The sequence below is a fragment of the Xylanibacter ruminicola 23 genome (assembly GCF_000025925.1).
Taxonomy (GTDB): Bacteria; Bacteroidota; Bacteroidia; order Bacteroidales; family Bacteroidaceae; genus Prevotella; species Prevotella ruminicola.
Window position 1 is genome coordinate 863,948 of record NC_014033.1, and the last position, 56,443, is coordinate 920,390.

At 47.5% G+C, this 56,443-nt stretch carries 61 protein-coding genes and 3 tRNA genes (2 of these 64 cut by a window edge); 44 read left to right on the forward strand and 20 right to left on the reverse strand.

The window, feature by feature from the left end; genetic code table 11:
- The 4 genes in view from leuD to PRU_RS03740 are tightly spaced (at most 21 nt apart) and all read left to right on the forward strand, a layout consistent with a single transcriptional unit that may run on beyond the window.
- Window positions 1-149, forward strand: partial view of a 3-isopropylmalate dehydratase small subunit gene (gene leuD / locus PRU_RS03725; RefSeq protein WP_013064680.1) — the 3' end only. Its footprint begins 448 nt before the window's first position; the window shows 149 of its 597 coding nt (coding positions 449-597); its start codon lies off the left edge, out of view; the stop codon is at window positions 147-149.
- Complete coding sequence (locus tag PRU_RS03730; RefSeq protein ID WP_041385634.1) at window positions 128-1,702, forward strand: alpha-isopropylmalate synthase regulatory domain-containing protein; 1,575 nt, start codon at window positions 128-130, stop codon at window positions 1,700-1,702. Before leuD ends, PRU_RS03730 begins: the two co-directional genes overlap by 22 nt.
- A gap of 21 nt (window positions 1,703-1,723) precedes the next feature.
- Window positions 1,724-2,785, forward strand: a complete 1,062-nt coding sequence (gene leuB / locus PRU_RS03735) for a 3-isopropylmalate dehydrogenase (RefSeq protein WP_013065727.1) — start codon at window positions 1,724-1,726, stop codon at window positions 2,783-2,785.
- On the forward strand, window positions 2,778-3,446 hold the full coding sequence (locus tag PRU_RS03740; RefSeq protein ID WP_041385635.1) for a tetratricopeptide repeat protein: 669 nt from the start codon (window positions 2,778-2,780) through the stop codon (window positions 3,444-3,446). Before leuB ends, PRU_RS03740 begins: the two co-directional genes overlap by 8 nt.
- Window positions 3,447-3,501: 55 nt before the next feature.
- Here PRU_RS03740 and PRU_RS03745 read toward each other — a convergent pair whose 3' ends face one another.
- From PRU_RS03745 to PRU_RS03755, 3 genes are all read right to left on the reverse strand, one after another.
- The gene (locus tag PRU_RS03745) at window positions 3,502-5,088 is read right to left on the reverse strand and encodes a mannitol dehydrogenase family protein (protein WP_013064486.1); all 1,587 of its coding nucleotides are present in this window, start codon (window positions 5,086-5,088) and stop codon (window positions 3,502-3,504) included.
- A 9-nt stretch (window positions 5,089-5,097) separates the two neighbouring features.
- Window positions 5,098-6,351: a mannonate dehydratase gene (uxuA, locus tag PRU_RS03750; protein WP_013064172.1), complete on the reverse strand. Its 1,254-nt coding sequence runs from the start codon at window positions 6,349-6,351 to the stop codon at window positions 5,098-5,100.
- Between the two features lie 82 nt (window positions 6,352-6,433).
- Window positions 6,434-7,900 carry a glycoside hydrolase family 10 protein gene (locus PRU_RS03755; protein WP_013063281.1) on the reverse strand — a complete coding sequence of 489 codons (1,467 nt, stop codon included), beginning with the start codon at window positions 7,898-7,900 and terminating at the stop codon, window positions 6,434-6,436.
- 109 nt (window positions 7,901-8,009) lie between these two features.
- On the opposite strand from PRU_RS03755, the gene PRU_RS03760 reads away from it, so the two are divergent.
- From PRU_RS03760 to PRU_RS03785, 6 genes are all read left to right on the forward strand, one after another.
- Window positions 8,010-9,470, forward strand: a complete 1,461-nt coding sequence (locus tag PRU_RS03760; RefSeq protein ID WP_013063346.1) for a carbon starvation CstA family protein — start codon at window positions 8,010-8,012, stop codon at window positions 9,468-9,470.
- Window positions 9,471-9,475: 5 nt separating this feature from the next.
- Complete coding sequence (locus tag PRU_RS03765; protein WP_143040076.1) at window positions 9,476-9,973, forward strand: hypothetical protein; 498 nt, start codon at window positions 9,476-9,478, stop codon at window positions 9,971-9,973.
- A 45-nt stretch (window positions 9,974-10,018) separates the two neighbouring features.
- Window positions 10,019-10,870, forward strand: a complete 852-nt coding sequence (nadC, locus tag PRU_RS03770; RefSeq protein ID WP_013064555.1) for a carboxylating nicotinate-nucleotide diphosphorylase — start codon at window positions 10,019-10,021, stop codon at window positions 10,868-10,870.
- Between the two features lie 16 nt (window positions 10,871-10,886).
- Entirely contained in the window at window positions 10,887-12,611 is a 1,725-nt protein-coding gene (locus PRU_RS03775) for a dipeptidase (protein WP_013065181.1), read from the forward strand.
- A complete protein-coding gene (locus tag PRU_RS03780) occupies window positions 12,608-13,252 on the forward strand; it encodes an HAD family hydrolase (RefSeq protein WP_013063292.1) in 645 nt (214 codons plus the stop codon). Before PRU_RS03775 ends, PRU_RS03780 begins: the two co-directional genes overlap by 4 nt.
- A gap of 115 nt (window positions 13,253-13,367) precedes the next feature.
- Complete coding sequence (locus PRU_RS03785; RefSeq protein WP_013063898.1) at window positions 13,368-13,877, forward strand: lipocalin-like domain-containing protein; 510 nt, start codon at window positions 13,368-13,370, stop codon at window positions 13,875-13,877.
- An 86-nt stretch (window positions 13,878-13,963) separates the two neighbouring features.
- Here the strand turns inward: PRU_RS03785 and PRU_RS03790 are convergent, their stop codons facing one another.
- Window positions 13,964-15,400 (reverse strand): DUF1254 domain-containing protein, encoded by a 1,437-nt coding sequence (locus tag PRU_RS03790; RefSeq protein WP_080517161.1) that lies wholly within the window; start codon window positions 15,398-15,400, stop codon window positions 13,964-13,966.
- Window positions 15,401-15,616: 216 nt separating this feature from the next.
- Between PRU_RS03790 and map the strand changes: the two genes are divergently transcribed.
- From map to PRU_RS03880, 19 genes are all read left to right on the forward strand, one after another.
- Entirely contained in the window at window positions 15,617-16,483 is an 867-nt protein-coding gene (map, locus tag PRU_RS03795) for a type I methionyl aminopeptidase (RefSeq protein WP_041385636.1), read from the forward strand.
- A 1-nt stretch (window position 16,484) separates the two neighbouring features.
- Window positions 16,485-17,510 (forward strand): tRNA (adenosine(37)-N6)-threonylcarbamoyltransferase complex transferase subunit TsaD, encoded by a 1,026-nt coding sequence (tsaD, locus tag PRU_RS03800; protein WP_013064232.1) that lies wholly within the window; start codon window positions 16,485-16,487, stop codon window positions 17,508-17,510.
- A gap of 102 nt (window positions 17,511-17,612) precedes the next feature.
- Window positions 17,613-18,128, forward strand: a complete 516-nt coding sequence (locus tag PRU_RS03805; RefSeq protein ID WP_013063611.1) for a CinA family protein — start codon at window positions 17,613-17,615, stop codon at window positions 18,126-18,128.
- 119 nt (window positions 18,129-18,247) lie between these two features.
- Entirely contained in the window at window positions 18,248-18,511 is a 264-nt protein-coding gene (gene rpmB, locus PRU_RS03810; RefSeq protein WP_013063140.1) for a 50S ribosomal protein L28, read from the forward strand.
- Between the two features lie 4 nt (window positions 18,512-18,515).
- A complete protein-coding gene (gene rpmG, locus PRU_RS03815) occupies window positions 18,516-18,707 on the forward strand; it encodes a 50S ribosomal protein L33 (protein WP_013065340.1) in 192 nt (63 codons plus the stop codon).
- Between the two features lie 12 nt (window positions 18,708-18,719).
- Window positions 18,720-18,878, forward strand: a complete 159-nt coding sequence (locus tag PRU_RS15560; RefSeq protein ID WP_006950479.1) for a DUF4295 domain-containing protein — start codon at window positions 18,720-18,722, stop codon at window positions 18,876-18,878.
- 105 nt (window positions 18,879-18,983) lie between these two features.
- The gene (ftsY, locus tag PRU_RS03820; protein WP_013064234.1) at window positions 18,984-19,937 is read left to right on the forward strand and encodes a signal recognition particle-docking protein FtsY; all 954 of its coding nucleotides are present in this window, start codon (window positions 18,984-18,986) and stop codon (window positions 19,935-19,937) included.
- Entirely contained in the window at window positions 19,930-21,243 is a 1,314-nt protein-coding gene (rimO, locus tag PRU_RS03825) for a 30S ribosomal protein S12 methylthiotransferase RimO (RefSeq protein WP_013065118.1), read from the forward strand. The genes ftsY and rimO overlap by 8 nt, the downstream gene beginning before the upstream one ends.
- On the forward strand, window positions 21,233-21,520 hold the full coding sequence (locus tag PRU_RS03830; protein WP_013064518.1) for an HU family DNA-binding protein: 288 nt from the start codon (window positions 21,233-21,235) through the stop codon (window positions 21,518-21,520). Before rimO ends, PRU_RS03830 begins: the two co-directional genes overlap by 11 nt.
- Window positions 21,520-22,938 carry an HU family DNA-binding protein gene (locus PRU_RS15215; protein ID WP_013063925.1) on the forward strand — a complete coding sequence of 473 codons (1,419 nt, stop codon included), beginning with the start codon at window positions 21,520-21,522 and terminating at the stop codon, window positions 22,936-22,938. Before PRU_RS03830 ends, PRU_RS15215 begins: the two co-directional genes overlap by 1 nt.
- Window positions 22,904-23,785, forward strand: a complete 882-nt coding sequence (locus PRU_RS03840) for a LysM peptidoglycan-binding domain-containing protein (protein ID WP_041385637.1) — start codon at window positions 22,904-22,906, stop codon at window positions 23,783-23,785. Before PRU_RS15215 ends, PRU_RS03840 begins: the two co-directional genes overlap by 35 nt.
- 144 nt (window positions 23,786-23,929) lie before the next feature.
- A complete protein-coding gene (locus PRU_RS03845) occupies window positions 23,930-24,925 on the forward strand; it encodes an AAA family ATPase (RefSeq protein ID WP_013065531.1) in 996 nt (331 codons plus the stop codon).
- 30 nt (window positions 24,926-24,955) lie between these two features.
- Window positions 24,956-25,825, forward strand: coding sequence for a DUF58 domain-containing protein (locus tag PRU_RS03850; RefSeq protein ID WP_013064920.1), 870 nt, complete (start codon window positions 24,956-24,958; stop codon window positions 25,823-25,825).
- Entirely contained in the window at window positions 25,826-26,893 is a 1,068-nt protein-coding gene (locus PRU_RS03855; RefSeq protein ID WP_013063579.1) for a BatD family protein, read from the forward strand. It abuts the gene before it with no gap.
- A gap of 10 nt (window positions 26,894-26,903) precedes the next feature.
- Entirely contained in the window at window positions 26,904-27,902 is a 999-nt protein-coding gene (locus PRU_RS03860; protein WP_013063970.1) for a vWA domain-containing protein, read from the forward strand.
- Window positions 27,903-27,904: 2 nt separating this feature from the next.
- Complete coding sequence (locus PRU_RS03865; protein WP_013063327.1) at window positions 27,905-29,605, forward strand: tetratricopeptide repeat protein; 1,701 nt, start codon at window positions 27,905-27,907, stop codon at window positions 29,603-29,605.
- On the forward strand, window positions 29,605-32,166 hold the full coding sequence (locus PRU_RS03870) for a BatD family protein (RefSeq protein ID WP_013065135.1): 2,562 nt from the start codon (window positions 29,605-29,607) through the stop codon (window positions 32,164-32,166). Before PRU_RS03865 ends, PRU_RS03870 begins: the two co-directional genes overlap by 1 nt.
- Window positions 32,167-32,172: 6 nt before the next feature.
- Window positions 32,173-32,862, forward strand: coding sequence for a phosphatase PAP2 family protein (locus tag PRU_RS03875; protein ID WP_013064166.1), 690 nt, complete (start codon window positions 32,173-32,175; stop codon window positions 32,860-32,862).
- A complete protein-coding gene (locus tag PRU_RS03880; protein ID WP_013063431.1) occupies window positions 32,859-34,076 on the forward strand; it encodes an S-adenosylmethionine:tRNA ribosyltransferase-isomerase in 1,218 nt (405 codons plus the stop codon). Before PRU_RS03875 ends, PRU_RS03880 begins: the two co-directional genes overlap by 4 nt.
- A 62-nt stretch (window positions 34,077-34,138) precedes the next feature.
- Here PRU_RS03880 and PRU_RS03885 read toward each other — a convergent pair whose 3' ends face one another.
- On the reverse strand, window positions 34,139-34,774 hold the full coding sequence (locus tag PRU_RS03885) for an OmpH/Skp family outer membrane protein (protein ID WP_013064789.1): 636 nt from the start codon (window positions 34,772-34,774) through the stop codon (window positions 34,139-34,141).
- A gap of 38 nt (window positions 34,775-34,812) precedes the next feature.
- A complete protein-coding gene (locus PRU_RS03890; protein WP_013064708.1) occupies window positions 34,813-35,019 on the reverse strand; it encodes a hypothetical protein in 207 nt (68 codons plus the stop codon).
- A 67-nt stretch (window positions 35,020-35,086) separates the two neighbouring features.
- On the opposite strand from PRU_RS03890, the gene PRU_RS03895 reads away from it, so the two are divergent.
- The 6 genes from PRU_RS03895 to PRU_RS03920 all read left to right on the forward strand — a co-directional run bounded on the left by PRU_RS03895 (window position 35,087) and on the right by PRU_RS03920 (window position 38,051).
- A complete protein-coding gene (locus tag PRU_RS03895) occupies window positions 35,087-36,547 on the forward strand; it encodes an aminoacyl-histidine dipeptidase (RefSeq protein WP_013063528.1) in 1,461 nt (486 codons plus the stop codon).
- A complete protein-coding gene (locus tag PRU_RS03900) occupies window positions 36,544-36,912 on the forward strand; it encodes a hypothetical protein (protein WP_041385641.1) in 369 nt (122 codons plus the stop codon). Before PRU_RS03895 ends, PRU_RS03900 begins: the two co-directional genes overlap by 4 nt.
- 108 nt (window positions 36,913-37,020) lie before the next feature.
- Window positions 37,021-37,107: transfer RNA gene (locus tag PRU_RS03905), tRNA-Ser, on the forward strand.
- Between the two features lie 34 nt (window positions 37,108-37,141).
- Window positions 37,142-37,213: transfer RNA gene (locus tag PRU_RS03910), tRNA-Glu, on the forward strand.
- Window positions 37,214-37,251: 38 nt separating this feature from the next.
- Window positions 37,252-37,323 (forward strand) — tRNA-Glu (locus tag PRU_RS03915).
- A 59-nt stretch (window positions 37,324-37,382) separates the two neighbouring features.
- Window positions 37,383-38,051: an AlkZ-related protein gene (locus tag PRU_RS03920; RefSeq protein ID WP_041385643.1), complete on the forward strand. Its 669-nt coding sequence runs from the start codon at window positions 37,383-37,385 to the stop codon at window positions 38,049-38,051.
- Window positions 38,052-38,103: 52 nt separating this feature from the next.
- Here PRU_RS03920 and PRU_RS03925 read toward each other — a convergent pair whose 3' ends face one another.
- The 8 genes from PRU_RS03925 to PRU_RS16255 all read right to left on the reverse strand — a co-directional run bounded on the left by PRU_RS03925 (window position 38,104) and on the right by PRU_RS16255 (window position 45,052).
- Entirely contained in the window at window positions 38,104-38,721 is a 618-nt protein-coding gene (locus PRU_RS03925; RefSeq protein ID WP_177168154.1) for a WYL domain-containing protein, read from the reverse strand.
- Between the two features lie 529 nt (window positions 38,722-39,250).
- Window positions 39,251-39,424, reverse strand: coding sequence for a hypothetical protein (locus PRU_RS16005; protein WP_177168155.1), 174 nt, complete (start codon window positions 39,422-39,424; stop codon window positions 39,251-39,253).
- 6 nt (window positions 39,425-39,430) lie between these two features.
- Window positions 39,431-39,934: a hypothetical protein gene (locus PRU_RS03935; RefSeq protein ID WP_041385647.1), complete on the reverse strand. Its 504-nt coding sequence runs from the start codon at window positions 39,932-39,934 to the stop codon at window positions 39,431-39,433.
- Window positions 39,935-40,017: 83 nt separating this feature from the next.
- Window positions 40,018-41,046 (reverse strand): hypothetical protein, encoded by a 1,029-nt coding sequence (locus PRU_RS03940; RefSeq protein WP_041385649.1) that lies wholly within the window; start codon window positions 41,044-41,046, stop codon window positions 40,018-40,020.
- Window positions 41,043-42,722 carry a hypothetical protein gene (locus tag PRU_RS03945; RefSeq protein ID WP_013065034.1) on the reverse strand — a complete coding sequence of 560 codons (1,680 nt, stop codon included), beginning with the start codon at window positions 42,720-42,722 and terminating at the stop codon, window positions 41,043-41,045. The genes PRU_RS03940 and PRU_RS03945 overlap by 4 nt, the downstream gene beginning before the upstream one ends.
- A 488-nt stretch (window positions 42,723-43,210) precedes the next feature.
- Entirely contained in the window at window positions 43,211-43,996 is a 786-nt protein-coding gene (locus tag PRU_RS03950) for a M48 family metallopeptidase (RefSeq protein ID WP_013064581.1), read from the reverse strand.
- Window positions 43,997-43,999: 3 nt separating this feature from the next.
- Window positions 44,000-44,731, reverse strand: a complete 732-nt coding sequence (locus tag PRU_RS03955; protein ID WP_013065182.1) for a DUF3944 domain-containing protein — start codon at window positions 44,729-44,731, stop codon at window positions 44,000-44,002.
- A 213-nt stretch (window positions 44,732-44,944) separates the two neighbouring features.
- Window positions 44,945-45,052 carry a smalltalk protein gene (locus PRU_RS16255; protein WP_224083018.1) on the reverse strand — a complete coding sequence of 36 codons (108 nt, stop codon included), beginning with the start codon at window positions 45,050-45,052 and terminating at the stop codon, window positions 44,945-44,947.
- On the opposite strand from PRU_RS16255, the gene PRU_RS03960 reads away from it, so the two are divergent.
- Window positions 45,014-45,496 (forward strand): DUF1016 N-terminal domain-containing protein, encoded by a 483-nt coding sequence (locus tag PRU_RS03960; RefSeq protein WP_224083071.1) that lies wholly within the window; start codon window positions 45,014-45,016, stop codon window positions 45,494-45,496. The two genes, PRU_RS16255 and PRU_RS03960, sit on opposite strands and share 39 nt — an antisense overlap.
- A 65-nt stretch (window positions 45,497-45,561) precedes the next feature.
- On the opposite strand, the gene PRU_RS16010 is transcribed toward PRU_RS03960, so the two are convergent.
- Window positions 45,562-45,666: a smalltalk protein gene (locus PRU_RS16010; RefSeq protein ID WP_013064737.1), complete on the reverse strand. Its 105-nt coding sequence runs from the start codon at window positions 45,664-45,666 to the stop codon at window positions 45,562-45,564.
- A gap of 116 nt (window positions 45,667-45,782) precedes the next feature.
- Window positions 45,783-46,340: an HU family DNA-binding protein gene (locus PRU_RS03965; protein ID WP_013065662.1), complete on the reverse strand. Its 558-nt coding sequence runs from the start codon at window positions 46,338-46,340 to the stop codon at window positions 45,783-45,785.
- A 516-nt stretch (window positions 46,341-46,856) separates the two neighbouring features.
- Here PRU_RS03965 and PRU_RS03970 point away from each other — a divergent pair.
- From PRU_RS03970 to PRU_RS15565, 8 genes are all read left to right on the forward strand, one after another.
- A complete protein-coding gene (locus PRU_RS03970) occupies window positions 46,857-47,540 on the forward strand; it encodes a putative polyvalent protein kinase domain-containing protein (RefSeq protein ID WP_049769071.1) in 684 nt (227 codons plus the stop codon).
- Between the two features lie 174 nt (window positions 47,541-47,714).
- Window positions 47,715-48,716, forward strand: coding sequence for a hypothetical protein (locus PRU_RS03975; RefSeq protein ID WP_013064177.1), 1,002 nt, complete (start codon window positions 47,715-47,717; stop codon window positions 48,714-48,716).
- 9 nt (window positions 48,717-48,725) lie between these two features.
- Entirely contained in the window at window positions 48,726-49,238 is a 513-nt protein-coding gene (locus PRU_RS03980) for a hypothetical protein (protein WP_143040068.1), read from the forward strand.
- Between the two features lie 182 nt (window positions 49,239-49,420).
- Window positions 49,421-49,705: a hypothetical protein gene (locus tag PRU_RS03985; RefSeq protein ID WP_041385652.1), complete on the forward strand. Its 285-nt coding sequence runs from the start codon at window positions 49,421-49,423 to the stop codon at window positions 49,703-49,705.
- A gap of 87 nt (window positions 49,706-49,792) precedes the next feature.
- Window positions 49,793-50,182 (forward strand): hypothetical protein, encoded by a 390-nt coding sequence (locus PRU_RS03990; protein ID WP_143040069.1) that lies wholly within the window; start codon window positions 49,793-49,795, stop codon window positions 50,180-50,182.
- A 155-nt stretch (window positions 50,183-50,337) separates the two neighbouring features.
- Window positions 50,338-52,434 carry a DUF3987 domain-containing protein gene (locus tag PRU_RS03995; protein WP_013063904.1) on the forward strand — a complete coding sequence of 699 codons (2,097 nt, stop codon included), beginning with the start codon at window positions 50,338-50,340 and terminating at the stop codon, window positions 52,432-52,434.
- 34 nt (window positions 52,435-52,468) lie between these two features.
- A complete protein-coding gene (locus PRU_RS04000) occupies window positions 52,469-52,873 on the forward strand; it encodes a hypothetical protein (protein WP_041385656.1) in 405 nt (134 codons plus the stop codon).
- A complete protein-coding gene (locus PRU_RS15565) occupies window positions 52,848-53,300 on the forward strand; it encodes a YcbK family protein (protein WP_074683758.1) in 453 nt (150 codons plus the stop codon). The genes PRU_RS04000 and PRU_RS15565 overlap by 26 nt, the downstream gene beginning before the upstream one ends.
- Before the next feature lie 2 nt (window positions 53,301-53,302).
- Here PRU_RS15565 and PRU_RS04005 read toward each other — a convergent pair whose 3' ends face one another.
- The 4 genes in view from PRU_RS04005 to PRU_RS04020 are tightly spaced (at most 26 nt apart) and all read right to left on the reverse strand, a layout consistent with a single transcriptional unit that may run on beyond the window.
- Window positions 53,303-54,115, reverse strand: coding sequence for a hypothetical protein (locus tag PRU_RS04005; protein WP_013063021.1), 813 nt, complete (start codon window positions 54,113-54,115; stop codon window positions 53,303-53,305).
- Complete coding sequence (locus PRU_RS04010; protein WP_013065145.1) at window positions 54,039-56,051, reverse strand: YgiQ family radical SAM protein; 2,013 nt, start codon at window positions 56,049-56,051, stop codon at window positions 54,039-54,041. The genes PRU_RS04005 and PRU_RS04010 overlap by 77 nt, the downstream gene beginning before the upstream one ends.
- A 26-nt stretch (window positions 56,052-56,077) precedes the next feature.
- Entirely contained in the window at window positions 56,078-56,422 is a 345-nt protein-coding gene (locus PRU_RS04015) for a hypothetical protein (RefSeq protein WP_013064219.1), read from the reverse strand.
- A gap of 16 nt (window positions 56,423-56,438) precedes the next feature.
- Window positions 56,439-56,443, reverse strand: the final stretch of a protein-coding gene (locus PRU_RS04020; RefSeq protein WP_013063662.1) for a golvesin C-terminal-like domain-containing protein. 2,944 nt of this gene lie beyond the right edge of the window; only the last 5 of its 2,949 coding nucleotides appear in the window; its start codon lies beyond the right edge, outside the window; it ends in the stop codon at window positions 56,439-56,441.

Below are 56,443 nucleotides of genomic sequence, written 5' to 3' on the forward strand. Positions count from 1 at the left end.
AGACGGTAACCAACAAGGCTACCGGGCGCAGCGAGCACTTCGACATTAACGCTTACAAGAAGCATTGTCTGATGAACGGATTAGACGATATCGACTTCTTGGTGGAGAACAAACAGAAAACAGAACAATGGGAACAAGCGAACAAGTAAACAAATTCAAGCGTGTAAAGCCCTTTGTGGAGATTATGGACTCTACGCTGCGCGATGGTGAGCAAACCAGCGGCGTATCGTTTCTGCCCCACGAAAAGCTGATGATGGCCCGCATGCTGCTGAACGATCTGAATGTGGATCGTATCGAAGTGGCATCGGCCCGTGTGAGCGAGGGCGAACGCGAGGCGGTAAGCATGATTTGTCGCTATGCCTCACGTATCGATGCTCTCGAAAGGGTAGAGGTGCTGGGCTTTATCGATGGCGGCAAAAGCATCGACTGGGCTGCTGAGTGCGGTTGTAAAACCGTGAATCTGTTGGCCAAAGGCTCGCTGAAGCATTGTACCCAGCAGTTGCAGAAAACACCCGACGAGCACATAGAGGATATCCATCGCGAGGTGCGTTATGCCCACGAAAAAGGCATTACCGTTAACCTGTATCTGGAGGATTGGAGCAACGGTATGAACGAGTCGCCCACCTACGTTTACAAGCTGATGGATGCGCTGTGCGATGTGGGTATCCGACGCTTTATGCTGCCCGATACCTTGGGTATCATGAACCCGCTGCAGTGTATCGAGTACTTCCGCAAAATGCTGAAGCGTTATCCCGATACGCACTTCGATTTCCACGCCCATAACGATTACGATCTGGCGGTATCGAACTCGTTGGCTGCTGTGCTGAGTGGTGCCAAAGGTCTGCACGTAACGGTGAACGGACTGGGTGAGCGTTGTGGTAATGCACCGCTGTCGAGTGTGCAGGTAATTCTGAAGGACCAGTTTAATGCCCGCACTAATATCCGCGAGGACAAACTGAACGACATCTCGCGTATGGTTGAGAGCTATAGTGGTATTGCCGTAGCACCTAATCAGCCTATCATCGGCGATAACGTGTTTACCCAGGTGGCTGGTGTGCATGCCGATGGCGACAAGAAGGATAACCTGTATTGCAACGCTTTGGTGCCAGAGCGATTCGGTAGAAAGCGCGAATATGCCCTTGGTAAGAATAGCGGTAAAGCTAACATCGCCAAGAATCTGGAAGAACTCGGTTTGGAGCTCACACCTGAGCAGACCAAACGTGTAACCCTGCGTATTACCGAACTGGGCGACAAGAAAGAGATTGTAACGCAGGAGGATCTGCCATTCATCGTGAGCGACGTGCTGAAACACGATGCACCAGAGGATAAAGTTAAGTTGGTAAGTTATGTAGTATCAACGGCTTATGGCTTGAAACCTGGAGCAAATATAAAGGTGGAGATTAACGGACAGGCGTACGAGGCTTCGGCTACTGGTGACGGTCAGTACGACGCTTTCGTAAAGTCGTTGCGCTATATCTATAAGAAGTATCTCGGACGTACGTTCCCCATCCTGCAGAACTACGCTGTTACCATCCCGCCTGGCGGACGAACCGATGCGTTGGTACAGACCGTGATTACCTGGAATGATAACGGCAAAATCCTCCGCACCCGCGGACTGGATGCCGACCAGACCGAAGCGGCCATCAAGGCTACCTTCAAGATGCTGAACATCATCGAAGATGAACAAGAGAAAGAAATATAGTTGAAAAAACGAAATGGAATTATGAAATTAAAGATTGCTGTATTAGAGGGCGACGGAATAGGCCCAGAGATTATGAAACAAGGTGTGGCTGTGATGGATGCAATTGCCGCTAAGTTCGGTCACGAGTTTGAATATACCCCTGCTATCTGTGGTGCTCATGCCATCGAAGAGGTGGGCGATCCTTACCCCGACAGCACCCACGAGGTATGTATGCAGGCCGACGCTGTGCTGTTTGCTGCTGTTGGCTCGCTGAAGTTCGACAACGATCCTACCGCTAAGATACGTCCTGAGACAGGTTTGCTGGCCATGCGTAAGAAGTTGGGTTTGTTTGCCAACGTGCGCCCTGTGGCTACTTTCGATTGTCTGCTGCACAAGTCGCCATTGAAAGAAGAGCTCCTGAAGGGTGCCGACTTTGTGGTGATTCGCGAGTTGACTGGCGGTATGTATTTCGGTGCCAAGTATCAGGATAACGATCAGGCCTACGATACCAATATCTACACCCGTCCTGAGGTGGAGCGCATCCTGAAAGTGGGCTTCGAGATGGCAATGACCCGTAAGAAGCATCTGACTGTGGTTGATAAGGCTAACGTGCTTGCATCGAGCCGTTTGTGGCGCCAGATAGCCAAGGAGATGGAGTCGCAGTATCCCGAGGTTACTACCGATTACATGTTTATCGATAATGCCTCGATGCGTGTGCTCACAGAGCCCCGTTACTTCGATGTGATTGTTACCGAGAATACCTTTGGTGATATCCTGACCGACGAGACCAGCTGTATTACTGGTTCGATGGGCTTGCAGCCTTCGTCGTCATTAGGCGAGCACACACCGCTGTTCGAGCCCGTTCATGGTTCGTGGCCACAGGCTGCCGGTCAGAATCTGGCTAACCCAATCGCTCAGATTCTCTCAGCAGCCATGCTGCTGGAGCACTTCGGACTGAACGAAGAGGGCGCCCTGATTCGTAAGGCTGTTACCGCCTCGCTCGATGCCAACGTGCGCACCCCTGAGATTCAGGTCGAGGGTGGCGAGAAATACGGCACAACCGAAGTAGGAGAGTGGATTGTAAATTACATTAAGAATGCGTAAAGTTGTAATGATAGCTGCTATGTTTGTGGCGCTGGGCGCAGCTGCCCAGACGCCCAAACAATGGCGCGATTCGGTATCGGTGCTGATAGAGCAGATAAATCTGACCCCCAATAATCTGGAACTGCGCTTGAAAAAGGCTGAGGCTAACATTAATCTGCAGCAGTACGAGTATGCCCGCGATGAATATTCGGCTGTGCTGAAGAAAGACGAGAAAAACCTGGCGGCACTTTACTTCCGTGCGTTCTGTCAGACGCAGCTGCGACAGTATAGCTTTGCCCGTGCCGATTACGAGGCTTTCTTAGCTATCCAGCCCGAACACCTGGAGGCGCGCTTGGGTTTGGCCCACGTGCTGCAGTTGTTGGGACGAAAGACCGATGCTGCCGATGAGCTGAACCGTGCTGTACAGATGTTCCCCGACAGTACGGATGCCTATGCAGCCAGAGCGGCTTTTGAAACACAACAGGAGCAATACGATGCAGCCCTGTACGATTGGGACGAAGCTTTACGATTGGCGCCTAAGAACGCAGAGCTGACAGCATCGAAGGTTGATGTGCTGTTGCGCTTAGGACGTAAGAAAGAAGCTCGCGAGGCATTAGACCAAGCCGTAAAGCAAGGTACCCCGCGTGCTGCTTTACGTGAGTGGTACGATAAGTGCAAATAAAATAATAAAGCCCACCAAATTTGGCGGGCTTCATTATTATTAGGGCCTTTTTATTTTATCTAGCAGAAACGTATTTGTGCAGTGTGGCGCGAACGGCACCATTACCAGCAAACAGTTCCTTAACCATTCCCTCGATCTGCTCGCCCAAACCAGCCTCGTACAGGTCGAGACCAAACACGTCCTTGCGGCTGTAGAGAGTCTTCAGGCAGCTCCAATCCTGATCGGCCTTACCAATCTGCAATGGAGCAACGATAGCCTGCAGTTCATCGAGCATGGGGTCGGGTGAACAATCAAAGGCTGTACCATCATCCTTGATACCCTTCAGGTAGCGGGCGTAACCAGCCAGTGTGAGAGGGATGAGTACCAGATTGCTCTTATCCAAACCGCGAGCTATGTACTTCTTCAGAGTCTCACCAAAGCGGATAGGCAGCTTCTGACTGGTATCCATAGCGATACGCTGTGGGGCATCGGGCATGAATGGGTTTGGCAAACGGCGATTGATAACAGCGCCGATAAACTCGTAGGGGTTCAGCACACCTGGATCAACTACTACTGGCATAGCCTCGATATAACCCAGCTTCTGAACGAATGGGCGCAGGTCCTCGTCGGCCATCTCGGCAGAAATCAGTGTGTAGCCCAGCATGCAGCCATAGATACTCATGGCGGTGTGCAGTGGGTTCAGACAGGTGGTAACCTTCATGGTCTCTACCTTATCAACGGTTTCGCGAGTGGTGTAGAGTGCACCGCCCAGATCCAATGGTGGACGACCGTTGGTGTAGTTATCCTCGATAACGAGATACTGCACCTCCTCGGCATTTACGAATGGAGCGGTGAAGGTGTGCTTCTCGGTCTCGATGTAGTTGTTGTCGTCGAAACCATCAGCAGCCAGCATCTCCTTTACCTTCTCGTGTGGACGAGGGGTAATCTTATCAATCATCGACCAAGGGAAGGTAATCTTCTTCTCATCCTTCAGATAGTCGAGGAAGGCAGCGGGTACCAATCCGTCCTTCACCCAACGCTCGGCATAAGCAAATACACCAGCCTTTACCTTATCGCCGTTGTGCGAGCAGTTGTCCATGCTCTGGACGGTGAGAGGCATCTGTCCGGCGTTGAAACGCTCGAGCAACAGGGCGCAAACCTTACCCATAGCGAATACAGGCTTCAGTCCGCGAGCCAGGTCGGCCTCGTTGTAGGTGTAACCTTTCTCGGTGATGGTGAACGAAATCATCTGCAATGATGGGTTCTTGAAGATCTCAACCAGGCGGTTCCAATCCTCAAACTGTGGGTCGGCCTTCAGGGCTTCGGTTACGCTGGCAATCACCTTCTTCTCGATAGAACCGTCTGAGCAGAGGTTCACACAGAGCGAAAGGTTGTTATAGGGGGCATAAGCCTTATCGATGACCTCGAAGTCGAAAGTCTCGGCTACAATCACACCGCGATCGTACTTACCTGTGTTCAGTGCGTCGTTCAGGATGGCAGCAGGGAAAGCACGGAAGATGTTTCCGCCACCGAAGTGTACCCATGTGGGCTCCTTGGCTGTCTTTTCGCGTACAGCCTTGATATCAAACTTAGGAAGCTGGTAGCCCTTAGCTTCCCACTCTGCGGCATTTAACTGTCCGCTCAGTATATCGTTTAATTTCATAATTATTATTTAATCAAAGAATCCGGGTTGTTTGTATTCGATGCCTAATTCGCGATCAACGGTGGCGAGGATACCCTGTACCTGACCGAGGGCGAACATACGACCCAGGAGGGTGTAACCGGCATTGTGACCGTGACTGCTCTCGTCCATAATACCACCAGGCTCATCGGTAAAGGTCATACCATGATCCACACGCATGGGCAGAGCAGGATTCTCCTTCTCGAAGATACGGCACAGCTCAATCAGATCGGCACGACCGCCCAGGTGAGAGGCCTCAGTAAAGTCGCCATTGGGGAAGATGTGGCACGAACGCAGGTGAACGAAGTGTGTGCGAGAGGCAAACTTCTTAGCCAACTCAACCACATTGTTATAAGCGCCTGCAGAGAGCGAACCAGCACAGAAGGTGAGTCCGTTATGCTTGTTGGGAACAGCATCCAGGAACCACTGGATATCCTCCTCGGTACGAACGATACGTGGCAAGCCCAGAATCTCGATAGGGGGATCGTCGGGGTGAACACACATGTTCATGTTGCACTCCTCGCAAACAGGCATGATAGCCTCGAGGAAGTACTTCATGTTGGCACGCAGCTTAGCCTTGTCGATGCCCTTATACAGGTCGAGGAACTCGCGGAACTTCTGTACAGGAGCCTCGTCGTTCTCGCTGAAGTTACCTGATACAAAGCCCTGAGTCTTAATCACAATATTCTCTACCAGCTTGTGGTCCTTCTCGGGTGTCATGGTCTTAGCCAGCTCGTCGCACTCGGCGATGACGCTGCGGCCCTGGCCCCATCCCTCGGGGAACTGGAACTTCTCCCATTCCTCGCGAGCGCCTGGACGCTTCAGGATATAGATGTCGAAATAAGCAAATTCGGCATAGTTGAAATAGAGGTTAGTGGCACCGTTGGGGTTGTCGTGGAACAAGTCGGTGCGGGCCCAGTCGAGTACGGGCATGAAGTTGTAGCAGATACAGTGGATACCTTCGGCAGCGAGGTTACGCAGACTCTCTTTGTAAACCTCGATCTGGTGATCGCGATCGGGACCGCCGTATTTGATTGTTTCAACAACGGGTAGCGATTCTACTACGCTCCAGCGCATGCCGTAGCTCTCGATGTACTCGCGCAGGTCGCGAATCTTCTCACGAGTCCAAACCTCGCCAAGGGGTACATCGTGCAGGGCGGTAACAATGCCCTCAACACCGATTTGTCTGAGTTGTGCAAGAGTAATCTTATCCTTCTTGCCAAACCATCTCCATGTTCTTTCCATAATTAGTTATTATTTTGATTTGCTATATTTTTTGATGCTGCAAAATTACGCATTTATTGGTAAATGAGGTTGTGTTTTTAGCTCATTTCTTTGTTGATTTGTACTTTTTTAGCTTATTTCCCATGATTAGATCGCGAAAATCGTATGGTTTGCTACCGTTAGGTGCTATAGTAGAGGGGATGCTGGCTGCTTCGCCCTCCATACCGTAGCGGTTCATGGCCGTAACGGCGTAATACAAGGTGCGACCCTTATGGGGTACGGTAATCGATAAATCACGCTGACGGGTAGCAATCAGGTTTTCGGGATTGTTCACATCCACGGGAAGTGTTTCTGAGGCATAGACATTATATAATAGATAGTCGGCACCCGAATAGTCGGTAGCCTTCTGCCACGATATCATATCGTTGATCATACCGCGTTTCATCTGCAAATGGTTAACTGCCGAAGGCGCTTGCTTGCCTGCCCACGTCATAGGTGGAATCAAGGCTGGCACCATATTAAAGTCGCAGGTAAAATCGTAGATACCTTTGGTATTGTCGGTAAAGAACTTACTGCGGAAGAAGGTGTGCCCCAGTCCCAAGTCGCGTAGCACATTCATCTCGCGGGTAATCACATCCAGATTCCAGTTCTTTTCGCGGGGATGCATCATGTAAACAGCCAGGCCTGGAGCTACCATACGTCCGTAGCTATGCTCCAACCAATCTACCGCAAAGGGGAAGAAGTTATTGCCCTGAAAATACATCATCGGGAACAGGGCATCCATCAGTCCGTCGCGCAGCCAACCTTGGGCATCCTGACAGACGGTAGTGTTTGCATTCCAACCCGAGCTTTTGTAACGAGTTAGGTCGTCGTATTTTCCTATAGGCGAGCAAGATAGCTTAATCCATGGTTTTAAACCTTTAACTGCACGATTAATCTTGCGAACGATGTCGGTAATGTACTGTCGACCTTGTGGACGCGACACCTTCAGCTTCCAGGTTTCGGGGTAGCGGATGTAATCCAGATGGATGCCATCTACATCGTAATTGCGGGTAACTTCGGCACAGAACTGGGCCAAATAATCGCCCGTTTGTGGCTTTTCGGGATCCATATATCCCTCGTCGCCAATCTTACGAATCAGCGATGGGTATTTCTGTCGGAGCTGCTTACAGCCTGTACCGTTCCATTTTCCAACGGGGATGGTAACAATCCAAGCGTGGCACTCCATACCGCGACGATGGCACTCGTTAATGCAGAACTGCAGCGGGTCGTAACCAGGCGATTTACCAGGATGACCGGTAATACAACCGTCCCAAGGCTCAGTGGTGGTTGGGAAAATAGTGGTGGCACGTACGCGGGTTTGTATCAGTACGGTATTGATACCAGCCTGCTGCAGTTGGTCGAGAATCGAAATCAACTCGCGCTGCTGGGTAGGTGTAGAGTAGGAGTGAGGCCAGTCGATACCGCCAATGGTGGTTAACCAAACGGCTCTGACTTCATGTTTTGGTGTATTCGCTTTGGTACTTAGCACAAGTGCTAAAAGCACGAAAATATGTATAATTGTCTTCAAAATGATATTTTTTTTGATAATTTTGGTGCAAAGTTACTTTATTTTTTCCATTTCTCAAATAAAAACACTACTTTTGCACAAAAATAATTCAAAAAATAGCTAAAGAAAGATGATTTCATTTGTATTGAGTCTCGTTGCTCTTGTGATAGGCTACTTCTTCTATGGTCGCCTGGTAGAGCGTGTGTTTGGTCCCGACGACCGTGTGACTCCAGCTGTTGCCAAAGCTGATGGCCTAGACTACATCGTACTTCCTTCATGGAAAATCTTCATGATTCAGTTCCTGAATATTGCTGGTACTGGTCCTATCTTTGGTGCTATCATGGGAGCCAAGTTTGGTCCTGTAGCGTATCTGTGGATTGTTTTTGGATGTATTTTCGCCGGTGCCACCCACGATTATCTGTCGGGCATGCTGTCTATGCGTCATGATGGTGCAGGTCTGCCGGAACTCATCGGTCAGTATCTGGGCAAGACCACCAAGAATATCATGCTGGTGTTCACCGTGCTGCTGCTCATTATAGTAGGTGCGGTGTTTGTCTATTCGCCAGCCGAGATTCTGCATTCTATAGGTGGTGACACCCTTATGTGGATTATCATCATTTTCAGCTATTATGTCATTGCCACTATGTTGCCTATTGACAAGATTATCGGAAAGATATATCCGCTCTTCGCCTTCTCGCTGCTGTTTATGGCAGCTGCGCTGATGGTGTGGTTGTTCCTGCACTGGCCCACAGTGCCCGAGCTCTGGAACACCTTCTACAACCTTGGTGCCGCCACCCATCCTGATACCTGGAAGGATAACATCTTCCCAGCTTTGTTTATCACCATTGCCTGTGGTGCTATCTCAGGTTTCCATGCTACACAGAGTCCGCTGATGGCCCGTTGCGTAAAGAGCGAGAAAATGGGTCGCCCCATCTTCTACGGCGCCATGATTACCGAGGGTATCGTGGCACTTATCTGGGCTACAGTAGCATCGTGGTTCTTCTATGGTACCCCCGCTCCAGGCTATACGCTGATTGAGCAGGCTACTGCTGGATTCCATACTTCGGCTCCTGCTGTAGTAAACTTGGTTTGTAACGAGTGGTTGGGTGTTGTTGGTGCTATCCTGGCTATGTTGGGAGTAGTTGCTGCACCTATCACATCGGGTGATACTGCTTTCCGTTCGGCCCGACTGATTGTTGCCGAGTGGTTAAAGATGAATCAGCGCCCCATCCCTAAGCGCTTGCTTATCTGTATCCCCTTGTTTGCCATCTCTATCGCTATGCTGGTTTGGCAGATTGAGAATCCCGATGGTTTCAATACCATCTGGCAGTATTTTGGGTGGAGTAATCAGGCACTCAGCGTGTTCACACTCTGGACCATCACCGTTTATCTGGTTCGCAACAACAAGTGCTTCTGGCTTACGCTGATTCCTGCCTTGTTTATGACTACCGTTTGCTCAACCTACTTCTTTGTGTCGAAGCAGTTCCTGGGTCTTGGCAACGATGGTTATCCTTATGGCGCAGTTTGTCTGGGTGTAGCTATCGTATGGTTTGTATTATGGTATCGAAAGAATAATAACTTAAAACAGTAATGATTATGAAAAAGTTGATGATGGCTGCTATCGGCCTGATGATGGCAATCGGTGCTAACGCACAGTATCTGAACGATTCTCAGAAAGTTTTCTCTCAGGATAAGTGGTATGTAGGCGCTTCGCTCTCAGGTTTGGATCTGAACTATCATAAGGGTAGCGACTGGATTCTGGATGTACACGCTAAGGGTGGTTATCTGATTGCCGACGACTGGATGATTACTGGTTTGGTAGGTTATCAGGCTCAGACCGATTTCCCATCGGTGGTACAGCTGGGTGCCGGACTGCGTTATTACTTTGAGAGTTGCGGTGTGTATGCTGGTGCTACAGCCAAGTATGTACATTGCGACGACTTCAGCGATTTCCGTCCTGAGCTGAGCGTAGGTTACGCTTACTTCCTGACAGGTAAGCTCACTATTGAGCCTGAGGTATATTACGAGCACAGCACCAAGGATTCTGACTACTCAGGATTCGGCGTACGTCTCGGATTCGGAATTTATTTCTAAAATCAAAATAATAGTAAAATAGTTAAAAAGTAAAATTTAAAATTAATGTTAAGTGTTGATGAATTGGTTGACAGACTGATAGATCTGTCGTTTGCCGAAGATATAGGCGATGGCGACCACACTACCTTGTGCTGTATCCCCGAGGATGCAATGGGTAAGAGTCATCTGCTGATTAAGGAAGATGGTATCTTGGCAGGAGTAGAAATTGCAAAAGAAGTGTTCCACCGTTTCGACCCCACCATGCAGGTTGAGGTGCTGATGCAGGATGGAACCCGCGTAAAGAAAGGCGATATCGCCATGATTGTTTCAGGAAAAATCCGTTCGCTGCTTCAGACCGAGCGTCTGATGCTGAATATCATGCAGCGCATGAGTGGTATTGCCACCATGACCGATAAGTATGTGAAGCGTCTGGAGGGTACCAGCACCCGTGTGCTTGATACCCGTAAAACCACACCTGGTATGCGTATGCTCGAGAAGCAGGCCGTAAAGATTGGTGGTGGTTGCAATCACCGTATCGGCTTGTTTGATATGATTCTACTCAAGGATAACCACGTAGATTTTGCCGGTGGTATCACTAACGCTATCGATCGCTGCCATAAGTATCTCGATGAGAAGGGCTTGAACCTGAAGATTGAGATCGAGGTTCGCTCGTTCGATGAGTTGCAGCAGGTACTCGATCACGGAGGTGTGGATCGTATCATGCTCGATAACTTCAGCGTGCCCGATACCAAGAAGGCGGTTGATATTATCAACCATCGTTATGAGACAGAATCGAGCGGCGGTATCACCTTCGATACCATTCGTGATTATGCTGAACAGGGTGTAGATTTCATCAGCGTTGGTGCGCTCACACACTCTGTTAAGGGACTCGACATGAGTTTCAAGGCTTGCGACTAATATTATAATAATGTATATGAAAAGAAAACTGATACTAGCAATTGCGCTGATGGCCGTAATGGGCGCATCGGCATGTACTAACTTTATTGTTGGCAAGAAAGCCAGCGCCGACGGTTCGGTGTTTGTAACTTATAATGCCGACTCGTATGGCGCATTCATGCCCCTCTATCACTATCCCGCAGCCAAGCATCAGCCTGGCGATATGCGTAAGGTGTACGAGTGGGATACAAACAAGTATCTCGGTGAGATAGCTGAGGCTGCCGAGACCTATAATGTGATTGGTAACTCTAACGAGTGGCAGGTAACTATCGGTGAGACTACCTTTGGTGGTCGCCACGAGATGGCCGACTCAACAGGTGTTATCGATTATGGTTCGCTTATCTACATCGCCCTGCAGCGTTCTAAGACTGCTCGCGAGGCCCTGCAGATTATGACTTCGCTCGTTGAGCAGTATGGTTACTACTCTGAGGGTGAGACCTTCTCTGTAGCTGATAAGGACGAGGCTTGGATGCTGGAGATGATGGGCTGCGGTCCTGATCGCACCAAGTCGAAGGAGCGCACCGTTTGGGTAGCTGTACGCATTCCCGATAACGCAGTAGCAGCTCACGCTAACCAGAGTCGTATCACCAAGTTCCTGGATGGTCGCTATGTACAGGTAAAGATGAAGGACCTGTTTGGTAAGAAGTATGCCGTTAACGGTAAGAAGCCTGTTCCCAACCTGATGCTTTGCTCAAGCAATGTGGTAAGCTATGCACGTGCGATGGGCTGGTTTGATGGTAAGGATGCCGACTTCAGCTATAATGCTGCTTACGCTGCTCCCGACTTCTCGGGTCGTCGTTTCTGCGAGGCTCGTGTTTGGAGCTTTTTTAACCGCTTTGCCGACGATTTCTCGGAGTATGTTCCCTATGCAGCCGGTAAGGAGAAGAACGCTAAGGAGATGCCACTTTGGATTATCCCTAACAAGAAGGTAACCATCCAGGATCTGCGCGATGCTATGCGCGATCACTACGAGGGCACACCATTCGCTCTCGATACCAATATCGGTGGCGGTATCTATCAGATGCCTTATCGTCCAACACCTCTTACATTCAAGGTGGGCGAGCAGGATGTATTCAACGAGCGTCCTATCTCAACCCAGCAGACTGCTTGGAGCTTTATCTCACAGATGCGTAGCTGGATGCCTCGCGAGGTTGGTGCTTGCTTCTGGTTTGGTAACGACGATGGTAACATGGTGGCTTACACACCTATGTACTCTTGTATCACACGTCGCCCCAAGTGCTTTACTGAGGAGGGTGCCGATGACGTAACTTTCTCGATGGACAATGCTTTCTGGGTATGCAACTGGGTTAGCAATATGGTTTATCCTCGTTACTCACAGTTGTTCCCAACCCTGCAGGCCGTTCGCGATTCGCTCGACGCTTCGTATGCTCAGCTTCAGCCTGAGATCGAGGCTAAAGCCCTCGCATTGCCTACAGCCGAGGAGCGTGTGAAGTTCCTGACTAATTACAGCTGCAAGAAGGGCGACGAGATGATTGCCCGTTGGCAGAAGCTGGCCTTCTTCCTGATTGTGAAGTTTAACGATATGGCCATTAAACCAACAGATGCCAACGGCACTTTCCTGCGCACACCTTATGGACATGGTGCACGTGCTGAGCGTCCTGGTTATCCTGAGCAGTATGCGCGTGATTTGCTGAAGCAGACAGGCGACAAATATCTTGTACCAGCGGAGGAGAAGAAATGAGCACATTGAAAGCCGCACTCTTCGACCTCGATGGTGTAGTATTCGACACAGAACCCCAGTATTCTATTTTCTGGGGTTCTCAGTGTCGACTCTATCACCCCGAACGTCCAGGTCTGGAACACGAAATTAAAGGTCAGACGCTCACACAGATCTACGATCAGTGGTTCAGTGGTCCGTTGGAGAAAGAGCAGCCTGTAATCACAGATAGACTTAACGAATACGAGAGCCACATGCATTACGATTATATCGAAGGCTTCGAACAGATGATTGCCGATTTGCGCAGTCATGGTGTTAAGACTGCTGTTGTCACCAGCAGCAATCTGCCCAAGATGCAGGCTGTGTATCGTTATCAGCCCGAATTCAAGAACCTGTTCGATGCTATTCTCACCAGCGAGGATTTCGAGCGCAGCAAGCCCGATCCCGATTGTTATCTCAAAGCCGCCACGCGCTTGGGTGCAAGCACCGATGAGTGTATTGTTTTCGAGGATAGCTTTAATGGTCTGCGTTCTGGTCGTGCTGCCAATATGAAGGTAGTGGGACTGGCAACCACCAATTCGGCAGAGTCGATCAGCGAATTGTCCGACATCCAGATATCCGATTATCGGAATATGGACTTTAACCAACTTTCCTCTCTACTTTAGGGAATTCCCCATTGTGGTTTATGGATTTTCCTTTGTAGGAGTAAGCTAAATTATCTAACTTTGCAATATCAAAAATAATCGAATGTCTAACAAAAAAAATAGAAAGGGTACAATTATGAAGAAGCTCTACACAACACTGATGATCGCGATGATGGGATTGATGACACTGTCGTTCACCTCTTGCGAAACCGATGAGGAAATCGCTTACGATCTCGAAGGCACATGGGTTGGCAATATGTCGATTGCCGATGCTTATGGTGAGGCGTATGTTGATTCAGAAATCACATTCCTGCGATACTCAAACTCTTACACTGAGGGTAATGGTCTCTGGGCCGATTATTATGGACCACGTGACTACGAGGTATATCGTTTCGAGTGGTATGTTGATTTTGGTACCATTTATATCCGCTTCGAAGATGGCGCTCGTGTAGAAATCCGTAGCTACTCTTTGAACTCAAATCGATTCCGTGGCCGCTTCTGGGATGGCGACAAGGAAGTAAGCTTCGAGCTGCGTAACTCTACTCGTAAATACGACTACGACTACAACTGGGGTGGCAGTCACTATCGCACCCGCAGTGCAGCCGATGCCAACGAGGCTCGCCCCACACATCCCCGCATCAAGTAAATGCAGTTTTCCCCTAATACTAACCCCGCTTTACTATCATAGTAGAGCGGGGTTAGTGTTTGGGTAAATTTGAGGTATCTGGGATATCAATCTAAGCGGGTGATGATGGGCATGGTCCACTCGTTATGAGCGATACGATCAACAGGGTTGTAGATACGGAAGATGAGATGGAAGTCGTCAGCAGGTGCAGGCAGCCAGTTATCGGGATGGTCTGTATCCGGTTCGTGCGAAACATAAATGTCGAGTGAACCATCATCATTGCGCTTCCAGTTGTCGCGGTCTGTGATATTATAGCGATTCTGCTCGTTGTCGTAGAGGAAGTTGTCTTCGCCATAGAGGGTCACACTCCAGAAACCGTAAGGCTTTGTTTCTGGCCAGTTGTCAGAAGTTATATGCAGACGATAGCGATGGTTGCCATTAAGGTGCTGTCCGTCGGCATCAACGTTGGCGCGTGGATAAACGGCTACGCTTACAGGATTGGCTGCGAGGGCTGCCACAGCAATAAGAGCACGATAATAGTATTCGGTACCGAACTCTGCAATAGGTTCGCCATAGAACTGCCAAGAGCCATTGGGCTTAACAAACTGCTGACTGCGTGGCGTTGTGATAGCGATAATATTGGTTACGAGGTTTTTCCACAATGTCTCTGCCTCACTGCCGAAGATAGAAGCGTCGAATTTCAGACCAGGACCTACATTGATACGCTTAAGGTCGGCCAGCCATTCGGCATCTTCTTTTGCTGGTGGATTGGTGAGCATCAGCTCATTGGCGCGAGCAAAGAATTTGTCCATAGGCATCGTCATGATGTAATCCACAGGAGCTTTAAAGTCGTAATCAGGGTTGTAGGTACCCTTACCTGTATATTCTGCGCCGGTAGTCAGGAAGTCGTTCAGCATATAGGTACGCATCTCGTCCTGGATAGCATGTACGTTGGACAGGTCTTCCTTACCCTTACAAACTGTACGCAGCAGCATCCACACATGGTCGGTAGGGCTGGCGATATGTGTCATGTTGGCTGGAACGTCGCCTTTGAATTTGGGGCCTGTAAAACAGTAGTATCCATATTCGCCCTCGATATCGGTGGCTACAGGAGCTGCTATACAGTTGCTCCAGGCATCAAGAATCTGAGCCAGACAGAAACGGTCTGTGTGAGGCAGGCGCAACACGAGTGCATCTCCTGAGAGGTCCATCATCACCTGTGTGTAGTTAGTGTCCACGTTAGGTGTCACCACCTCTTTGGTATTGGCGTTGGCCAGCACGCGGGCGTGAATCAGACGGTTGGGGGGTGCCTGCTGACCAACGGGCTCAACTACGTTAGTCATATGAATATAGGTAGCGTCCATAAGCATCAGCGGCAGTGCATAGACGTAGGCTCGCTCAAGCAAATCGGCCTTCTCGGCATCGGTTAGATTTTTTGACGCATTAGCGGGATTGTCGGAATAGGTATTGCATCCTGTGGCGACAATGGTTGCAAGCAGCATCATGGCTGCTGTAGCAAGGTTGTGAATTAGTTTTGTTTTCATACTGAATAAATTTGATTTATAGTGATATTTTGTTTATGGCGGCAAAGATATGAAAATAAATTGAAAAAACAAAATATATAAAGAAAAAATTAAACATATAAACCACTGGGTGGTAGATGGATGTAACTCGCATAAATAAAGAAAAAAGTATTTTCCTTTGGTTATTCGCATAATTTGCAGTAACTTTGCACCCGATTATATATATAATAAGGTGAAATGAGTGCATTTAAGAAAAAAAGAAGATGGCATTGCTTGCCCGGACAGGAGCCCACAGAGATGGATAAAACCATTATGTATTGGGAGAACAAAGGTAAGCTGGTGCCAACACGTGAACTGATTAAAACCCCTGAACAGATAGAAGGCATCCGTAAGGCGGGTGTAGTGAATACCGCTGTGCTCGACGCAGTGGCCAAGGAGATTAAGGCTGGAATGAACACACTCGAGATCGACCAGATTTGTCGCAAGGTGTGCGAGGATGCTGGTGCTATCCCAGCCTGCTTGAATTACGAAGGATTCCCCATGAGCGTGTGCACCTCGATCAACGAGGTGGTATGTCACGGTATCCCCAAGGAGGAAGATGTGCTCGAAGAGGGCGATATCATCAATGTTGACTTTACTACCATCCTTGATGGCTATTATGCCGACGCCAGTCGTATGTTTATCATCGGCAAGACTACTCCTGAGAAGGAGCAGCTGGTGCGTGTAGCCAAGGAGTGTCTGGAGATTGGAATGGAGGCCGCTAAGCCTTATGGCTTTGTGGGCGATATCGGTCATGCCATCGAGAAGCACTGTAAGAAATACGGCTATGGTATCGTTCGCGATCTGGCCGGACACGGCGTGGGACTGAAATTCCACGAGGAGCCCGATGTAGAGCACTACGGACATTGTGGTACTGGTATGCTGCTGGTTCCTGGTATGGTGTTCACCATCGAGCCTATGATTAACATGGGTACCTGGAAGGTATTCATCGATGCCGACGATCCATACGGATGGGAGGTTATTACCGAAGATGAGCTGCCCAGTGCACAGTGGGAGCATACACTCGTGATGACAGAACATGGTGTAGAGATACTGACGTACTAAGATGAAGGATATATATATATTAGGTATAGAAAGCTCGTGTGATGATACTTCGGCAGCTGTACTGAAGAATGGTATTCTGCTGTCGAACGTTACGGCATCGCAGGCTGTACACGAGGCATACGGTGGCGTAGTGCCCGAATTGGCATCAAGAGCACACCAACAGAATGTGGTGCCTGTAGTTGATCAGGCCATCAAGAAAGCTGGTATTACCAAAGAGGATTTAACAGCGATTGCCTTTACCCGCGGTCCCGGACTGATGGGCTCGTTGCTGGTAGGCGTAAGCTTTGCCAAAGGTTTTGCCCGCTCGTTGGGTATCCCTATGATTGATGTAAACCATCTGCAGGGACACGTGATGGCACATTTTATCAAGGAGAGCGAGGACGATCAGCACCAGCCACCATTGCCATTCCTGTGCCTGTTGGTATCAGGTGGTAACTCGCAGATTGTAAAGGTGAACGCCTATAACGATATGGAGGTGCTTGGACAGACTATCGACGATGCTGCTGGTGAGGCTATCGATAAGTGCTCGAAGGTAATGGGACTGGGTTATCCCGGTGGTCCTATTATCGACCGATTGGCTCGTCAGGGAAATCCTAAGGCCTATCAGTTTGCCGAGCCTAATATCCCTGGTCTCGATTATAGTTTCTCGGGCTTGAAGACCTCGTTCCTGTATTCGATGCAGAAGTGGGTGACCGAGGATTCCGACTTTATCGAGAAGCACAAGGAAGATATCGCTGCCTCGCTGGAGTGGACGATTGTTGATATCCTGATGAAGAAGCTGAAGAAGGCTGTGAAGCAGACAGGTATCAAGCACGTGGCTGTGGCTGGTGGTGTGAGTGCCAATAACGGCTTGCGCAATGCGTTCTACGATGCCGAGAAGCGTTATGGCTGGACGATTTATATCCCCAAGTTCAGTTATACCACCGATAATGCGGCCATGATTGGTATCGTGGGCTATTATAAGTACCAGGATCAGCAGTTCTGCGACATCAGCGCCCCCGCATTCAGTAAAGTAACGTTTAAGTAGTAATAATTAGCAACGGACAACAGGACTAATAAGATTGATTATCACTGGAAAATAAACTTTAAGTCCTGTAGTCCGTTGCAAAAAAAGAAAATTAAACTAAATATGGATTTTGAAAGTAAGATAACAAGTAGAGAGGTAAGTGAAATCCTCTGGGAGACCGAGAAGACAGTAAGTACTGCCGAGAGTTGCACTGGTGGCCGTATAGCTGAGGCTATTATTGCAGTACCTGGCGCATCAAAGTATTTCAAGGGTGGTATTATCTCATATATCAACGAGGTTAAGGAGAATCTGCTGGGTGTTGACCATCAGTTGCTCGAAGAGAAAACCGCTGTGTGTGAGGAGGTTGCGATAGCTATGGTAAAGGGAGCGTGTAAGGCGCTGAATACTGATTATGCAATTGCTGCTACCGGTTTTGCTGGTCCTACCGGCGGTACCAAGGAGATTCCTGTTGGCACCATCTGGTTGGCATGCGGACGTCCCGAAAAAGTGGTAACCATGAAGCTCGAAGAAGACTATGGTCGCGACATCAATCTGGCCATCGCCACCAATCGTGCTATGGAGATGTTTTTGGGCTTTTTGAAGGAGGAAGATGCCCCTAGACCCACGCGAGAAGGTTAAAAATCATTAATTCTTTGAATTTCCGGTCGTGTAATTATCTGAATCTCAATAAAATTGTGTAATTTTGCACGCTGTTTGGAATAAGTAAGTGTAAATCACAAGTAAAAAGGTAGATAGAAATGTCTAAGATTTGTCAAATTACAGGAAAGAAGGCACAGATAGGTTGCAATGTGTCTCACTCAAAGCACCGTACAAAGAGAAGCTTTGACGTTAACCTTTTCAGCAAGAAATTCTACTACGTAGAGGAGGGTTGCTGGATTCAGTTGAAGATTAGCGCTGCTGGTCTTCGTATGATCAATAAAGTAGGTCTGGATGCTGCCTTGAAGCAGGCTGTTGCCAAAGGATTTGTAGACTGGAAGGACATTAAAGTGATAGGAGATTAAAATCATGGCAGGAAAGAAAGCTAAAGGTAATCGCGTTCAGGTTATCCTGGAGTGCACAGAGCACAAGAATAGTGGTATGCCCGGTACTAGCCGTTACGTAACCACCAAGAATCGTAAGAATACGCCAGAGCGTATGGAGCTTATGAAGTATAACCCAATCCTGAAGAAGATGACTCTTCACAAGGAGATTAAATAATACGACTGAAGTATGGCAAAGAAAACCGTCGCTACCCTCCACGAAGGCTCAAAGGATGGTCGCGCTTACACAAAGGTAATCAAGATGGTTAAGAGCCCTAAGACTGGTGCTTACATCTTCGACGAGCAGATGGTTCCCAACGAGGCCGTTAAGGACTTTTTCAAGAACTAATTTACATTTATTATATTGAAATTAGAGGTCGCAAGGAAATTTGCGGCCTCTTTTTTTGGTTGTGTCGTAAATTATGCCTATCTTTGCAATCGAAAATATTGCAATATGGGATTATTTGGATTTTTTAGTAAGGATAAGAAAGAGACACTCGATAAGGGTTTGGAGAAAACCAAAACGAGTGTGTTCGATAAACTGACTCGTGCCGTAGCCGGTAAGTCGAAGGTTGATGATGATGTATTGGATAATCTTGAAGAGGTACTCATCACTAGCGATGTGGGTGTAGATACCACATTGAAGATTATTCAGCGCATCGAGGAGCGTGTGGCTCGCGATAAATATGTCAGCACTTCTGAACTTAACCGCATTCTCCGTGAGGAGATAGCCGAGCTGCTGGCCGAGAATAATTCGGATGATAATGATAATTGGGATTTGCCCGCCGATCATAAGCCCTACGTTATTCTGGTGGTAGGTGTGAACGGCGTTGGTAAAACCACAACCATAGGTAAGCTGGCTTGGCAGTTCAAGCAGGCCGGCAAGAAGGTTTACTTAGGTGCTGCTGATACATTCCGCGCAGCTGCCGTTGAGCAGTTGTGTATCTGGGGCGAGCGTGTAGGTGTGCCTGTTATCAAGCAGCAGATGGGTAGCGATCCCGCCAGTGTGGCATTCGATACCCTGCAGAGTGCCAAGGCTAATGGTGCCGATGTGGTATTGATTGATACCGCAGGCCGTCTGCACAATAAGGTAGGCTTGATGAACGAGCTGAAGAAGATTAAGGATGTGATGAAGAAGGTACTGCCCGAGGCACCCGACGAGGTGATGCTGGTGCTGGATGGCTCTACCGGTCAGAATGCCTTCGAACAGGCTAAGCAGTTTGCTGCTGTTACACAGATTACCTCGCTGGCTATCACCAAGCTTGATGGTACAGCCAAGGGTGGTGTGGTAATTGGTATTTCTGATCAGTTGAAGGTACCTGTAAAATATATCGGACTGGGCGAGGGTATGACCGACCTCCAGCTGTTTAATAAACGTCAGTTTGTAGATTCGCTGTTCAATGAGTAAGACGATAGATATCATTTCACTGGGCTGCTCAAAGAATCTGGTTGATAGCGAGACTCTGATGGGCTTGATGGAGGCCAATGGCTATCAGTGTACACACGATAGCGACGACCCTCAGGGTGAAATCGTAGTGGTAAACACTTGCGGCTTTATCAACGATGCCAAGGAAGAGAGTATCAACACCATCCTGGAGTTTGCTCAGGCCAAGACCGAAGGTCGTATCGAGAAGCTCTTTGTGATGGGCTGTCTCTCTGAGCGCTATCTGGCCGACTTGGAAAAAGAGATTCCCGAGGTTGACGGCTGGTACGGCAAATTTAATTATAAGAAGCTTTTGAAAGACCTGAATGGCGAGGAGTATAACGCTTGCGAAGGTAAGCGCCATATCACTACGCCACGTCATTATGCATATATCAAGATTAGCGAGGGTTGCGATCGCCATTGTGCTTATTGCGCCATTCCGCTGATTACAGGTAAGCATCAGAGTCGCCCCATGCAGGAAATCCTGGATGAGGTGCGTTATCTGGTTAGTCAGGGCACCAAGGAGTTTAATGTCATTGCCCAGGAGCTGACCTATTACGGTGTGGATCTGGATGGCAAGCAGCATATCGCTGAGCTCATCGAGCAGATGGCTGATATCCCTGGTGTAGAATGGATTCGCTTGCATTATGCTTATCCCACACACTTTCCTTGGGATCTGCTGCGCGTGATTCGCGAAAAGCAGAACGTATGTAAGTATCTCGATATCGCACTCCAGCATGTATCAGATAACATGCTGAGCCGTATGCGTCGCCATGTGACTAAGGATGAGACTTATGAGCTGGTTCGTCGTATGCGCGAAGAGGTGCCCGGCATTCATATCCGTACCACCCTGATGGTTGGTTTCCCAGGCGAGACCGACGAGGATTTCGAGGAACTCAAGGCCTTTGTAAAGTGGGCTCGTTTCGAGCGTATGGGTGCTTTCTCATATTCAGAAGAAGAAGGAACCTATTCGGCTGACAACTTCGAGGACGATGTGCCTGAGGATGTAAAGCAGAGCCGATTGGATAAGATTATGCGTATCCAGCAGAATATCAGCGCCGAACTCGAGGCTGAGAAAGTTGGAAAGGTATTCAAGGTGATTATCGACCGACGTGAGGGTGATTATTATATCGGTCGTACCGAGTTCTGTTCGCCAGAAGTTGACCCTGAGGTGCTGATACCAGCAGCTGAGGCAAAACTTACCATCGGCAACTTCTATGATGTATTGATTACAGATTCGGAAGAATTTGATTTATATGGAACCACAATCATTAAAACATATGAACAATAAAGACTTTATCACAGAATTGGCGCAACGCACGGGTTATTCGGCTGATGAAACCCAGCAGTTTGTGAATTGTGTAGTTGAGGCGATGGGCGACCATTTTCAGGACGACGACTCAGTGCTGATTCCTACATTCGGTACATTCGAAGTTAAGAAGAAGATGGAGCGCATCATGGTAAATCCTTCTACAGGACAGCGCATGCTGGTGCCACCAAAACTGGTGCTTACATTTAAGCCAAATGTAAGTTGGAAAGAACGTGTAAAGAATGGAGGAGCTGAGTGATGGGAAAGATTTCGATACAAGAATTAGCCAATGTGCTGGTTGAGCGCAGAAAGATGAACAGACGCGATGCAAGTTTGTTTGTAAGTGCTATGTTCGATATCGTACAGCAGCGACTTGAAACCGATAAGCTGGTTAAAGTCAAAGGTCTGGGTACGTTCAAGATTATTGATGTTGAAGATCGCGAAAGCGTAAACGTAAATACAGGCGAGCGTGTGCTGATCGAGGGTCACGGTAAAATTACCTTTGTGCCCGATGCCCTGCTGAAGGAACTGGTAAACAAGCCATTTGCCCAGTTCGAGACGGTAGTGCTGAACGATGGTGTGGATTTCGACGATGTTGATACCACAACCACCGATGCACCCGAGCCCGAAGTTGATGCTGAGCCCATCGTTGAGCCAGAACCAGAGCCTGTGGTAGAGCCCGAACCCGAACCAATTGTTGAACCAGAGCCAACTCCAGTAGTTGCTCCCGAACCAGAGCCCGCTCCTGTGGTTGAGCCTGAACCAGTTGTAACTCCTGAGCCCGAGTCAGTTGTGGTTCCCGACGATGATCATGCAGCTATGCCATTGGTTGACTTTGGTGGCAACGAGGAGCCCGAACCAATTGTTGCTCCAGAGCCAGTTGTGGTTCCTGAGTCAGAGCCCGTAGCCGAGCCTGTAGAAGAAATGATGTCACTTGATGATGAGTTCGATGACGATATCGATGATGAACTCGAGGAGGAGCTGAAGTTAGGTATGACTATTCGTCCTGAGACAACAGTTCGCCCAAAGGAAGAACCAAAAGTTCTGGAAGATATCGCCGATGAAGATATTCCTGAGTGGGTTATCGAACCTTATGTTGCTTCGCCCGCCGAAGAACCCAAGGCTGAACCCGAGCCCGTTGTAGAACCCGAGCCTGTGGTTGCTCCAGAGCCCGAGCCAATTCCTGAGCCCGAGCCTGTAGTAATACCTGAGCCAGAGCCTGTGGTTGTTCCCGAGCCAGAGCCCTTTGTAGCTCCTGAGCCGGTGGTTGAAACACCACGGCCTGCTGCAAATTCTAATCTGCAGTCGATCCTGAGTTCGTTCCAGACCATCAAGAAACCAGCTCCTGCACCCGAGCCAATCCCTGAGCCCGAGCCAGCTCCAGTAGTAGCACCCGAGCCCGAGCCTGTGGTAATCCCCGAGCCAGCACCTGTTGTTGAGCCCGTTTATAGCCCAGAGCCCGAACCTGTTGTTGCACCAGAACCGGTATACGCTCCCGAGCCTGAACCCGTTTATGCTCCTGAGCCAGAGCCCGTTAAGCCAGTTGTAACACAGCTTTCTGACGAGACAAGAATTACCGAAGAGTCGCTGCGTGATATGCTTGAGGATGATCCCGAGCCCGTAGTGATTCCTGAGCGCACACATGTGGCTGAGCCCCGAACCAATCGTTCAGGGTGAGCCCGCTTCTGTAGTTGAGGAGCACAAGATGACTGCCGACGAAGAGCTTGCTGCAGCTTTTAAGAGAATGGGTGTTACAGACGAGGTTGTTTCTGAGCCTGCACCTAAGAAGGTGGTAGAGGAGGAAGAGCCAGAGAACGAGGAGCCCGAATATGAGTTTGAGACAGCCCGTCCACGCAAGTCGGCTGGTAAATGGGTACTGGCCTTGCTGGCATGTATCATTGGTTTAGGTTGTGGCTATCTGTTGGGTAACCATTATCCATACGCCAACTTCCTGCCTGATGAGAGCAGTGAGACTGTGATCCACGTTCAGAAGGAAACCGCTCCCGAGCCACAGGCTGCTCCTGATATTGAAGCTGTAGTGGACGAGGCCCCAGCTGAGCCGACTGCTAGCGAGGCTGATACCAAAGCTGCTGAAGCAAAGGCTGCCGAGGAAGCTAAGGCTGCAGAGGCTAAAGGCAAAGCAGATGCCGAAGCAAAAGCCAAGGCCGACGCTGAAGCAAAAGCCAAGGCCGACGCTGAAGCAAAAGCCAAAGCTAAGGCAGAGGCAGAAGCCAAGGCAAAGCAAGAGGCCGAGGCCAAAAATTCTATTGCCGATAAGTACAACGCGATGGACGTAAGAGTACGCTTGGGTGCCTATCGTATTGTAGGTACCGACCGCACGGTAAAGGTGAAGGAAGGCGACAATCTTGTAAAGATTTCACGCCGTGTTCTGGGACCCGATATGGAGTGTTATCTCGAGGTATATAACAACATCAAAGCCTCTACACCACTCAAGGTTGGCCAGGAAATTAAAATTCCAAAATTGCAGTTGAAGAAGAAAAAGAAGGCCGCAACAGCCAACTAAATCAGCAAATAATGAAAAAGTTTCTTAAAACTTAGGTTTTGGGAAACTTTTTTAATATTATTTAGACTGATAAAGTGTGGCAAAGTCCTTTAAAAAAAGTATTTTTGCAGTCAAATTTAGAAAACAATTAAAGATATAAATATTATGGCAGAAGCTATTGATATCCGAGAGTTAAATATTCGGATTGAACAACAAAGCGCATTTGTAACAAATCTTGTGAGTGGAATGGACCGCGTAATCGTTGGTCAGAAACATCTAATCGACTCGCTTTTGATAGGTTTGTTGAGTGATGGACATATTTTGCTGGAAGGTGTGCCAGGTTTGGCTAAGACATTGGCCATTAAGACCCTTTCGCAGTTAATCGATTCAGATTACAGCCGTATTCAGTTTACCCCCGACTTGCTCCCTGCTGACGTGATAGGTACTATGATCTACTCGCAGAAGGACGAGAAGTTCCAGGTAAAGCAGGGCCCCGTATTTGCCAACTTCGTGCTGGCCGATGAAATTAACCGTGCCCCAGCAAAGGTGCAGAGTGCACTGCTCGAGGCCATGCAGGAAAAGCAGGTTACTATCGGTAGTCAGACCTTTAAGTTGCCTAACCCATTCCTGGTAATGGCTACTCAGAACCCTATCGAGCAGGAGGGTACCTACCCACTGCCTGAGGCACAGGTCGACCGTTTCATGCTCAAGGTGGTTATCGATTATCCTACACTCGAAGAGGAGAAGAAGATTATCCGCGAGAATATCACAGGCGAGATGCCTACCGTTACCCCTGTAACTACAGCCGAGGAGATTCTGAAGGCTCGCAGCGTGGTTCGCGAGGTTTATATCGACGAGAAGATCGAGCAGTATATTGCTGATATCGTGTTCGCCACCCGTTATCCCGAGCGTTATGGCTTGAAGGATCTCAAGGACATGATTTCGTTTGGTGGTTCGCCTCGTGCCAGCATCAATCTGGCTAAGGCTGCTCGCGCTTATGCTTTCATTAAGCGTCGTGGCTATGTTGTTCCCGAGGATGTTCGTGCTGTGGCTCACGATGTATTGCGCCACCGTATTGGACTTACCTACGAGGCCGAGGCCAGCAATATTACCAGCGAGGAGATTGTTTCAAAGATTATCAATAAGGTTGAAGTGCCTTAATAGTGAATAGTGATTAGTGAATAGAGAATAGTGGAAACTTCTGAAATAATAAAGAAAGTCCGTAAGATCGAGATCAAGACCCGTGGCTTGAGCTCAAACATCTTTGCAGGTCAGTACCACTCTGCCTTTAAGGGTAGGGGTATGGCCTTTAGCGAGGTGCGCGAGTATCAGTTCGGTGATGATGTGCGAGATATCGACTGGAATGTGACTGCTCGTTTCCATCGTCCTTATGTAAAGGTGTTCGAAGAGGAGCGCGAGCTGACGGTGATGCTGTTGATCGACGTCAGCGGTTCGCTTGATTTCGGCACCCAGAAGCAGATGAAGCGCGATATGGTGACCGAGATTGCTGCCACCCTTGCCTTCAGTGCTATTCAGAACAACGATAAGATTGGTGTGATCTTCTTCTCGGATAAGATCGAGAAGTACATCCCGCCCAAGAAAGGCCGCAAGCATATCTTGTACATTATCCGTGAGATGCTCGACTTTAAGCCCGAGTCAACACGTACGGATATCAAGCAGGCCATCGAGTTCTTGTCGAGTGTCCAGAAACGTCGTACCACAGCCTTTATCCTGAGCGACTTCTATGTGCGTAGCAATTTCCAGCAGTCGTTGCAGATTGCCAATCGCAAGCACGATGTGGTAGCCATCCAGGTGTACGACCAGCGTGCACGCGAGTTGCCCGATGTGGGATTGATGAAGGTTGTAGATGCCGAAACTGGCTACGAGCAGTATGTGGATACAAGTTCCAAGAAACTGCGTCAGGCTTACCAGAAGTACTGGTTAACCCGCCAGGCCCAGTTGCAGGAAACTTTTAATAAGAGCAATGTAGACAATGTGAGCATAGCCACTAACGACGACTTTGTGAAATCGTTGCTACTGCTATTTAAACAACGTAGTTAAATGAAACGTATTTTTCTTCTTATATCGCTGATAGCCAATTCGCTGCTGATTTCGGCACAAGTATCTGTCGAGGCTGAGATTGACTCGATTCAGATCTTTGTTGGTCAGCAGACTCACCTGCGACTCACTACCAATGTGCAGCCCAGTCAGAAGGTTGAGTTCCCGCAGTTTCAGCCCACACAGATGATTACACCTGGTGTTGAGGTGCTGAAGTGCGAGGAGCAGAAGCAGGATATCGGTGATGGATTCGAAGCCCGCACGATGGTGTACACACTCACCTCGTTCGACGATACCCTTTATTATCTGCCACCACTTACCGTTAAGGTGGATGGTAAGCAGTATAAGAGTAAGAGTCTGGCCCTGAAGGTGCTCACCATCGATGTGGATACCACCAAGGTCGATCAGTTCTTTGGTCCTAAGGATGTGCAGGACAACCCGTTCCTTTGGAGCGAGTGGAGCTTGCCATTCTGGTTGAGTGTGCTCATGCTGGTACTGTTGGCTTTGTGCTACTATCTGTACTTGCGTTTGCGCGACAACAAGCCCATCATCACTCATATCCGCATTGTTAAGCGCCTGCTGCCACATCAGAAGGCCATGCAGGAGATTGAGCAGATTAAGGCCGATAAGATGGTGGCTTCGGAGAACTCGAAGGAGTACTACACCAAGCTTACCGATACCCTGCGTAAATATATCGAGGAGCGTTACGGATTCAATGCGATGGAGATGACCAGTAGCGAGATTATCGAACGCCTCACCGCCTCGCAGGATCAGAAGGCACTCGACGAGTTGCGCGAGCTGTTTATGACTGCCGACCTGGTTAAGTTCGCCAAGTATTCTACACTTATCAACGAGAACGATAAGAATCTGGTGAGCGCCATCGACTTCATTAATCAGACCAAGCTCGAGAATCAGCCTGTAGAAGAAAAGGTTAAACCACAGCTCTCTGAGGAGGATCAGCGTACACAGAAGTCGCGCCGCCTGCTCAAAACCGTCATCACCCTTATCTCGGTGGTATGCGCCGGTCTGTTCGGCTTTGTGGCTTACACCCTTTATCAGTTATTGAATTAAAACAGAACAAATGGAATTTGCCAATAAAGAATATCTGCTGTTGCTTCTGCTCATCATACCTTATATTATATGGTATGTGATGTACAGAAAGAAAACCGAGCCCACGCTGCGGATGAGCGATACGTTTGCCTTCCGCTATGCGCCAAAAAGCTGGAAGGTTAAGCTTATGCCCCTTTCCATGCTGCTCCGACTGCTGGTATTTGTGATGATAGTCATGGTGCTGGCTCGCCCTCAGACCCGTAACTCGTGGGATAGCAAAACCGTAGAGGGTATTGATATCATGCTGGCTATGGACGTATCTACCAGTATGCTGGCCGAGGACTTGCGCCCTAACCGTATCGAGGCTGCCAAGCAGGTGGCTTCTGAGTTTATCATTGGTCGCCCCAACGATAATATCGGCTTGGCCATTTTTGCCGGCGAATCGTTCACCCAGTGCCCCATGACCACCGATCATGCCTCGCTGCTGAACCTGCTGCAGAATGTGCGTACCGATATCGCCGCCCGCGGACTCATCGAGGATGGTACCGCTATCGGTATGGGACTGGCCAATGCCGTGAGCCGACTCAAGGATTCGAAGGCTAAGAGCAAGGTGGTGATTCTGCTTACCGATGGTAGTAACAACCGTGGTGATATCTCGCCATCTACCGCTGCCGAGATTGCCAAGAGTCTGGGCATCCGCGTTTATACCATTGGTGTGGGTACCAATAAGGTGGCACCTTATCCTATGCCTGTGGCCGGTGGTGTGCAGTATGTGAATGTGCCCGTTGAGATTGATACCAAGACGCTGAGCGAGATTGCCAGCATTACCGAGGGCGATTTCTATCGCGCCACCAATACCAACGAACTTCGTAAAATCTATAAGGAAATCGACCAGCTTGAAAAGTCGAAGCTCAACGTCAAGACCTTCAGCAAGCGTTACGAGGCCTACCAGCCTTTTGCACTTGTGGCTGTGTTGGCGCTGTTGCTCGAGATTCTGCTGCGTGTAACTATATTTAGGAGGATACCGTAATTATGTTTAGATTTGCTGACCCTACATATCTCTATCTCTTAGCGGTGATACCAGTACTGGCCATCATCCGCTTTCTCACGTATCGCAATCAGAAGAAACGTTTGCGTAAGTTTGGCGATCCCAAGCTGTTGCGTTCGCTCATGCCCGATGTGTCTCGTTTCCGCCCCGCAGTAAAATTCTGGATTCTGCAGGGTGCTTTGGCATTGCTGGTTGTTATGCTGGCCCGTCCGCAGTTCGGCACCAAGATCAGTAACGAGCAGCGTACCGGCATCGAGACTATTATTGCGATGGATATCAGTAACTCTATGCTGGCCGAGGATATCACGCCCAGCCGTTTGGACCGTAGTAAGATGATGGTCGAGAATCTGGTAGATCACTTCACCAACGATAAGATTGGCTTGCTGGTGTTTGCTGGCGACGCTTTCGTTCAGTTGCCTATCACCAGCGATTACGTGTCGGCCAAGATGTTCCTCTCCAGCATCGACCCCTCGATGATGGCTACCCAGGGCACTGATATTGCCCGTGCCATCGATATGGCTACCCATAGTTTTACCCAGGAAGAGGGTATTGGCAAGGCCATCATAGTGATTACCGATGGCGAGGATCACGAGGGTGGGGCACTCGAGTCTGCCGAGGCTGCCAAGAAAGCCGGCATGCGTGTGTATGTGCTGGGTGTCGGTTCAACCCAAGGTGCGCCTATCCCCATTCCCGGTACAGGCGATTATATGAAGGATAATACGGGCAACACGGTGATGTCGGCCCTCAACGAGGATATGTGTCGCCAGGTGGCTCAGGCTGGTGGCGGTGCCTATATCCATGTAGAGAACAACAGTGCTGCTCAGGACCAGTTGGATAACGAGCTTTCAAAGCTGGCTAAGAAAGAGACTACCAGCACCGTTTACAGCGAGTTCGACGAGCAGTTCCAGGCTGTAGCCATCTTGGCATTGCTGCTGCTCATTCTCGAGATTTGCATCTTCGACCGTCGCAATCCGCTGCTTAAGCGTTTGTCGCTTTTCGGTTCTAAGAAGAAAGCCGCTGCTACCGTAGCTTTATTGCTGGTGGCTGTTACAGCCAGCGCCCAGACCGATCGCCAGTATATCCGCGAGGGTAACAAGCAGTTCCGTGTGGGGCAGTACGATAAGGCCGAGGTGTCGTATCGTAAGGCCGTAGAAAAAAATCCCAAGAATCCGCAGGCAGCTTATAACCTGGGTAATGCGCTGATGGCTCAGAAGAAGGATTCGTCTGCTGTGCAGCAGTTCGAGCAGGCCACCCGTATCGAGACCAACCCGCTGCGTAAGGCTGCCGCCTATCATAACATGGGTGTGATCTGTCAGACACATAAGATGTACGGCGAGGCCATCGAGGCTTACAAGAATGCTCTGCGCCTGAATCCTAACGACGATGAAACCCGCTATAACCTGGTTCTCTGCAAAAAACAGAAACAGAAGCAGGACCAGAACCAGCAGCAGAATCAGAACAACAAGGACGATCAGAAGAAAGACAATCAGAAGAAGGACGATCAGAAAGATCAGAACAAAGATAAGAAAGACGACAAGCAGCAACAGCAGCAGAAGCCTCAGATGAGTAAGGACAATGCCGAGCAGCTCTTGAATGCCGCCATCCAGAACGAGAAGATGACGCAGGACAAGATGAAGAAACAGCAGCAGAAGCCGCAGCGTCGGAATGTATTAAAGAATTGGTAATGAAACGAATAGCGATATTTATAGCAATGGTAATGACCACGGTTCTGGCCGTGGCCCAAACATTAACAGCATCGGCACCATCGCATGTTGCGGTGGGCGAGCAGTTCCGGTTGTCGTACACGGTCAACACACAGAACGTGTCCGATTTCCGTGCTGGTAATATCCCCTCTGAGTTCGAGGTGCTCATTGGCCCGAACCGCTCCATGCAGTCGAGCTATCAGATGATTAATGGTCACACCTCGTCAACCTCGTCTATTACTTATACTTATATAGTAGCAGCTACCAAGAATGGTACGTTTACCATCCCTGCAGCTTATGCGGTGGTAGATGGCAAGAAGATTACCTCAAAATCGCTCACCATCAAGGTTTCGGGCTCGGTTTCGGGCTCAGGCTCTAGCTCGCGCCAGAATAGCGACGATGGTGCTGAGATGCGCGATGCCGGTAGTCGTATCTCGGGTAGCGACCTGTTTATCAAGGTAAGCGCCAACAAAAAGCGTGTTTACGAGCAGGAGCCCATCCTGCTTACCTATAAGGTTTATACACTGGTACAGCTCACCCAGCTGCGTGGCGATATGCCCGACCTGAAGAGCTTCTATACCCAGGAGGTGGATCTGCCACAGCAGAAGTCGTTCTCGATCGAGACGGTCAATGGTCGTCCATATCGCACCTGCACCTGGAGCCAGTATGTGATGTTCCCACAAACCACTGGTAAACTGCAGATTCCGTCGATTACCTTCGAGGGTATCGTGGTGCAGCAGAATCGTAATGTGGATCCGTTCGAGGCATTCTTCAACGGTGGCTCAGGCTACGTAGAGGTGAAGAAAAAGATTGTGGCTCCTGGTATTGATATTCAGGTTGATCCGCTGCCACAGCGCCCAGCCACATTCTCGGGTGGAGTAGGTAAGTTTAATATCTCGGCCCAGCTCGATAAGACAGAGACCAAGGCCAACGATCCTATCAAACTGCGTGTGATTGTGAGTGGTACAGGTAACCTCAAGCTCATCAAAGAGCCTGTATTGAACTTGCCTAAGGACTTTGATAAGTACGAGCCCAAGGTGACCGACCAGACCAAGCTGACCACAGCCGGACTGGAGGGCTCGAAGATTTACGATATCCTGATTGTACCACGCCATCAGGGGCAGTACGATATTCCACCCGTTGAGTTTACCTATTTCGACACCGCCACCAAGCGTTACGAAACGGTAAAGAGCGAGGGCTTCCATCTCGATGTGGCCAAGGGCTCTGGTAGTGCTTCGGTGAGTGATTTCTCTGGTCAGGAGGATGTCGATGAGTTGAATAAGGATATCCGCTTTATCAAGACAGGCGATGCCGATCAGCATCTCACCAACGATTTCTTCTTCGGCTCAACTGCTTACTGGATTATCATCGCTGCGCTGGTAGTGGTGTTTATCACGCTGTTTGTTATCTTCCGTCAGCGTGCCATCGATAACGCCAATGTTACCAAGATGCGTGGTAAGAAGGCCAACAAGGTGGCCACCAAGCGCCTGAAGCTGGCAGCCCGCCTGATGACCGACAACAAGCCAAACGAGTTCTACGACGAGGTGCTGCGTGCCCTGTGGGGTTATGTGGGCGATAAGCTCAATATCCCAGTGGCCCAGTTGTCGCACGATAACATTAGTCAGAAGCTGGCCGATCGTGGCGTGCATCAGTCAATCATCGATAAGTTTATCGGTGCTATCGACGAGTGCGAGTTCGAGCGTTATGCCCCAGGCGATCCAAAGGGAAATATGAGTAAGGTTTACGATAAGGCCATACTGGCCATCGAGAAGATCGAGGAGGTGATGAAGAAGGGTAGTAAGAAAGCCGCTACTTTGGTATTGTTACTGCTGTTGGCACCTATGGCTGCCCAGGCTGCTACCAAGGCCGAGGCTGATAGCGCTTATATCAACGGCAATTATCAGGAGGCCATCAAGGGTTATGAATATATGCTTAAGCAGGGTGCTTCGGCCGAACTGTATTATAATCTGGGTAATGCCTACTATCGCACCGAGAATATCACCCGTGCCGTGCTTAATTACGAGCGCGCCCTGTTGCTCTCGCCAGGCGATGCCGACATCCGTTTTAACCTGCAGTTGGCCCGCTCTAAAACCATCGATAAGATTGTGCCTGAGAGCGAGATGTTCTTCGTTACCTGGTATCGCTCGTTGGTGAATCTGATGAGTGTCGACGGGTGGGGACGTATGGCCCTTGTGTCGCTGGCCATCGTTATCGTGCTGTTCCTGGTTTACCTGTTCTCGGCCCGTGTATGGGTGCAGAAGTTAGGTTTCTTTGGCGGCATCGCCTTGCTGGTGGTGTTCGTGTTCAGCAATTTCTTTGCCTGGCAGCAGCGCCAGCAGTTGCTGTATCGTCAGGGTGCCATCGTTATAGCCCCATCGGTAGCCGTCAAGAGCACGCCTGCCCAGAACGGTACCGACCTGTTTATCCTGCACGAGGGTACCAAGGTGGTGATTACTGACAGCTCGATGAAGAACTGGCGCGAGGTACGTTTGGCCGACGGAAAGAAAGGTTGGCTGGAGAGTAAGAAAATAGAAATGATTTAATACCCTATGTTTGAGACGTTGATTGATTTCGACCGCGAGTTATTGTTGGCCGTTAACGGCAGCGATTCGCTGTTCCTCGACCGTATGGTGCGCATGCTTACCAACGGTCTTACATGGATACCGCTCTATCTGTCGCTGTTTTATATGGTGATGAAGAATAACGATAATTTCCGCCGTTTGCTGTATGTGCTGCTGGGTGCTGGGTTGTGCATCCTGATAGCAGGTACGCTTAACGACGAAATCGTAAAACCCCTTGTGGCCCGTTGGCGCCCCACACACGATCCCCAGATTGGCACGCTGGTTGATATCGTTGATGGCTATCGTGGCGGCAAGTATGGCTTCTTCTCATCGCATGCAGCCAACACCATGAGCATTGCTGTGTATTTTATCTGGATGGTGCGCAGTCGCCGTTTGTCAATCGCACTGGTCATCTGGTCGCTCCTTAATTGCTGGACCCGCATGTATCTGGGTGTTCACTTCCCAGGCGACATCATGGTAGGCCTGCTGTGGGGTGTGGCAGTAGGCACAGGTGTTTATTTCCTCTATGGTCGTATTACCCGGGGCATGTACACACCTCGTAATCTAAATCCCGACCAATACACCCCGGGCTGCTATCGCCGTTTAGACTGCAACTGGCCTGTAGGCGTGTTTGTATTAACATTAGTTTTTGTATTTATTAAAGCTTGTATTATATGAATTCCGATCCACGACATATTCGTATCAGCGATTATAATTATCCGCTCCCCGATGAGCGTATTGCTAAATTCCCTATTGCCCAGCGCGACCACTCTAAGCTGTTGGTTTACCGTCAGGGCCAGGTAAGTCACGATGTATTCTATAACCTCCCCGAGTATCTGCCCAAGGGTGCTCTCATGGTGTTTAATAACACCAAGGTTATCCAGGCACGTATGCATTTCCGCAAGGATACAGGTGCCCTCATCGAGGTGTTCCTGCTTGAGCCTGCCCAGCCTTCGGACTACGAACTGATATTCCAGACATCCGAGAAGTGTGCGTGGTATTGCCTGGTGGGCAATCTGAAGAAGTGGAAGGAAGGCACGCTTCGTCGCGAAATCGAGATAAAGGGTCAGCAGGTGGTTGTTACAGCTACCCGTGGTCCTATCCACGGCACCTCGCACCGCATCGATTTCGAGTGGACCGGTGGTTTCTCGTTTGCCGAGATTATCGATGCCATGGGCGAACTGCCCATTCCACCATACTTGAATCGTGAAACCCAGGAGAGCGACAAGACTACCTACCAGACCGTTTACTCAAAAATCAAGGGTAGTGTGGCTGCACCTACTGCAGGTTTGCATTTCACCCCCGAGGTGCTGGCAGCCGTCGATGCACACGGTATCGAGCGCGAGGAGCTCACCCTGCATGTGGGTGCCGGAACCTTTAAGCCCGTCAAGAGCGAGGAGATTCAGGGGCACGAGATGCACACCGAGTATATCTCGGTTCGTCGCGACACCATCCGCAAGTTGCTGGCTCACGATGGCTGTGCCATTGCCGTAGGTACCACCAGCGTGCGTACACTCGAGAGCCTGTATTATATGGGACTGAAGGTGATGCAGAACCCCGAGGCATCTGAGGACGATCTGCATGTAAACCAGTGGGAGCCATACGATACCGATACCCAGGTAAGCACCGTTGAGTCGCTTACAGCCCTTGGTGCCTGGATGGATGCCCACGGTCTCGAAGTGCTGCACAGCAGTACCCAGATTATCATCGCCCCCGGTTACAACTATCACATCGTAAAAATGCTGGTAACCAATTTCCACCAGCCACAATCCACCTTGCTGTTGCTGGTAAGCGCCTTTGTAAAGGGCGATTGGCATAAGATCTACGATTATGCGCTGGCCAACGATTTCCGATTCCTCAGCTACGGCGATTCATCGCTGCTTATTCCATAACACAAAAAAATAGGAGCCCCAATCGCGGAGCTCCTGTTCTTTTTATTAAGTATTACCAAAAATTACTTCTTCTCTTCAGCCTTCTTCTCTTCAGCCTTCTTCTCCTCGGCCTTCTCGGCAGCAGGCTTAGCAGTTGGCTTGTAGCGCTTGTTCAGACCGTTGATGACGTCCTGAGTAATATCCAGCTTCTTGTTGCCCATCAGGATGTTGTCGCCAGCCTTCGAAAGGATCAGGTCAAACTTCTTATCCTCGTTGTACGACTTCAGGAAATTCTGCAGTGAGTCGCGCAGAGCCTCGTTAAACTTAGCTGTCTCGCTGGCCAGTTCGTTCTCCAAACGTGCCTGCAACTCCTGCAGGTCGTTCTGCTGGCGCTGTATAGCGGCCTGCTGACTTGCTGCCTGCTCACGGCTCTGGAAACCGTTGTTGTTCAACTTCTGCTGGAAGTTAGCCATAGCAGCCTGCAGGGCATTACCTTTCTGGTTCAAAGTGTTACGGGCGTTGTTGCTCTTCTTCTGCAGGGTTACGCTGTAGTCCTTAGCAAAGTTGTACTGAGTCATCAGCGAGTCAACCTCTACATAAGCAATCTTCATACCCTCGCCGCTAGCAGCAGCGGGCTGATCGTCCATCTTAGGACTCTGTTTGTTGCACGATACCATCATAGCTGCGATGGCCAGTGCTGGAAAAATGTACTTTTTCATTTTCTGTTTTTAATTATTATTTTTTGAATTTTCAATTTTTACTTCTCCGAGACAGCAAACGGACTCTTGGTGCGAAGCTCGCGATCCTGGTCCATCACACAGTGTATACCTCGGTCTTTCATCGCCTGCGAATCGTGAATGTGCTGCGATGAGAACTCGCCGTTGCGCTTTAAAAGCACCTTTACGAGCAAAAATGCCATGCATATAGCAATTATTAACGTGGTTATGAGTAGAGTCTCAATCATTTTTTATATCTTTGCGGCTGCAAAGTTAAGCATTTTATAGCGAAATCAAACAAAAAAAGCATTAATAATGAATAAAAACGATTTAAAACCTGCAGTTGTGTTCGCAGAATTTGCGAAGATTAACGAAATTCCGCGTCCATCTAAGCGCGAAGAGAAGATGATCGAGTATCTGAAATCATGGGGCGAGAGCCACAATCTGGATACAAAAGTTGACGAAACCGGTAATGTGATTATACGTAAGCCCGCCACCAAGGGTATGGAGAACTGCAAGACCGTTATCCTGCAGAGCCATATGGATATGGTGTGCGATAAGCTGGTTGATGTAGAGTTCGATTTCGATAAGGACGCCATCAAGACCTATGTAGATGGTGAGTGGCTCACAGCCGAGGGAACCACACTGGGTGCCGACGACGGTATCGGTTGTGCCATCGAGCTGGCCATCTTGGCATCTGATGATATCCAGCATGGTCCTATCGAGTGCGTGTTCACTCGCGACGAGGAGACTGGCTTGAGCGGTGCCGAGGGCATGAAGGCTGGTTTCATGACTGGCGATTACCTCATCAACCTCGACTCTGAGGACGAGGGCGAAATCTTCGTATCATGCGCCGGTGGTCGTAACACCACAGCCAAGTTCACTTTCCAGCGCCAGCAGGCAGCCGAGGGTAGCTTCTTCATGAAAGCCCAGCTCAAGGGCCTGGTTGGTGGTCACTCAGGTGATGATATCAACAAGAAGCGCGCTAACGCCATCAAGATCCTCGCTCGTTTCCTGTATCAGGAGATGAACCGTTACGAGGGCATCCAGCTCGCTCAGTTCCATAGTGGTAAGCTGCACAACGCCATCCCACGCGATGGTCAGTTCGTGATTGCCGTACCTCATGATGTAAAGGAGAACGTAAAGGCCGACTGGAATGTATTTGCAGCCGAGGTTGAGGACGAGTTCCATGTTACCGACACCCAGATGGTTTGGAGTATGGAGAGCACCGATGCCGAGCCTGTTATCGACCCTGCTGTAGCCAAGAACTTTGTTTGGGCTGTTCAGGCTGTTGATAATGGCATCTACGCCATCTGTCAGGACGAGGAGCTCGGCGGTATGGTCGAGACTTCATCTAACATCGCCAGCATCCACTCTTCCGAGAATGCCATCGAGATTCTGTCAAGCCAGCGCAGTAACGTCATGTCAAACCTCGACAATATGTGTGCCACCATCCGTGCCGCCTTCCAGTTGGCAGGTGCCGAGGCCACATCGGGCGACGGCTATCCCGCTTGGAAGATGAAGGCCAACTCAGAGCTTCAGAAGATTGTTCGCGAGAGCTACGTAAAACTGTTCGGTAAGGAGCCCGTGGTTCGTGGTATCCACGCTGGTTTGGAGTGCGGTCTGTTCTCGGAGCGCTATCCACAGTTGGATATGGTAAGCTTCGGTCCCACATTGCGCTATGTGCATACCCCCGACGAGCGTCTGCTCATTCCAACCGTACAGATGGTATGGGATCATCTGCTTGATGTACTTAAAAACATTCCGCAGAAATGATGCATACGCGCGCGTACATTATAAATATAACCCTTTGCTTGGGTGGGCTGCTTTTCGCTTCGTGCGGAAAGCAGTACACCGCCGAGCAGACGGTGAAGGATTTTGTGGCCGAGAATATGCAGGATGGGGTAGAGACCTCGGGTGTTGATTTTGCCGATTTGGGCACCACACGTCACATTAACGACACACTTGTGGCAAAAATGCGAAAAAATGGTGCACCCTTGTTCAAAAGCGGCATTCAGTATGCTCAAGCACCCGCTGGCGATCTGTTCTATCTGAGAATGAGATACTTATATCAAGGCGACACTTTGCAGAACACCTTCTATCTCGACTCAACGCTTACCCAAGTGGTAGCTTTCAAATAACTTTTTCGAAAAAAAGTCGAATAAAAATTTGGAGGATTCAAAAAATAGTCGTACCTTTGCACCCGCAATCGAGGAGATGCCCCAAGGTTTGGTACTCTAAGGTCCTTTGGAAGGATGGGTGAGTGGCTGAAACCAGCAGTTTGCTAAACTGCCGTACGGGTTCCCGTACCGGGGGTTCGAATCCCCCTCCTTCCGCCTCAGGAAGTCTCCACGAGAGCGTGTCGATGTTGGTCGATTCATCTAATGGTTAGGATACAAGATTCTCAATCTTGGCATAGGGGTTCGATTCCCCTATCGACTACAACATCTTTGACATTCTGGTCGATAATTTGACATGCTGGTCGATTCATCTAATGGTTAGGATACAAGATTCTCAATCTTGGCATAGGGGTTCGATTCCCCTATCGACTACAAAACATGAGCTCCCGTTTTTACGGGAGCTTTTTTCATTCCCTAAAACTAATGTTCGTATGATGTTTCCCGAAGTACATAACAGCGCGCAGCTTACTGAGCTGATTAGCAGCATTGGCTTTTTGCCCTTGCTCGATAGTGGTATTCGTGGTTTCTCGGCCGAAGAGATTGTAGCTGACGATTGTCGTTATGTAGTGTTCAGCGATGGCGGTTGGGATTGGCCGCTGTGGAAGTGGAAGGGTAGCATCATCACCGAGGGGCATCATGTGTATGGTAAGTTCTTTGCTGGCAAGGCAGGCTTTATCAGTCGTGAGTGGTGGCCCGATTTCTGTAACTACCGCCGCAGCAAGTATCCAGCGCCCCAGGAGGGCAGTATTGATGAAGCTATCCTCTTTACCTTAGAGCAGGAGGGCAGTCTGATTACCCGCGAGCTGCGCAGCCAGTGCGGTTTCACCGGTCCTAAGATGCGTAGTAAGTTCGATGGCTACGTTACCCGCCTGCAGATGGCCACCCGTATCGTTACCGAAGATTTTGTGTATCCCCTCGACCGTCACGGTCGTGAGTACGGCTGGGGCTGGTCGCTCCTCACCACACCCGAGCGCCTCTATGGTCGCGCTGCCACCCAGTGCCCCCGCACTCCCGAAGAATCCTTCCAGCGCATCTTCGCCCACATGCAAACCATCTGCCCCCAAGCCTCCGACAAACAACTCCTTAAAATGCTGAAATAATAGTGTAATATTGTTTACAAAATGCACTATCGCACCAACGTTAACGGCAAGATTAGTCGTTATAATGTTCAAGCATTTTCTGTATTGCCGCCTTGATTTCTTCGCGGACATACTGCGGTTCTAAAACTTCCAACTTTTCCCTATGCCATAAAAGCTGCTGATAGAAGTTAAAGCATGGAACAAGCCTGTATTCAAAAATGCTCCATTCAGGATTGATCTCAACTTCCTTTTGTGATTCGTGGATAGGCAGTGTCCTTACATATTCCACCTGTTGTCCGTAAACCTTTATCCTTATTATCTCAGGCTTTTGTTCGTCAGAGTGATTGGCTCCGAAACTGCCGTCAAAGTACTCTTCAACACTTATATCGTTAGTAGGGGCCATTTTCTCCTCTGTCAATGTGATATTGTCCATTCGCTCCAATGCGAAAATTGAAATGCCATGATGATGATTATCAGGCTCTGCCACCAGATACCAGCGCTGTTCCCATGTGCGTAGGAAGTAAGGGATAAGTAATTGATGCTTAACCGTTTGTCGGTTAAACGAGTAATACTCGCACTCTATACCTTTATTTTTGTCAATGGCTTCCAGTATTATCTGCACGTTCTCTACTCCAGTAGGAGCCTCTGTAAGCATAATCTTGTCGCGATGTTTCAGGGCTAGTTCGGTCATACCTTCAATATGATAGGCTGAGAGTAGATAGTCAAATAGAGAATCGTTTTCACCATAGAATCCTTTGTTGCGATGCAACTCGTTTTTCCCCGTTCTGGTATTATACTCTATATAACAAGGGAAATTTAACTCAATATAATCCTTATATCTCAGAAATGTTCGAGGTAGAATATCATCACCTTCATATATAGAAGAGTACTGATAACTCTCATTTATCTCCTTCAGAGTCATTGCACCTTTCCGCTCCAGCAGATTAATCAGGTAGAGGCATTTTCTTATTTTAGGTTGCATAGGCAGTTATTTTTGTGGCAAAGATAGTTATTATTTTTATATACACAAAGGATTATGCTCTTCTTTTTCATTATAAACAGTTTTTTTATTTGCATATTGAGTTCTAGTGTGATGTTCCTCCAAAGCTTCATCCAATTTGTTGTGCTTGACAATTCCTGGGTATATCCAGGTTGAATGAATTGAAGCATGAAGAACTGGCTATTCATCTTAGAAATAGGGAGTGGGTCTTTTTTTATTTTCATTTTATCTTTCCTTTATCTATAGAAAATTTTGATGCCCAGTCTTCATAACCACATGAAGGACAAGTTGCCTTAAACTGTGATGAGTCGTAAATTATATCACCACCATTACACCACACGACAGGACTGCCACATTTGGGACAAATTAAATCAACAACAATAATACTACTCATAGCACTTTAATTTTTATTATTCGATTCCTTACTTTTACTAATACTCTCCATCTCTTCAACAAATTTCCCAATCAGATTATTGGGATCTTCTACCACATGAAGGAATTCATTAAAAAAGTGTGGTATTCTCTTATAATTAATTCCATCTTTAGTTACTTCCACATAAACTATTCTTCTTCCAGTATCAAATTCGTGGTTTGTTACTAAGGGAACAATTCTTATCTGATACTTGGGCCTACAGATAATTCCTAGGTTCAATAAAAGCTCAGCCATTTTATCTATATTGTCCCAGATATCTTTTGGAAATAGAAATATAGAATAACCTTCAGGAATATCGACATCTTTCCACTCTTCCGAGTCTAGATATTTTTTATAAGAGTTAGAGTATGGAACAATGACGCCAAGTTTAATTAATTCTGGAGGCAATGGATCTCTGTGAACAACGACACTGCCCCATAATACTATGGAAGGACAATATTCATTGTATTTTCGAATTAATTCCATTTTCATATTACCTTTGCTTCATGTTTCTGGCTGCAAAGATAAAAAGAGAGGCAGACATTTTGTGTCCGCCCCCCAAAAACTTATCAGGATTAAATCAGGATGGTATAAAACAATGATGCTAATGAGATTGCCAATGCGATTATTGAGACGATCTTATAAACTGCCAATTGTTTCTTCATCTTTTCAAAAATAGCATTTTGATTCTCTATAAAGCCATCTGTCTGCTCTTGAATCTCCGCAGTTTTATGTTCTGCTTCTTTCTGAAATTCTGATAATGCAATTGCTGTTTGCTCTTTAATCTGAGAAACAAATTCCTCTTGTGCCTTAACTAATTCTTCGGATGATCGTTTTATCTCGGCAAGAGAATCAGTAATGTGTTTCTCTATTCTATCTAGTGATTCATTTTGTTCATTCTTCAATAACGAAGATGCTTCTTCTTGATTTTTTTTGATATCTGTAATAGTCACAGATAGCTTATCGTTGAGGTCTTTAATATATGAATCATGGGATTTTTCTAATGACTCAGCTTCATGTATTATTGTCTGAAGTTTATCATTTATTTTTTTTTGAGTATTTTGCCATTCTGACTGCAATAGAGATAGCCCCTCCTCAAGCTGCTGGTACTCTTTTGCTTCGGCCTCTACATTCTCGGCAAATATATCAATTAATTCAGAAATACTTATTTCACCCTTTTTGATCTTTTCTGTTACATCATTTAACCTTTTAACAGCTTTTTCACTTGCTCTTTTATCTCTTCGCTGATTAAATGTTATTATTCCCATACATATGATCATGTTTTTAATAATAATCAGAGTATTGGAAAGATTATCATTAAGGTGACCAATGACCTTGGATGTATTCTGAAAAGAACTAGTAAAATCTGTATTAATTGATATCAAAGCATCTTTTACCGAATTCGTTGATGGAGGTGCCCAATTTGCCCCCAAGATGTTGCCAACCTTTTCTATATCAGCCCCTCCATTATAAATCGTATTCTGTAAGGTTGATATACTACTTTTGATGGTAGAAACATTCTTCTCTAGTCCTGCAAGTTCTTTCTGTAAATCTGCAAGAGACTTTGGGGGTTCTTTCTGATTTGGCAATAATTCTTTATTCATTTCTTTATACTTTTTCTAAGATTATATAATTTTATTTCGTTTTCACTCTGGATTTTATCGATTTCTTTTAATGTCGAATTCATCTCTTCGTTATGTTCTTTTTCAATCTTTTCAATCTCCTGCCGTTCTTTTTGAACTTCTACAAAACTATTTATATAGGAATACATATATTGGTATGTTCCAAATAATGCAACATCAACTTTGGCGGAAGATACATGCACATAATAATCCGACAATTCTTTTATCTTATCCATATTGGTATTACGTTCAGCTAAAGAGTTTTCTCGCATCTGATTGTTCTTATACTGAATAAAAAGATAAGTAATGAGTATTCCCGCTAGACCTACAATAATTGAAACCAACACATTTGCCACATCATCAGACATAGAGCCTAAAATGGGTAAATTCGTTGATAAGAATTTTGAAATGGCTTCAGTTAGGAAAATGCCTATACAAGTTGAAATGCCTGCAAATATTATTTTCCCTGCAGCCTGCATTCTTTCCTCCATTGGCTTGGAGTTATCGCATAGTACTTTAACGGCCCTTCCTAAAGAAAGGGTTGCTTCTCTAATTATTATTACTATGCGTTTTACGGTTGTTATAAAACTATTAATTATAAATGTAACAATAGTGGAAATGATACCAGATATTCCGCCTTCTAAGGCAGAATTACCGATTTCCTTTATGTGACTTTGAATTTTATAACGAATATTTTTCAAGCCCTCAATAATATATAAGATAAAGGATCGGAACCCCTCCAATGTCCCTTCTTTATACTTTTTTATTGCATCTTTAATAATCAAAAAACTCTCTTCTACCATTATTTTTAATGCACAACCTAAAGCCTGGCGTAAGGCCAACTTAAGTCCAGCTTTCGCTCCTTCTTTACCTAATTCTTGACCATGATAGATAATCCTTTCTTTGGTTGTAGGCTCGTGTTCTTTAACGGCTTCATCAGACCTTCTTTGAGCTGCATTAACACGCCGATTGTCCATTCCTCGATCTTCTTTATTTGTAAGTTCTGGATTTCGGCTACTTTTTTGAGTTTCATAATCGTATTTATCTTTCTCTCCTAATGATTCATTTAAGGAACCATCGACAACGTTTAAATTTCTTTTATCTGTACCAAACTTATTTCTTTTTTCTTTATTCTGCATCCAACCTCCCTTTTTATGATATTGTTTTGCGGAGAAAAAATGGTCAACATGAGGATTTGTCGTTTCTCTGCCTGTTAATTGATCCTTATCCTGTCCATTAACTTTTCTTTCACTTTTTATCTTCTCTCTTTGTCTAGCCGTAAAATCGTAATCTTCTCTATTAAATTTTTCACTATCTTTTGCAAAAATATCTTTTTCGGCATTATGCTGGGTTGTCACTGCACCACCATCTTTATCATTAAACATGGCTCTAGAGAGACCGAAGGGCCCCAAAATACTGTCTATCACAATGTCTTCGCATTCGTTTGCCAAGTTAAAAACTTGCTCATTGGCGTCGACATTCTTGTTTTTTTGATTTATTGTTTCTAGTTCATCAAGAAGTCTTTGCTCTTCCTGTTCCAGAGAATTATAAATCAAATCCCAATCTGCATTCTCAATTTCTTCAAAATCCTTATCCGTCATTTCTGCAATTTCAGAAATTACGATGTCATCATTTGCGTAGTTCTTTAAATCATCCATGACCTTATTGTTTTACGTTCCATATGTTTGCGACAAGAAGTGTCTCTTCCTCCTCCATATATACTTGTTTGTCAAGAGAACAATTTCTTATAACAATACTTATCAGCCTCCATGTAATATGTCAAATGAGCGTTGCCGCTTCAGCTCTTTTAGATTGTTTGGGCAAATATAGGGATTATTTCTGAAACATCCAAGTATTTGTGCTTTTTTTATATCAAAGAGTGAGTTTTCTATGTTAAACACTCTATGAAATCAGAAAGCAAACTCCCAAAGCAAACAGATGTCTGTATCGCCATAGGGCAGGGAGCTCCAAGTAAACTTCTTCCTCAGTGAGGGAGATTGATATGATGGCACATCCTATCCAGATCAAAGATGTGAAAGTGTATATTCTAGGGACACCAGCAAATACCATAATTGTTACAACAACCATGTGGAGGTATGGAATACCTTTTGTTACAATATCTAACGTCATAATCTTTTTCTTCAGTTCAACAATCTATATTTCTTAATTTTCTGTATTGCCAGGAGTTTTTCCAACGGTCTATCTCCCAGGCACGATATACTTGTTGAGGATGGGAGTTGAATGCGATGCGACAGTTCTGTTGCAAACGATTAAGCCAAGAGGATTCTTTGAAATGATGATATTCACGAGCCTGCTCAACGAGCTGATAAGGATTCCCGCTAATCTCCTTCAGACCGCATGTTGACTTGAGCATTGTGGTTTGAAAAGCAAACTCACCTACAACTGCAGCAGCACAACGATCAGCAGAAAGCTCACTCTTACGAGACCAATAATGCATAGCCATCAAAACGGGACCTAATGTGGCATATGAGAGGATGTCAAGCCAATAACCCAACTCGCTGATTGTTCTAAGAAGCGTTGAATATAATGTATGATGGCAAAGAATATGTCCGCACTCATGGGCCATAACGCATCTAAGTTCATCAAGCTCCATTCTTTCTACGATTGCACTGCTCAAAGCTATGAAGGTGTTATTTTCTCCATATGTAAATGCATTCATATGTGGATCGTTATAGATGTAGAGTTCTGGTTCAGTAATGCCTACTTTTTCAACTACCTCCTTAAAAGCTATGTATAGAGCCGGATAGTTCGTGGAACTAACTCTGACAAAGGAACCAAGGCACATACCTCGATATATCCTTTCAAGGCCATGCTCCATACAATAGCTTATAAGCTCATTATATCCCTTTAGGCTCTGTAAGGCTCTTATTGCCTTCGCATCTTCGGGATGCATGATATCACGTACTTCCATAATTTATGCTTCTGATAGTTCAACATGACGATAACGCATACCCGCAATCATTATTACTGCAGGAATAACAACACGATAAGCAGGCGAGGCGATGTCGCTGATAGTCCAGCATGCCAACATTCCCCAACCAATAGGGCCAGCTAACATACCAACATATCTCTCAAAGGTTATCATACCCATCATAGAGATAGTACGTCCAAAAATCATATTGGCAATACGAGTGATAATGAATGTCATTAATTCCACGAAAAGATATCTATTGGTACGTAGAGAAATCATCAACGAGAATACGATTTGCTGTCGATTCAGGTTCTTATGTGATATACCTGCTTTGTCAGCAAGATCTCTTAGTTCTTCATCAGAGAGTTTCTCTGTAGTTTTCTCGCACAGCGTTGTCAGTAATCGCTGTTCCATCATATTAACGTTATCATTGTAAGCCACACTCACTTTAAGTTTCTTGCAAACTCTTCTTAAGATGGTCTCATAGCTATCTGCCTCACCTTTCTTATATAATGTATGTACAGTGTTACTACCAAACTTACGAAATTCTTCGCTAATCTCCTTTGCCATTAGATTCATTTTTTCAGGGTAGCAGTTTAGGTAGGCATCGGTATTTGATAACTGTTCACTAAATCTCAATTCACCTTGTTTATTATGTGTGAGTATGTCGCACAATGTACGAAGGTCGTCATTCTGGCACTTTGCCAAGAATAGTAAATCTTTGTCTTCTTTCATAACTATATCCTCCATTTTAAGTTTCTGGGGGCAAAATTATACTATGAGTCGGACTAAACCTGTCCGACCTAAGATAATATTCAAAAATTAAGTTATGATATGCCGTTATTGATACAAAAATACCCTCAGGCTTCGATTTGAAACCTGAGGGTGATAGGATAGAGCCTGCTGCAGTAAGCGTGGCGGGCCGCGCAAGTGCAGGTCCTTGGCTATCTACATGGCGCCCATGCACGATGTCGCACCTAGGGCTGTTACAATCGCAGTAGCTACATCTCTAACAAGATTGCTGCTTCTGAATGGGGTGATGGCGTTGTTAAACAATTGGCTGATTATATCGAAAGAACTAGCCCAGAAGCTAAAGGATTTTCTGATAAGAACCTTTGGCGAATGAAGCAGTTCTATGAGACATATAATGGCATGGACGAAAAACTCTCAGCACTGCTGAGACAAATTAATTGGACAAACAATCTAACTATTTTAAGTCGTACCAAATCAACCGAAGAAAGATACTTTTATTTGAAACAATGTATCCAGGAGAGATGGACTAAGCGAGAACAAAATCGTCAGATAGATAGTGCTCTTTATGAAAGATCTAAAGTAGGAACTCCAAAACTCTCACCACTGGTGAGAGAAATAGCTCCACAAGCAGAACAGATATTTAGAGACCAATATGTACTGGAGTTTTTTGGTGGAAAAGAGTATAAATATGAGAATGATCTGCCTGGCTTTATAATAAAATCCCCCAGGCTTCGCTTTGAAACCTGAGGGTGATAGGATAGAGCCTGCTGCAGTATGCGTGGCGGGCCGCGCAAGTGCAGGTCCTTGGCTATCTACATGGCGCCCATGCAACTCGTGGCGCCTAGGGCCGTTACAATCGCAGTAGCGATACTTGCTATCATCTGTATGATGAACTTAAATGTTTCTTTCTTTGTCATAATGGTTAAAGGTTTAATAGGTTAATGTTTAATCTTTTAATCGTTTCTTTAGTACGCTTGCCTAAGCAAGAATGTTTCATGTTTCATGTAAAGGGTGGGGCCTAAGCCCCAAGCCCTTAATCACCAATCGGCTCGTTATGATTTCCGCCGCCACCGGTATTACCACCTTGGTTGCCGCCACCAGTGTTTCCACCGGTATTGCCTCCGCCATTGCTTGGCTCGTCGGGATCCTCAACCGTACCTGGGTCTGTCGAGGTTACACGCTTAATCTCCTTACCATCGCGGTCGTAGCAGGTAATCTGGATGGCTGTACCTGCCAGCTCCTCTTTCAGATCCACCGCTGGGGTGAAGATGATTCGACGACTGGTTACCAGTCCGGCTTTCACCTCATCAACCTTGGCTACACTCTTGGCGCGGATGCCGAATCGCATGGTTCCCAAACCTGGCAGCGCAACCGAGTGACCCTCTGTGGCCCAAGCTTTAATCACTTCGCCAGCAGCATCCCAGCAGGCCTGCATAATGCCTTTGCTAACTCCGCTGCGCAGGGCAGCCTCCTTAATCACCTTGTCCTGCGAGAGTGAGGTGTACAACTCCGGCATCATGATGTAGCGATAAGTGCCCTCATACTTGCCAATCTTCTGCAACTTTTCCTGTGCTTTAACTTTAAGTGCCATAATTCTAATTTTGTTTTTGTGTTGTTGTAAATAAAAATGTTTAATGTTTAATCTTTAATGTTTAATGTCTCAACTCCGATGTAGATTTGCGCCCTCGTGTGGGAGAATTTCTTAGTGCACGTGGGAAATAGTTTTGCCGCACGTGGCCGCCATCTGTCTCATTCATTTCAACGGTGCAAAGGTACGATATTTTGATTGCGGTCTACGAATAATTCTCCAACTTTTTTCATTTTTCTCGAAAAAAAATTTCTGTGCAGTCAATAGTCATTAATGTCAATAGTCAATAAGCCTCGAACAACCCTGTATTTTAAATAAAAGAATATATATAATATATTATATATATTCTTTTAATACTTACCCACATTTCCACTACTCTTAATGACTAATGACTAATGACTACTAATGACTGAAATATAGCTCGCAGGATATTGAGTTTTTTTCTAAAGAAAAACCCGAAAAAAATTGGATGCTATCCAAAAAAGATGTATATTTGCAGCGATAAATTTTAAATGATAAATGAATGGATATTGTTCTGAACGATTATCACAAGAAAATGAACGCTATCAAGATAGCGAAGGTTGCATATTGGAAAGCGCATCCGCTTTCGCGTGCGGAGTCCTTAAAGAGATTGAGGAACTTGCGGGAACAACGTCTTGCAAATCTCTCCAACTGGTAAGGCTCAAGAAATGGGCCCAAGAGCAAGGCTGCTGGTATAATGATCGCAGCCTTTTTGGCGATTATTTTGATCGTGGCTCAGAGAACGAAACTTATTTGTCACCAGATCTTAATGATATTATAAAACTTAACGACTTCCGTTATTCTGACGATAATCTCACTTCTTTCTTTGAACGTATCAAGGCTCATAATACTTACTTCCCTGATTGTGCATATCGTATGATTGGCTTTGCAGAGAATATCCAAGGAAAGATTTGTGCGGTCCTTGTTCAACCATTTATCTCTGATGCACGATTAGCTACAAAAGAAGAAATTTACGATGAGTTTATTCGCCTTGGCTTTAGTCCGGAAGATAATGGTGAATACTTTACTAACGGTAGGCATGATATTTTTGATGCCGTTGATGGTAATGTACTCGTTGACGATGAGGGACATCTGTATTTTATTGATACCATCATATACAAATCGGGTACAGGCGGTGTAGAGGCATACAACAGTCTTTCGCCCAGAGCAAAATCGAAATAACAATCAATATAGCTTTACCTAGCAGGTAATGATGGTTAATGAGTAGAAACATTAGTCATCATTTAAAAAACCTTAAACTCGCAAATTTTAAAGAATCACCATACTTGAAACACACATTTTTTATTTATCTTTGCCATCGTTTTTGGGCTAACTTACCCTATACCAACTTCAACTATGAGTATTATACAACTAAATATAGTAGGTATTCCTTACCGTAAAGATCTTTATGGGCATGTCGGCGAGTTTCTTGCTGAGGCGCCTGGGCATGCTATGACTCTCAGACCTGAAAGCGCTAACGACAGCGACAAGGTTGCCGTTCGTGCTTACGACTGGCTGGGACGACACGTAGGATATGTATCAAGTCCAGAGCTACCGAGAGCATGGGGAGCGCTACGATGCAGCGAACAAAACAAATTAAGAGGTATGATAGTTGGTTCTAATATCGAGCACCCGTGTGTAGCGTTCGAGTGTGTGGTGTTAGATTATAAAGGCCCTGTAACCGACTTGTATCCGCAAAAAATATTTCTGGATTGGAAATATACTGGTCCTGTACTCGATATTCCAGAAGAGTTTGATAACCTGGTTTATATGCGCGATGAAATAATAGACCGACTAACCGAACGTGATGAATGGGATGATGAAGCACAGGCGCACTTTATCTCGCTAGTAAAACGTTTTTCCGCTTATCTGAAATACGATATTTCGGGCGAAATGAGCGACTATCGAAAACACCTGATAGAGATGCTTACTGATATCGGTGACTGCGAGTTTCAGGAGGTCATCGACGAACTTACAATGTCAGCTGGACGTACAGGTCGTGAGACAACGTGTGGTAGTGTGCTGGAATTTTGGAAAGAGCAGATGCAGTCGGCCGATACACGAAAACATCTGATGGTGCACCAACGAAAGTATAATGCCAAGACGGTAGAAAAGGAACTGGAAGAGTTTCCCGAAAACTTGTACTTTGAATGGAAGGCTAACCCCGAACGCTTTGTTTCAAAACTATATTATCGGCATATTCCTCGCGAGGTTATATGGCGATTTGTTTCAGGCATAGCATTTGTAGAAATGACAAATGCTATCGCCAAGAAAGCCGAAGATGAAAAGGCTATACACGAAAAGCGTAATGTGATATTAACAGGCGATAATGCTAGTTATATAGAAAATAAAGAATAATAAGATACAATGGCAAGAAGAATAATAATGACGGGTGATGAGGCGCAGTATATAGAGCGTCGTGGTGCGAATGCACAGCCCGATGACGACCGCGAGATACGTATGGAGGGGCGGCACGCCCGCTACGAGGAGTGCTCGGTAGCCCAGGTGGCTCATTTCCCTATTAACAACAATGAGGCAGCGGGCAAACAGTGGTTCGAGTTCCTGATTAGAAATGGATTTATTGCTCCTGATACCGAGATGAGCTGCTGGCAGTATCTGATGGGCTTCTCAACCAATCAGCCAACTGACATTAAACCGATAGAGTGGATGAAAACAGTTGAGACGGCACGACTGATGCTGGTAAAGGTGAATAACGAGGTGCTTGCGAAGAAACAGATGACCATAGCACACATGAACGAACTGGCAGCACAATGCTTTACCAAACAGGGGCAATCGCTTAAATTGGCCAAACCACGAAAAGAGTTATCTGCCGATGCTGATGCAATAGAGAATTTTATTCCGACCATTTCCGACCTTTAACCGAAACACCTGTAAATACTAGGTTTTCGACATATTTCTCCCGACTGTTTCCGACTGCGAAATGGTCGGGAGATACCTTTATTTTTCTGCTTTTCAATGCCAAAAAGTGCTTAATTTTGCACTCGTAAACCTGAGGCTTCTCGGTGATTCACAAGTGTTAATTTGATTTGTTGATACACATTATGGAAACAAAGATTTTAAAAGTGGTACGCCAGGGCGAGGCCTTTAGCGTACAGTCATCAAAGAGTGACAACGGTACCATTCAGAAGTGTAACATTGTGCTGCGCGAGATGGGTGGTAGCAAGTTCGAAAACGAGTATGTGTGCGCCATGCTGGGCAATCTGGCGGCGTGCAGGTTCTACGAAGGTGATGTGGTGGCAGCCACACTTCGTTTCTCTACACATGAGTATCAGGGGCAGGTGTTCCAAGAAATACTTGCGACCGATATCGTAGTTATTAAACATTAATTTTCTGAGTTGAGGGTGAGGAGGATATTCTCGAGTAAATGGCCAAGGAATCCGAAACTTCTTCTCGCTTAAACACTTAGAAAAAATATGAAAACAAGAAAAAGCAGAATTTTAGGAGAACAGGTAATGGTTGAAGGTCTGATGACCTTTGGCAAGTTGGAAACAGGACTGCGCACACTTGATTTTGAGTGCTGCGAGGATGTGGCGGCCGAGGCTTTTAAGGGTAAGTTCGTGGTGCAGGGCATGCGTGATGGTAACGTGTATATGAGCGAGTTGCCTAAGCGACCAAAGAACAAGCCGCTGTTTCGTGAGGATAACTGCTCGTTGTCGCACGGTCGTAACGGTCGCTACTATTTTGTATTCTCGCTGGATGATGATGAGGTAGGGCAGTTACCCCAGAAACTAACTGAACAGGCAAACAACATAGCCAGCAAAATGATAAGGAAGATACTATTGGAAGGAGGTGAGCTGGGATGAGTTGCCACTTAGTATATTATAAGGATGGGGCGAAGATGATGCGCCCCGTCCTTTCGAGAGAGGAGTATCTGGCTTTGCGAAATGGTGGCGAGCAGCGGCAACTGGTGCAGCGTATCCGCAATGGCGAGGAGGCACTGAAACACAAGTTGCAGCAGATGAACTACAGCTGTTTGCCTAACGAAGACGACACCTTGAAGGGTAGCACCCGCATGAGCACCACTGTGGGTATGGATATCGACCACCTATCGGCCGATGAGATGCCAGCTATCCGCGAGCGCATCCTGAGTAAGAAAGATGAGCTGGGCTTGTTGATGCTCGAAGAGAGTGCCCGTGGCGGTGGCTACCATCTGGTATTTGCACGTAAGTCCGAACTGAGCCAGGAAGAGAACCTGAAATGGGCGAGTGAGTTGATATCTGTGGCTTATGATAGTGGGGCTAAGGACATCACCCGCGTGTTCTTTACTACATCGGGCAATGAACTGATTTACCTGGATGATGCCATCTTCGAACTCGAAGAAGTTTTAGGCACGGATGACACGGCCTTTTTAAAAAAGGACGCGGCTGTTGCGTGCCAAAATAAATTCAAGGGCATAGCGTATAAGGATATTATTGCGGAGTTTTGGCGGCGAACGGGTGGGGTTCCTAACACAGGCGAACGCAACAAGCGACTGCACCAACTGGCTGCTAACCTGCGTTCTATTTGCGACGACAGCGAGGAGTGGCTACTGGCGCTGATGCCCAACTTAGGATTACCCGATCACGAGATGCGTTCGATTATCCATTCGGCCTGCAAGGAACCTACCAAGGGTTCGCGACTGATGGACCAGATAGTGGCAGCCCTCGCCACATCTACCTATGATACCATAGATACCGACGACCAGCAATTGTCAATTATCAATTCTCAACTGTCAATTAAGAAGTTGCCTCAGGGTGTTAAGGATTCGGTGGCGGCAGTAGGTCCCGAATTGGCCATGCCAATCATTACGGCGGTTTGTCCATGCATAGGTGCGCTGGCCACAGGGGTAAAGCTTGATGTACACGGGCGTGTGCGCGGACTTAATCTGATATCGTACATTGTTGGTGAGTTTGCCAGCCGCAAGGGCGATATCGACCCGGTGGTGGATGCCTGGATGAGCGAAGTTTCGGCTATGGACGAGATGTATCAGCAGCAGGAGGACGAGTATCGACGAAAGAAACGAGCCTCTAAAAACAAGAAGGAACAGCCCGAAGAGCTTAAGTTGCCTGTGCGTTATATCGCCTTGAACAACACGGTGGCTAACCTGGCCGAGCGCTTGGCAAACGTTGAAGGTAAACATGCATTTTCGTTTACACCCGAGGCTGATACCGTGGCACAGAAATGGCGTTCGGCTATGAGCGATTTCTCGGTACTGCTGCGTCAGAGTTACGATGGCAGTAGGTACGATCGTGAGGCCAAGAGTGCCGAGGCGGTGAATGTGCATATTAAGCACCTGCTGTGGAATGTGGTGATGTGCGGCACACCTGATGCGCTGTACCGTGTAGTAACCAATTATACTGATGGTTTCCAGAGTCGTATAGCCCTGTCGCAAACGCCCGATAATACCTATGCCAAGCTGGAGGATAAGCCCTATGTACTGACCGACCGACAGACCGAACGCATACAGCAGGTGGCACATCTGTTACCGCTGATGGCAGGCGAAGTGGTGCTGCAAAAACTGGAAACAAGGGGTAGGGCATGGCTTGAAAAAATACGACTCGAAGCCATGATGAACGACGACCGTGTAAAGGCTCGTGAACGATTCCGTACCTGTGTTACTGCCCAGCGCATGGTATGCTGCTTGATGCTGTGTAAGGTGTGCGAACAGCTGATACAGAAACACGGACTGAATGGTGCCGAAACCCAGCTGAAGCAGAAACCCTACTTATGGAAGGAGATGCTGCAGAAAACACAGACGCCGGCTATGCTGGATATGTACGACGTGATAGCCGACCAGCTGTTGGATAGTGCGTTGTATTATTTTCGCGATCGCATAGAAAATGCCTATCGCAGCAGGGATTATGCTGCCGGTAACAGTAGGAGTCGTCGTTCTAAGAACGATACCATCTACGAGCGCCTGGATGTGCAGTTCAGTTTCGATCAAGCCATGCAGTTCAGCGTAGCCATCAAGGGTGCCGATGTTACCCGCAACAGCGTGCAGCAGATGCTGAAAAACTGGCGTAAGCAGGGGCTGGTATCGCTGACCGATGATGGCGGGTATCGCAAGGTGAGTTAGTCATTATAGTCAATAGTCATTAGTCATTAAGAACATGGACATTCAGAATAATCAAGCATGCTTTGTGCAGCTCTGGCGTCAGCTGGAGCGCACAAGGCGCGTGCTTTCAAGCTGCTATAAGCGATTCAGTGTGCGTAACGTACTAAAGTTGTGGTTTGGTGCTGAAGCTACCGACGACTTTATTTGGCAGGTATGCAAACAAACAGTGGTGAGCGACGAACAAGTGTGTGGCAACGATCTGTTGTCATCTCCGAGACACTATCCCCGCATACATCGAGAGTTGCTTAGGGCTATCGTAGCCACCAAATTAGGGTTAGGCCTACGCCACGTAAAACTACCAGATTTGGATGCTGCGTATAGCATCGCATTTCCAAATAGTACACCAATTAATGTAAACAAAAAGAAAAGAAAGTATGGAACCTGTAGTACAGTTGAATAGTAAAGTAAACCTCTCCGAGCATTTTGTGCTCGGGGAGTTCACCAGGAGCAAGTATCCTGAGGTGTATAACATTCCCAGTCATGAGGTTATAGCCCATTTGAAAAACCTCTGCACTTGGCTGGAGGTTCTGAGGGAAAGATCCTCGCAACCGATTATCATTAACTCTGGTTATCGATCGCCTCAGTTGAACAGAAAAGTTGGTGGAGCCCCCACCAGTAATCACCTAACTGGATGTGCGGTGGATATTCGCACTAATGGTATGGAGCAGGCCATCTGCTATGCGGCAACCCTTATCGATTATGCTAAAGAGACGCAGCAGGATTATGACGAACTGCTGATAGAAAAGAATCGCTACGGTGCCATCTGGTTACACTTCGCCGTGCGGCCTAAGGATAACCGCCATCGTGTGAACTTTATCAATGCTTAGCCTTATACTTCGAAGCGGATGTAGGTGCGGTCGTCGAAGGAGTTGTTGCCTTGTATGAAGGCCTTTGTGGCTTTGAATTGGCCGATGTTTAGGGGATCGGTTTCGCGCTGGTGGGCCAGGAGCGATTCTGATTCCTTAAGCGTTGGGGCCAGTTGGGGATAGCCGTCGCTGGCAAACACAATCTCCCATTTCTGGAAGTCGAGCGGGATGACTTTTATCTTTTGCTCGGGGATGGGGAAACCATCGATAACGGCGTAAGTAATGTTCTGATTTTTCATTACGTCGAGCATGGTAGGAATCATCACTTCGCGGGCTGGGTCGTGGGGCTGCAACAGGTCGGCCTGGGGCACACCTGCGGCCAGCAACTCCTTAACTTTGGCAGCACGCATCTCGGCCAGGGGCTGCTCGTAGGGCTTAGGGTTATCGAAGAAATTACCACCTATCAGACACTGGCAATCGCCCACCATCCAAACCTCGCGGCGTAGGCGACTGTAGATGATGGCCGAGGCGCAGAGGCGCTCCTCGGGATGTTGCTGCATACGCTCAACGGGGAAACGCAGCCAGTAATGACGGCGCAGCGCACGGGTAACACCAACACAGAACTGATGGCTGCTGGTGTTGGCCGGCATCTTGCGGATATAACGACTGATGAGCTGCATGGCATAGCGGCCATTGCTCATAAGGGGGCAATGGCGACGCTTGGTTTTGGATGTGCTGCCGTCGATAACGGCAATAAAATCAGAAGTTACGACGATTCCGTCCTCGCTTTTCTTGCTGGGGCTTTTCGCTATGATGCTTTGCTCGAGAATTTTCATTTTTAAAATTTGGATTATAAGATTTAGGCTTGCCACCGCCAGCGGGCTTGCCGCTACCAGCGGGCTTTGGGCCACCGCCATAAGCAGGGCGATAACCGCCTTGTGGGGGCATGCCGCTATACAACTTGGCAATCAAGTCGGGACGACCGATGCGGCGTAACGACTGCTCGATGCCACGGCGCTCTTCGGGTTTGTACCAGAAGAAGAACTGGCGCTGGGCCAACTTCTCCTTTGGTGTTTTGGCGCTGAACACGGGTTGCAGGGTATAGGGATCGTAGCCTGTGTACCAGGTTTCGGTGGCATTGGTGAGTGGCGTGGGGGTAAAGTCCTGTACCTGCTCCAGATGGAAGTCGAGGTTCTTGGTAATCACCGCCAGTTCGGCCATATCCTCTTCCTGACAGCCTGGGTGGCTGGAGATAAAGTAGGGGATGATTTGCTGGCGAAGTCCCTCCTCGCGATTAATGCGATCGAAGATGCGCTTGAACTCGTAGAACTGCTGGAACGAGGGCTTGCGCATGAGGTAGAGTACACGATCACTGGTGTGCTCAGGGGCTACCTTGAGTCGACCCGAAACGTGGCGGGTAATGAGCTCGCGGGTGTACTCCATAGCGGCCTTATTGCTGGCCTCGTCCTTGCTACGATGTAATAATAAATCATAACGCACACCGCTGCCGATATAGCTATGTTTGATGCCTGGAAGGGCATCTACTGAGCGGTAGATATCGAGCAGTTTTGAGTGGTCGGTATTGAGGTTAGGACATATCTGCGGATGGATACATGATGGGCGACGGCACTTTTCGCAGGCGTTCTTATTACGTCCGCTCATGCCGTACATGTTGGCCGATGGGCCACCCAGGTCGCTGAGGTTACCCTTAAAGTCGGGCATCTCGATGACTTGTTTTACCTCGCGCAGGATACTCTCTTTTGAGCGGCAGGTAATGAATTTGCCCTGGTGGGCCGAAATAGTACAGAATGCACAGCCGCCAAAACAACCGCGATGGATGTTTACGGAGAACTTGATCATCTCGTAAGCGGGAATGCGCTTACCCTTGTACTTGGGATGTGGCTGACGAGTGTAAGGCAAATCGAACGATGCGTCGAGCTCCTCGGTTGTCATGGGTGGGTAAGGTGGATTGATAACCACATAACGTCCATCCACACCCTGCAGCAGGCGCTGGGCGTGCATCATGTTCGACTGCTCCTCGACGTTCTTGAAGTTCTCGGCCTGGGCCTTCTTGTTTTTCATACATTCCTCGTGTGAGTGCAGCACGATGTCGCGATCGGTAATGCCACCGATGATATCCTCCTTACGTGAGAGATAAACGGTTTGCGGCAGGTCGCGAATATCACGTATGCTCTCGCCGGCAGCCAGGCGGCGTGCCAGTTGGATAGTAACCTTTTCGCCCATGCCGTAGGTAATCATATCGGCAGGCGAGTAGCACAGCAGGCACTTCTTGAGGCTGTCGCTCCAGTAGTCGTAATGACTTACGCGGCGCAGCGAGGCCTCGATACCACCCAGCACTACGGGTACATCGGGATAAAGCTCCTTGAGGATTTTGGCATATACGATGGTGGGGTACTCGGGACGCATATCGTGGCGACCGTCGGGGCTGTAGGCATCCTCTGAGCGCAGGCGGCGTGCGGCGGTGTACTTGTTTACCATCGAGTCCATACAGCCTGGGGCGATACCGAAGAACAGGCGAGGGCGACCTAACTTCTTAAAGTCGCGATAGTCGCCATGCCAGTCGGGCTGTGGCACGATGGCCACACGGAACCCCGCGGCCTCGAGTGTGCGGCCAATCACGGCGGCACCAAACGATGGGTGATCAACATAAGCATCGGCCGAGAACAGGATTACATCAACGTAATCCCATCCCCGGAGTTCGAGCTCCTTTTTTGTTGTGGGTAAAAAATCAGTTAATCTGTACTCTTTCAAATCTTATTTTCCAAATTTTTCGGCCATCAATTAAACGGTGTGCCCTGCAAAACGCGTGTGGTCATGCCCAGACCATCGTTGTCTTGATGCTTCCAGTTAATGTATAATAGCACAAGCTGCTGCAGGCCGAATGCCTTCATGTTGGGATGATAGATGACATCGAGACAGAGGTCGAGCAGGGTTTTATCCTTGCCGGCATCGCCCTCGAGCAGTGCGCGAATGTTCAGTTTCAATTTGTCAAGTACCTGTTCGTCGACGTAGCCATTAGAGTCGATCAGATCGCGGAAGAGCTGATACTTCTCGATGGTCTGCAGGTGTTCGTCACTTACTTCGATACTACGGGTTCCAGATGAATTAGATTGAATTTTCATACTTTTAGATAATTTTTTATG

What these genes read in the sequence shown, in the direction of transcription:
- PRU_RS03730 (WP_041385634.1), top strand. Translation starts at nt 128, where the DNA reads ATGGGAACAAGCGAACAAGTAAACAAATTCAAGCGTGTAAAGCCCTTT.
- leuB (WP_013065727.1), top strand. Translation starts at nt 1,724, where the DNA reads ATGAAATTAAAGATTGCTGTATTAGAGGGCGACGGAATAGGCCCAGAG.
- PRU_RS03740 (WP_041385635.1), top strand. Translation starts at nt 2,778, where the DNA reads ATGCGTAAAGTTGTAATGATAGCTGCTATGTTTGTGGCGCTGGGCGCA.
- PRU_RS03745 (WP_013064486.1), bottom strand. Translation starts at nt 5,088, where the DNA reads ATGAAATTAAACGATATACTGAGCGGACAGTTAAATGCCGCAGAGTGG.
- uxuA (WP_013064172.1), bottom strand. Translation starts at nt 6,351, where the DNA reads ATGGAAAGAACATGGAGATGGTTTGGCAAGAAGGATAAGATTACTCTT.
- PRU_RS03760 (WP_013063346.1), top strand. Translation starts at nt 8,010, where the DNA reads ATGATTTCATTTGTATTGAGTCTCGTTGCTCTTGTGATAGGCTACTTC.
- PRU_RS03765 (WP_143040076.1), top strand. Translation starts at nt 9,476, where the DNA reads ATGAAAAAGTTGATGATGGCTGCTATCGGCCTGATGATGGCAATCGGT.
- nadC (WP_013064555.1), top strand. Translation starts at nt 10,019, where the DNA reads ATGTTAAGTGTTGATGAATTGGTTGACAGACTGATAGATCTGTCGTTT.
- PRU_RS03775 (WP_013065181.1), top strand. Translation starts at nt 10,887, where the DNA reads ATGAAAAGAAAACTGATACTAGCAATTGCGCTGATGGCCGTAATGGGC.
- PRU_RS03780 (WP_013063292.1), top strand. Translation starts at nt 12,608, where the DNA reads ATGAGCACATTGAAAGCCGCACTCTTCGACCTCGATGGTGTAGTATTC.
- PRU_RS03785 (WP_013063898.1), top strand. Translation starts at nt 13,368, where the DNA reads ATGAAGAAGCTCTACACAACACTGATGATCGCGATGATGGGATTGATG.
- PRU_RS03790 (WP_080517161.1), bottom strand. Translation starts at nt 15,400, where the DNA reads ATGAAAACAAAACTAATTCACAACCTTGCTACAGCAGCCATGATGCTG.
- map (WP_041385636.1), top strand. Translation starts at nt 15,617, where the DNA reads ATGAGTGCATTTAAGAAAAAAAGAAGATGGCATTGCTTGCCCGGACAG.
- tsaD (WP_013064232.1), top strand. Translation starts at nt 16,485, where the DNA reads ATGAAGGATATATATATATTAGGTATAGAAAGCTCGTGTGATGATACT.
- PRU_RS03805 (WP_013063611.1), top strand. Translation starts at nt 17,613, where the DNA reads ATGGATTTTGAAAGTAAGATAACAAGTAGAGAGGTAAGTGAAATCCTC.
- rpmB (WP_013063140.1), top strand. Translation starts at nt 18,248, where the DNA reads ATGTCTAAGATTTGTCAAATTACAGGAAAGAAGGCACAGATAGGTTGC.
- rpmG (WP_013065340.1), top strand. Translation starts at nt 18,516, where the DNA reads ATGGCAGGAAAGAAAGCTAAAGGTAATCGCGTTCAGGTTATCCTGGAG.
- PRU_RS15560 (WP_006950479.1), top strand. Translation starts at nt 18,720, where the DNA reads ATGGCAAAGAAAACCGTCGCTACCCTCCACGAAGGCTCAAAGGATGGT.
- ftsY (WP_013064234.1), top strand. Translation starts at nt 18,984, where the DNA reads ATGGGATTATTTGGATTTTTTAGTAAGGATAAGAAAGAGACACTCGAT.
- rimO (WP_013065118.1), top strand. Translation starts at nt 19,930, where the DNA reads ATGAGTAAGACGATAGATATCATTTCACTGGGCTGCTCAAAGAATCTG.
- PRU_RS03830 (WP_013064518.1), top strand. Translation starts at nt 21,233, where the DNA reads ATGAACAATAAAGACTTTATCACAGAATTGGCGCAACGCACGGGTTAT.
- PRU_RS15215 (WP_013063925.1), top strand. Translation starts at nt 21,520, where the DNA reads ATGGGAAAGATTTCGATACAAGAATTAGCCAATGTGCTGGTTGAGCGC.
- PRU_RS03840 (WP_041385637.1), top strand. Translation starts at nt 22,904, where the DNA reads ATGTGGCTGAGCCCCGAACCAATCGTTCAGGGTGAGCCCGCTTCTGTA.
- PRU_RS03845 (WP_013065531.1), top strand. Translation starts at nt 23,930, where the DNA reads ATGGCAGAAGCTATTGATATCCGAGAGTTAAATATTCGGATTGAACAA.
- PRU_RS03855 (WP_013063579.1), top strand. Translation starts at nt 25,826, where the DNA reads ATGAAACGTATTTTTCTTCTTATATCGCTGATAGCCAATTCGCTGCTG.
- PRU_RS03860 (WP_013063970.1), top strand. Translation starts at nt 26,904, where the DNA reads ATGGAATTTGCCAATAAAGAATATCTGCTGTTGCTTCTGCTCATCATA.
- PRU_RS03865 (WP_013063327.1), top strand. Translation starts at nt 27,905, where the DNA reads ATGTTTAGATTTGCTGACCCTACATATCTCTATCTCTTAGCGGTGATA.
- PRU_RS03870 (WP_013065135.1), top strand. Translation starts at nt 29,605, where the DNA reads ATGAAACGAATAGCGATATTTATAGCAATGGTAATGACCACGGTTCTG.
- PRU_RS03875 (WP_013064166.1), top strand. Translation starts at nt 32,173, where the DNA reads ATGTTTGAGACGTTGATTGATTTCGACCGCGAGTTATTGTTGGCCGTT.
- PRU_RS03880 (WP_013063431.1), top strand. Translation starts at nt 32,859, where the DNA reads ATGAATTCCGATCCACGACATATTCGTATCAGCGATTATAATTATCCG.
- PRU_RS03885 (WP_013064789.1), bottom strand. Translation starts at nt 34,774, where the DNA reads ATGAAAAAGTACATTTTTCCAGCACTGGCCATCGCAGCTATGATGGTA.
- PRU_RS03890 (WP_013064708.1), bottom strand. Translation starts at nt 35,019, where the DNA reads ATGATTGAGACTCTACTCATAACCACGTTAATAATTGCTATATGCATG.
- PRU_RS03895 (WP_013063528.1), top strand. Translation starts at nt 35,087, where the DNA reads ATGAATAAAAACGATTTAAAACCTGCAGTTGTGTTCGCAGAATTTGCG.
- PRU_RS03900 (WP_041385641.1), top strand. Translation starts at nt 36,544, where the DNA reads ATGATGCATACGCGCGCGTACATTATAAATATAACCCTTTGCTTGGGT.
- PRU_RS03920 (WP_041385643.1), top strand. Translation starts at nt 37,383, where the DNA reads ATGATGTTTCCCGAAGTACATAACAGCGCGCAGCTTACTGAGCTGATT.
- PRU_RS03925 (WP_177168154.1), bottom strand. Translation starts at nt 38,721, where the DNA reads ATGACCGAACTAGCCCTGAAACATCGCGACAAGATTATGCTTACAGAG.
- PRU_RS16005 (WP_177168155.1), bottom strand. Translation starts at nt 39,424, where the DNA reads ATGAGTAGTATTATTGTTGTTGATTTAATTTGTCCCAAATGTGGCAGT.
- PRU_RS03935 (WP_041385647.1), bottom strand. Translation starts at nt 39,934, where the DNA reads ATGAAAATGGAATTAATTCGAAAATACAATGAATATTGTCCTTCCATA.
- PRU_RS03940 (WP_041385649.1), bottom strand. Translation starts at nt 41,046, where the DNA reads ATGAATAAAGAATTATTGCCAAATCAGAAAGAACCCCCAAAGTCTCTT.
- PRU_RS03945 (WP_013065034.1), bottom strand. Translation starts at nt 42,722, where the DNA reads ATGGATGATTTAAAGAACTACGCAAATGATGACATCGTAATTTCTGAA.
- PRU_RS03950 (WP_013064581.1), bottom strand. Translation starts at nt 43,996, where the DNA reads ATGGAAGTACGTGATATCATGCATCCCGAAGATGCGAAGGCAATAAGA.
- PRU_RS03955 (WP_013065182.1), bottom strand. Translation starts at nt 44,731, where the DNA reads ATGAAAGAAGACAAAGATTTACTATTCTTGGCAAAGTGCCAGAATGAC.
- PRU_RS16010 (WP_013064737.1), bottom strand. Translation starts at nt 45,666, where the DNA reads ATGACAAAGAAAGAAACATTTAAGTTCATCATACAGATGATAGCAAGT.
- PRU_RS03965 (WP_013065662.1), bottom strand. Translation starts at nt 46,340, where the DNA reads ATGGCACTTAAAGTTAAAGCACAGGAAAAGTTGCAGAAGATTGGCAAG.
- PRU_RS03970 (WP_049769071.1), top strand. Translation starts at nt 46,857, where the DNA reads ATGAATGGATATTGTTCTGAACGATTATCACAAGAAAATGAACGCTAT.
- PRU_RS03975 (WP_013064177.1), top strand. Translation starts at nt 47,715, where the DNA reads ATGAGTATTATACAACTAAATATAGTAGGTATTCCTTACCGTAAAGAT.
- PRU_RS03980 (WP_143040068.1), top strand. Translation starts at nt 48,726, where the DNA reads ATGGCAAGAAGAATAATAATGACGGGTGATGAGGCGCAGTATATAGAG.
- PRU_RS03985 (WP_041385652.1), top strand. Translation starts at nt 49,421, where the DNA reads ATGGAAACAAAGATTTTAAAAGTGGTACGCCAGGGCGAGGCCTTTAGC.
- PRU_RS03990 (WP_143040069.1), top strand. Translation starts at nt 49,793, where the DNA reads ATGAAAACAAGAAAAAGCAGAATTTTAGGAGAACAGGTAATGGTTGAA.
- PRU_RS03995 (WP_013063904.1), top strand. Translation starts at nt 50,338, where the DNA reads ATGAACTACAGCTGTTTGCCTAACGAAGACGACACCTTGAAGGGTAGC.
- PRU_RS04000 (WP_041385656.1), top strand. Translation starts at nt 52,469, where the DNA reads ATGGACATTCAGAATAATCAAGCATGCTTTGTGCAGCTCTGGCGTCAG.
- PRU_RS15565 (WP_074683758.1), top strand. Translation starts at nt 52,848, where the DNA reads ATGGAACCTGTAGTACAGTTGAATAGTAAAGTAAACCTCTCCGAGCAT.
- PRU_RS04005 (WP_013063021.1), bottom strand. Translation starts at nt 54,115, where the DNA reads ATGAAAATTCTCGAGCAAAGCATCATAGCGAAAAGCCCCAGCAAGAAA.
- PRU_RS04015 (WP_013064219.1), bottom strand. Translation starts at nt 56,422, where the DNA reads ATGAAAATTCAATCTAATTCATCTGGAACCCGTAGTATCGAAGTAAGT.